General features: G+C 67.4%; 53 protein-coding genes (2 of these 53 cut by a window edge). 16 read left to right on the top strand and 37 right to left on the bottom strand.

Annotation, left to right across the window (positions count from 1 at the left end; genetic code table 11):
* On the bottom strand, positions 1-318 hold the 5' end (the start) of the coding sequence (locus BST13_RS08000) for a carbohydrate kinase family protein (protein WP_083162367.1). Its footprint begins 630 nt before the window's first position; 318 of the gene's 948 nt are visible here — the first part of the coding sequence; the start codon lies at positions 316-318; its stop codon lies off the left edge, out of view.
* Positions 318-1,715, bottom strand: coding sequence for a sugar porter family MFS transporter (locus BST13_RS07995; RefSeq protein WP_083162365.1), 1,398 nt, complete (start codon positions 1,713-1,715; stop codon positions 318-320). The genes BST13_RS08000 and BST13_RS07995 overlap by 1 nt, the downstream gene beginning before the upstream one ends.
* Before the next feature lie 323 nt (positions 1,716-2,038).
* On the opposite strand from BST13_RS07995, the gene glgC reads away from it, so the two are divergent.
* Positions 2,039-3,277 (top strand): glucose-1-phosphate adenylyltransferase, encoded by a 1,239-nt coding sequence (gene glgC / locus BST13_RS07990; protein ID WP_083162363.1) that lies wholly within the window; start codon positions 2,039-2,041, stop codon positions 3,275-3,277.
* 63 nt (positions 3,278-3,340) lie between these two features.
* Positions 3,341-5,539: a beta-glucosidase gene (locus BST13_RS07985; protein ID WP_083162361.1), complete on the top strand. Its 2,199-nt coding sequence runs from the start codon at positions 3,341-3,343 to the stop codon at positions 5,537-5,539.
* Here BST13_RS07985 and BST13_RS07980 read toward each other — a convergent pair.
* Positions 5,520-6,707 carry a CaiB/BaiF CoA transferase family protein gene (locus BST13_RS07980; RefSeq protein WP_083162359.1) on the bottom strand — a complete coding sequence of 396 codons (1,188 nt, stop codon included), beginning with the start codon at positions 6,705-6,707 and terminating at the stop codon, positions 5,520-5,522. The genes BST13_RS07985 and BST13_RS07980 overlap by 20 nt on opposite strands.
* A gap of 56 nt (positions 6,708-6,763) precedes the next feature.
* On the opposite strand from BST13_RS07980, the gene BST13_RS07975 reads away from it, so the two are divergent.
* The 3 genes from BST13_RS07975 (at position 6,764) to BST13_RS07965 (ending at position 10,043) form a co-directional block, all read left to right on the top strand.
* Positions 6,764-7,879, top strand: a complete 1,116-nt coding sequence (locus BST13_RS07975; protein ID WP_083162357.1) for a phosphotransferase — start codon at positions 6,764-6,766, stop codon at positions 7,877-7,879.
* 43 nt (positions 7,880-7,922) lie between these two features.
* The gene (locus BST13_RS07970) at positions 7,923-8,474 is read left to right on the top strand and encodes a TetR/AcrR family transcriptional regulator (RefSeq protein WP_083162355.1); all 552 of its coding nucleotides are present in this window, start codon (positions 7,923-7,925) and stop codon (positions 8,472-8,474) included.
* An 84-nt stretch (positions 8,475-8,558) separates the two neighbouring features.
* Positions 8,559-10,043, top strand: a complete 1,485-nt coding sequence (locus tag BST13_RS07965; protein WP_083162353.1) for an aldehyde dehydrogenase family protein — start codon at positions 8,559-8,561, stop codon at positions 10,041-10,043.
* Between the two features lie 100 nt (positions 10,044-10,143).
* Here BST13_RS07965 and rlmN read toward each other — a convergent pair whose 3' ends face one another.
* Complete coding sequence (gene rlmN, locus BST13_RS07960; RefSeq protein ID WP_083162351.1) at positions 10,144-11,241, bottom strand: dual-specificity RNA methyltransferase RlmN; 1,098 nt, start codon at positions 11,239-11,241, stop codon at positions 10,144-10,146.
* Between the two features lie 78 nt (positions 11,242-11,319).
* Here rlmN and BST13_RS07955 point away from each other — a divergent pair, with 78 nt between their 5' ends.
* Entirely contained in the window at positions 11,320-12,261 is a 942-nt protein-coding gene (locus tag BST13_RS07955; protein ID WP_211296031.1) for a DMT family transporter, read from the top strand.
* On the opposite strand, the gene BST13_RS07950 is transcribed toward BST13_RS07955, so the two are convergent.
* The 4 genes from BST13_RS07950 to BST13_RS07935 form a co-directional block, all read right to left on the bottom strand.
* Positions 12,220-13,110, bottom strand: coding sequence for a phosphatidate cytidylyltransferase (locus BST13_RS07950; RefSeq protein WP_083162349.1), 891 nt, complete (start codon positions 13,108-13,110; stop codon positions 12,220-12,222). The two genes, BST13_RS07955 and BST13_RS07950, sit on opposite strands and share 42 nt — an antisense overlap.
* Positions 13,110-13,667, bottom strand: coding sequence for a ribosome recycling factor (gene frr, locus BST13_RS07945; RefSeq protein WP_083162347.1), 558 nt, complete (start codon positions 13,665-13,667; stop codon positions 13,110-13,112). Before frr ends, BST13_RS07950 begins: the two co-directional genes overlap by 1 nt.
* A gap of 29 nt (positions 13,668-13,696) precedes the next feature.
* The gene (gene pyrH / locus BST13_RS07940; protein ID WP_029373296.1) at positions 13,697-14,446 is read right to left on the bottom strand and encodes a UMP kinase; all 750 of its coding nucleotides are present in this window, start codon (positions 14,444-14,446) and stop codon (positions 13,697-13,699) included.
* Between the two features lie 161 nt (positions 14,447-14,607).
* Positions 14,608-15,297: a class I SAM-dependent methyltransferase gene (locus BST13_RS07935; protein ID WP_083162345.1), complete on the bottom strand. Its 690-nt coding sequence runs from the start codon at positions 15,295-15,297 to the stop codon at positions 14,608-14,610.
* Positions 15,298-15,333: 36 nt separating this feature from the next.
* Between BST13_RS07935 and BST13_RS07930 the strand changes: the two genes are divergently transcribed.
* Both BST13_RS07930 and BST13_RS07925 read left to right on the top strand, forming a co-directional pair.
* Positions 15,334-15,762 (top strand): MarR family winged helix-turn-helix transcriptional regulator, encoded by a 429-nt coding sequence (locus BST13_RS07930; protein ID WP_083162343.1) that lies wholly within the window; start codon positions 15,334-15,336, stop codon positions 15,760-15,762.
* 19 nt (positions 15,763-15,781) lie between these two features.
* A complete protein-coding gene (locus tag BST13_RS07925) occupies positions 15,782-16,909 on the top strand; it encodes a glycerate kinase (RefSeq protein WP_083162341.1) in 1,128 nt (375 codons plus the stop codon).
* 15 nt (positions 16,910-16,924) lie between these two features.
* Here BST13_RS07925 and BST13_RS07920 read toward each other — a convergent pair whose 3' ends face one another.
* The 11 genes from BST13_RS07920 to rpsB all read right to left on the bottom strand — a co-directional run bounded on the left by BST13_RS07920 (position 16,925) and on the right by rpsB (position 28,720).
* Positions 16,925-17,386: a DUF350 domain-containing protein gene (locus BST13_RS07920; protein WP_051244169.1), complete on the bottom strand. Its 462-nt coding sequence runs from the start codon at positions 17,384-17,386 to the stop codon at positions 16,925-16,927.
* 20 nt (positions 17,387-17,406) lie between these two features.
* Positions 17,407-18,570, bottom strand: a complete 1,164-nt coding sequence (locus BST13_RS07915; protein ID WP_083162339.1) for a glutathionylspermidine synthase family protein — start codon at positions 18,568-18,570, stop codon at positions 17,407-17,409.
* Entirely contained in the window at positions 18,570-19,094 is a 525-nt protein-coding gene (locus tag BST13_RS07910; protein ID WP_083162530.1) for a hypothetical protein, read from the bottom strand. The genes BST13_RS07915 and BST13_RS07910 overlap by 1 nt, the downstream gene beginning before the upstream one ends.
* A gap of 265 nt (positions 19,095-19,359) precedes the next feature.
* On the bottom strand, positions 19,360-21,342 hold the full coding sequence (locus BST13_RS07905; protein ID WP_083162337.1) for a primary-amine oxidase: 1,983 nt from the start codon (positions 21,340-21,342) through the stop codon (positions 19,360-19,362).
* Positions 21,339-22,847: an APC family permease gene (locus tag BST13_RS07900; protein ID WP_083162335.1), complete on the bottom strand. Its 1,509-nt coding sequence runs from the start codon at positions 22,845-22,847 to the stop codon at positions 21,339-21,341. Before BST13_RS07900 ends, BST13_RS07905 begins: the two co-directional genes overlap by 4 nt.
* A 28-nt stretch (positions 22,848-22,875) precedes the next feature.
* Positions 22,876-23,604, bottom strand: coding sequence for an ABC transporter ATP-binding protein (locus BST13_RS07895; protein WP_083162333.1), 729 nt, complete (start codon positions 23,602-23,604; stop codon positions 22,876-22,878).
* A 7-nt stretch (positions 23,605-23,611) separates the two neighbouring features.
* Positions 23,612-24,178: an ABC transporter permease gene (locus tag BST13_RS07890; protein ID WP_083162331.1), complete on the bottom strand. Its 567-nt coding sequence runs from the start codon at positions 24,176-24,178 to the stop codon at positions 23,612-23,614.
* A gap of 37 nt (positions 24,179-24,215) precedes the next feature.
* Entirely contained in the window at positions 24,216-25,367 is a 1,152-nt protein-coding gene (locus tag BST13_RS07885; protein ID WP_211296030.1) for an ABC transporter permease, read from the bottom strand.
* 175 nt (positions 25,368-25,542) lie between these two features.
* On the bottom strand, positions 25,543-26,991 hold the full coding sequence (locus BST13_RS07880) for an amidase (protein ID WP_083162327.1): 1,449 nt from the start codon (positions 26,989-26,991) through the stop codon (positions 25,543-25,545).
* A gap of 50 nt (positions 26,992-27,041) precedes the next feature.
* Entirely contained in the window at positions 27,042-27,857 is an 816-nt protein-coding gene (gene tsf / locus BST13_RS07875; protein ID WP_083162315.1) for a translation elongation factor Ts, read from the bottom strand.
* Between the two features lie 29 nt (positions 27,858-27,886).
* Complete coding sequence (gene rpsB, locus BST13_RS07870) at positions 27,887-28,720, bottom strand: 30S ribosomal protein S2 (RefSeq protein WP_083162313.1); 834 nt, start codon at positions 28,718-28,720, stop codon at positions 27,887-27,889.
* Positions 28,721-29,045: 325 nt separating this feature from the next.
* On the opposite strand from rpsB, the gene BST13_RS07865 reads away from it, so the two are divergent.
* Together BST13_RS07865 and BST13_RS07860 are read left to right on the top strand one after the other, a co-directional pair.
* Entirely contained in the window at positions 29,046-29,540 is a 495-nt protein-coding gene (locus BST13_RS07865) for a M23 family metallopeptidase (protein WP_083162311.1), read from the top strand.
* Between the two features lie 94 nt (positions 29,541-29,634).
* The gene (locus tag BST13_RS07860) at positions 29,635-30,600 is read left to right on the top strand and encodes an LLM class F420-dependent oxidoreductase (protein ID WP_083162309.1); all 966 of its coding nucleotides are present in this window, start codon (positions 29,635-29,637) and stop codon (positions 30,598-30,600) included.
* Here the strand turns inward: BST13_RS07860 and BST13_RS07855 are convergent.
* The 12 genes from BST13_RS07855 to BST13_RS07800 form a co-directional block, all read right to left on the bottom strand.
* A complete protein-coding gene (locus BST13_RS07855) occupies positions 30,584-31,462 on the bottom strand; it encodes an alpha/beta fold hydrolase (protein WP_083162307.1) in 879 nt (292 codons plus the stop codon). The two genes, BST13_RS07860 and BST13_RS07855, sit on opposite strands and share 17 nt — an antisense overlap.
* Positions 31,459-32,382 carry a tyrosine recombinase XerC gene (locus BST13_RS07850; protein ID WP_083162305.1) on the bottom strand — a complete coding sequence of 308 codons (924 nt, stop codon included), beginning with the start codon at positions 32,380-32,382 and terminating at the stop codon, positions 31,459-31,461. Before BST13_RS07850 ends, BST13_RS07855 begins: the two co-directional genes overlap by 4 nt.
* Before the next feature lie 85 nt (positions 32,383-32,467).
* A complete protein-coding gene (locus tag BST13_RS07845; RefSeq protein ID WP_083162303.1) occupies positions 32,468-33,295 on the bottom strand; it encodes a DUF5995 family protein in 828 nt (275 codons plus the stop codon).
* A gap of 57 nt (positions 33,296-33,352) precedes the next feature.
* Entirely contained in the window at positions 33,353-34,513 is a 1,161-nt protein-coding gene (locus BST13_RS07840) for a lactate 2-monooxygenase (protein WP_083162301.1), read from the bottom strand.
* Between the two features lie 24 nt (positions 34,514-34,537).
* Entirely contained in the window at positions 34,538-35,404 is an 867-nt protein-coding gene (locus BST13_RS07835) for a siderophore-interacting protein (RefSeq protein WP_083162299.1), read from the bottom strand.
* A 50-nt stretch (positions 35,405-35,454) separates the two neighbouring features.
* Complete coding sequence (locus BST13_RS07830; RefSeq protein WP_095533445.1) at positions 35,455-36,309, bottom strand: MBL fold metallo-hydrolase; 855 nt, start codon at positions 36,307-36,309, stop codon at positions 35,455-35,457.
* Positions 36,310-36,350: 41 nt separating this feature from the next.
* The gene (dprA, locus tag BST13_RS07825; RefSeq protein WP_083162297.1) at positions 36,351-37,487 is read right to left on the bottom strand and encodes a DNA-processing protein DprA; all 1,137 of its coding nucleotides are present in this window, start codon (positions 37,485-37,487) and stop codon (positions 36,351-36,353) included.
* Positions 37,484-38,995 (bottom strand): YifB family Mg chelatase-like AAA ATPase, encoded by a 1,512-nt coding sequence (locus tag BST13_RS07820; RefSeq protein ID WP_083162295.1) that lies wholly within the window; start codon positions 38,993-38,995, stop codon positions 37,484-37,486. The genes dprA and BST13_RS07820 overlap by 4 nt, the downstream gene beginning before the upstream one ends.
* Before the next feature lies 1 nt (position 38,996).
* On the bottom strand, positions 38,997-39,365 hold the full coding sequence (locus BST13_RS07815) for a YraN family protein (protein ID WP_064943734.1): 369 nt from the start codon (positions 39,363-39,365) through the stop codon (positions 38,997-38,999).
* Positions 39,366-39,455: 90 nt separating this feature from the next.
* A complete protein-coding gene (locus BST13_RS07810; RefSeq protein WP_083162293.1) occupies positions 39,456-40,322 on the bottom strand; it encodes an alpha/beta fold hydrolase in 867 nt (288 codons plus the stop codon).
* A 46-nt stretch (positions 40,323-40,368) separates the two neighbouring features.
* Positions 40,369-40,803, bottom strand: coding sequence for a hypothetical protein (locus BST13_RS07805; protein WP_083162291.1), 435 nt, complete (start codon positions 40,801-40,803; stop codon positions 40,369-40,371).
* Positions 40,804-40,909: 106 nt separating this feature from the next.
* Positions 40,910-41,500 carry a TetR/AcrR family transcriptional regulator gene (locus BST13_RS07800; protein ID WP_083162289.1) on the bottom strand — a complete coding sequence of 197 codons (591 nt, stop codon included), beginning with the start codon at positions 41,498-41,500 and terminating at the stop codon, positions 40,910-40,912.
* 162 nt (positions 41,501-41,662) lie between these two features.
* Here BST13_RS07800 and BST13_RS07795 point away from each other — a divergent pair, with 162 nt between their 5' ends.
* The 5 genes from BST13_RS07795 to BST13_RS07775 are packed head-to-tail and all read left to right on the top strand — an operon-like array spanning position 41,663 to position 48,209.
* Positions 41,663-42,694 (top strand): iron ABC transporter substrate-binding protein, encoded by a 1,032-nt coding sequence (locus BST13_RS07795; protein WP_083162287.1) that lies wholly within the window; start codon positions 41,663-41,665, stop codon positions 42,692-42,694.
* 10 nt (positions 42,695-42,704) lie between these two features.
* A complete protein-coding gene (locus BST13_RS07790; protein WP_083162285.1) occupies positions 42,705-44,273 on the top strand; it encodes an ABC transporter permease in 1,569 nt (522 codons plus the stop codon).
* Positions 44,270-45,331, top strand: coding sequence for an ABC transporter ATP-binding protein (locus tag BST13_RS07785; RefSeq protein ID WP_083162283.1), 1,062 nt, complete (start codon positions 44,270-44,272; stop codon positions 45,329-45,331). Before BST13_RS07790 ends, BST13_RS07785 begins: the two co-directional genes overlap by 4 nt.
* A complete protein-coding gene (locus BST13_RS07780) occupies positions 45,328-47,859 on the top strand; it encodes an AMP-binding protein (RefSeq protein ID WP_083162281.1) in 2,532 nt (843 codons plus the stop codon). Before BST13_RS07785 ends, BST13_RS07780 begins: the two co-directional genes overlap by 4 nt.
* Complete coding sequence (locus BST13_RS07775; RefSeq protein ID WP_083162279.1) at positions 47,856-48,209, top strand: HAD family hydrolase; 354 nt, start codon at positions 47,856-47,858, stop codon at positions 48,207-48,209. Before BST13_RS07780 ends, BST13_RS07775 begins: the two co-directional genes overlap by 4 nt.
* A 12-nt stretch (positions 48,210-48,221) precedes the next feature.
* Here BST13_RS07775 and BST13_RS07770 read toward each other — a convergent pair whose 3' ends face one another.
* The 6 genes from BST13_RS07770 to BST13_RS07745 all read right to left on the bottom strand — a co-directional run bounded on the left by BST13_RS07770 (position 48,222) and on the right by BST13_RS07745 (position 56,287).
* Positions 48,222-49,022 (bottom strand): acyl-CoA thioesterase, encoded by an 801-nt coding sequence (locus BST13_RS07770; RefSeq protein ID WP_083162277.1) that lies wholly within the window; start codon positions 49,020-49,022, stop codon positions 48,222-48,224.
* Positions 49,019-50,263, bottom strand: a complete 1,245-nt coding sequence (locus BST13_RS07765; protein ID WP_083162275.1) for a CoA transferase — start codon at positions 50,261-50,263, stop codon at positions 49,019-49,021. The genes BST13_RS07770 and BST13_RS07765 overlap by 4 nt, the downstream gene beginning before the upstream one ends.
* A 12-nt stretch (positions 50,264-50,275) precedes the next feature.
* Positions 50,276-52,417 (bottom strand): thiamine pyrophosphate-dependent enzyme, encoded by a 2,142-nt coding sequence (locus BST13_RS07760; RefSeq protein ID WP_083162273.1) that lies wholly within the window; start codon positions 52,415-52,417, stop codon positions 50,276-50,278.
* A gap of 15 nt (positions 52,418-52,432) precedes the next feature.
* Positions 52,433-53,206 carry an HAD-IIA family hydrolase gene (locus BST13_RS07755; RefSeq protein WP_064943719.1) on the bottom strand — a complete coding sequence of 258 codons (774 nt, stop codon included), beginning with the start codon at positions 53,204-53,206 and terminating at the stop codon, positions 52,433-52,435.
* Between the two features lie 89 nt (positions 53,207-53,295).
* Complete coding sequence (locus tag BST13_RS07750; protein WP_083162526.1) at positions 53,296-54,681, bottom strand: aspartate aminotransferase family protein; 1,386 nt, start codon at positions 54,679-54,681, stop codon at positions 53,296-53,298.
* 112 nt (positions 54,682-54,793) lie between these two features.
* Positions 54,794-56,287: a CoA-acylating methylmalonate-semialdehyde dehydrogenase gene (locus BST13_RS07745; RefSeq protein WP_083162271.1), complete on the bottom strand. Its 1,494-nt coding sequence runs from the start codon at positions 56,285-56,287 to the stop codon at positions 54,794-54,796.
* Between the two features lie 112 nt (positions 56,288-56,399).
* On the opposite strand from BST13_RS07745, the gene BST13_RS07740 reads away from it, so the two are divergent.
* Positions 56,400-57,671 carry the 5' portion of a PucR family transcriptional regulator gene (locus BST13_RS07740; RefSeq protein WP_083162269.1) on the top strand. The gene runs 324 nt beyond the window's last position, so only the first 1,272 of its 1,596 coding nucleotides appear in the window; the start codon lies at positions 56,400-56,402; the stop codon falls past the right edge of the window.

The raw sequence follows: 57,671 nt of genomic DNA, 5'->3' as shown, positions 1-57,671 counted from the left end.
TAGCGGCGGCACCTCCCAGGTCAGATCGAAATCGTAAGTGGCGTGGCCGTGTTCGTCGACATGGGCGAACGCGACCGGCGTCTTGGTCGCGGAGTCGGTGCCTGCGACGACCTCCAGGCCTGCGTCCTGCGCGCGGCGGCGCAGCATGTCACCGCGCTCATCGGCGCCCCAATGGGCGCAGATGCTGGCCGGGTGACCGAGGGTGGCGACCCCGACCGCGACGTTGAGCGGGCTCCCGCCGACGTGTTCCTCGATGGACCCGGGCCGGATGACGACGTCGATCAACGCCTCACCGAGGCTGAGCACGCGGCCGGTCATCAGTGCCCCCTCGCGGTGAGCGGACCGCCCGGTTCATGGGTGAGGCCGAGCTTGGCCTCCATCTCCTCCAGTGGCACACCCTTGGTTTCGGGCATGACCTTGAGCACCCAGGCCAGCTGGCCGAGCATCGCGATGAAGAAGATGCTGAACGCGACTCCCCCGCCGAACGCCCCGATGATCGGCGGGAACGCGAACGACGTGATCGCGGCGAACACCCAGTGCGTGAGGCTGCCCAGCGACTGGCCGCGCCCACGGATCCGGTTCGGGAAGATCTCGGAGATGAACACCCAGATCACCGAGCCCTGCCCGAATGCGTGCGCGGCGATGAACACCATCAACCCCGCCAGCACCAGCACCGACGAGGTGGTGGTGAACGCGCCGCCGCGAGCGTCCTCGTAGTAGAACATCACGCCCGCCAAGAAACCCAGCGAGATGAGGTAGCCGATCGAGCCGACGATCATCAACCTGCGCCTGCCGATCTTGTCGATCACGGTCAATGCGGCCATCGTCGCAACCAGATTCATCGCACCCACGGCCACACTCATCCAATAGGCGGCACTCGTGCTGGCGCCGGCCTGCTGCATGACGCGCGGGGCGTAGTACAGGATCGCGTTGATGCCCGACATCTGGTTGAAGAACGCAATGGCGATCGCCAGCAGGATGACTTTGCGGTGCCCGGGAGTGAAGAACGGCACCGACGGCGCGTTCTCCGCGGCCGCCAGCGACGCACGGATCTCCGCCATTTCGAAGTCGGCCTCCTGCGGGGTGGAGCACAGCCGGTTGCAGGTCGCGCTGGCCTCATCCCACCGCCCCGCCGTCGCCAACCAGCGTGGCGTTTCGGGGACCGTCGGCAACAGCAGCAGGAACACCACCGCGGGAAGCACCATCACGCCGAGCATCCAGCGCCACGCGTGCTCACCGTCGGCCAGTGCGCGCACGACGGCGTTGGACGCATAGGCCAGCAGGATGCCCAGCACGATGTTGAACTGCACCAAACCGACCAACCGTCCGCGGTGGGCGGCGGGGGCCACTTCGGCGGTGTAGATCGGGGCGCACACGCTGGCCGCGCCGACACCGAGGCCACCGAGGAACCGGAAGGCCATGAGCGTCTCCACGTTGGTCGCCAGGGCCGAGCCCACCGCACCCAGCACGTAGAAGATGCCGATCGCGTAGAGCACCTTCTTGCGGCCGTACCGGTCAGCGGGACGTCCCGCGGTCAGGGCTCCGACGATCGTTCCGATCAGCGCAGTCGTCACGGTGAAGCCCAATTTCGCATCGCTGAGCGCGAAGACGTGCTGGATCTGCTCCTCCGCGCCGGAGATGACAGCGGTGTCGAACCCGAAAATCAGGCCACCGAGCGCAGCGACAACAGCGCTGCGAATCACCAGAGGTTTCATGAAAGCTCAAACTAGAACCCTGCGTGGTGTGTTCGCAGGGCAATTGCGGAGTCTAGACCAATTTTTACCACTCGCGTGGCAATAAATGTGGTTTCCGTTGTGTTCGGTTGGCTTTCGTCGCGCTGGGCTGAATTACCCACGCGCGCAATCTTGCCCGATGTTGTGCGACTAAAACGTGTTCGTCTGCGAATGCCTGGGAGTGCCTGCGAAAAGATCGCCGCGTGTTGATTTCGCCGACCCCGCACAAATGTCGAGTTGCGCCTTTACGATTCAGTGTCCGCACGGAATTGGGCGCGTTGTTGTTGTGCAGAGGAGTTCTGAAGATGGCCGATCCAAAAGTTCTCGGCATCGTCCTGGCCGGCGGTGAGGGCAAGCGCCTCTCACCGCTGACACTGGACCGTGCCAAACCGGCGGTGCCGTTCGGCGGGTTGTACCGATTGATCGACTTCGCGTTGTCCAACCTGGTCAACGCGGGGGTGCTGCGCATCGCGGTGCTCACCCAGTACAAGAGCCACAGCCTCGACCGCCACATCACCACCACGTGGCGGATGAGCAGCATGCTCGGCAACTACGTCACCCCGGTGCCCGCCCAGCAACGCCTCGGCCCCCAGTGGTACACGGGTTCGGCCAATGCGATATACCAGTCACTGAACCTGATCTACGACGAAAAGCCGGACCTGGTCATCGTTTTCGGCGCCGATCACGTCTACCGCATGGACCCGCGCCAGATGATCGCCCAGCACCTGGAGAGCGGCGCGGCGGCGACCGTCGCCGGAATTCGCGTACCCCGCAACGAAGCGAGCGCCTTCGGGGTGATCAAGACCGGCCCCGACGGCCGTCAAGTCGAGGCATTCCTGGAGAAACCGGCCGACCCGCCGGGCCTGCCCGACGCCCCCGACGAAACCTTCGTCTCCATGGGCAACTACCTGTTCTCCACCGACGTGCTGCTCGATGCCCTGCGCGCCGATGCCGAAGACTCCTCCAGCAAGCACGACATGGGCGGCAACATCATGCCGATGATGGTCGACCGCGGGCTTGCCCAGGTCTACGACTTCCAGAGCAACGAGGTGCCCGGCGCCGCACCCAGCGACACCGGATACTGGCGCGACGTCGGAACCCTCGACTCCTACTACGACGCCCACATGGACCTGTGCGCCCTGGTGCCGGTCTTCAACCTCTACAACCACCAATGGCCCATCCTCACCCACATACCGCCACACCCGCCGGCGAAATTCGTCCACGAGGACGATGGCCGCGTCGGCCGCGCTGTCAACAGCGTGGTCTCCAACGGCGTCATCGTCTCCGGTGCCCTGGTGCGTGAGTCGGTGCTGTCCCCCGGAGTCCGGGTGGAGGAGCACGCCCTCGTCGAACGCTCGGTGATCATGGACAACACCGTCATCGGGCCACACGCCGTCATTCGCAACGCCATCATCGACAAAGGTGTCGTGATTCCCGCCGGGGTTCACATCGGCGTCGACAAAGACCACGACCGCGCCCGCGGATTCGTGGTGTCCGACGGCGGCGTGACCGTGCTCGGCAAGTTTCAGGAGGTCACCGGCTGAGCCGCGGTCCGTGGTCACGGCGACGCATCCTGCCCCCGCGACACATTCGCTACCGTGGGGCCCATGGCCGACATCTCCGCGCTGAGTTTGCAGCAGCGGGCCGCGCTGGGTAGCGGGGCCACCTTCTGGACCACCACGGCTGTCGACGGCGTCCCGTCGATCGTGCTGACCGATGGCCCACACGGCGTGCGCAAGCAATCCGGCAGCGCCACAGATCATCTCGGCCTCGCCGCCAGCGAGCCTGCCACCTGCTTCCCGCCCGCGGTCGGGCTGGCCCAGACGTGGGACCCCGCTCTGGTGGAACGCGTCGGTGCCGCCCTCGGCGATGAATCCCGCTCGCTGGGAGTGCAGGTCCTGCTCGGCCCGGGCGTCAACATCAAGCGGGATCCGCGTTGTGGCCGCAATTTCGAGTACTACTCGGAGGATCCGCTGCTGGCCGGCACGCTCGGGGCGGCCTGGGTGCGTGGCGTACAGAGCCGGGGCGTGGGCGCCTCGGTGAAGCACTTCGCGCTCAACAACGCCGAATACGACCGGATGCGGGCCAGCTCCGACGTCGACGACCGGACGTTGCGCGAGATCTATCTGCGCGCGTTCGAGCAGGTGGTGCGTGAGGCGCAGCCGTGGACGGTGATGTGTTCGTACAACCGCATCAACGGGATCTACGCCGCCGAGAACGCCTGGCTGCTCACCGATGTGCTGCGTGACGAATGGGGCTTCGACGGGCTGGTGGTCAGCGACTGGGGCGCGGTGCGGGATCGGGTCGCCGCGGTGGCGGCCGGGCTGGATCTGGAGATGCCGACCACCGGCCGGGTCAGCGACGCCGATGTCGTCGCGGCCGTGCAGGCCGGAGCACTCGACGAGGCCGTCGTGACCCTGGCGGCGCAGCGCGTCGCCCGGCTGGTGCAGCGCACCACCGAAAACACTGCCGGCAACGCTTCTTTCGACGCCGCCGCGCACCACAGCCTGGCGCGCGAGGCCGCCGCAGCGGCCGTGGTACTGCTCAAGAACGACGGCGGTCTACTGCCGCTGACACCGTCCCGGCTGGCCGTCATCGGGTCGTTCGCGCAGGTGCCGCGGTATCAGGGTGGTGGCAGCTCACACGTCAACGCGACCCGGTTGGACATCCCGCTCGACGAGATCCGCAGGCTCGCCGGGCCGCACGAGGTGACGTTCTGCCCCGGCGGTTCGACCCCGGATGCGGTGGCCGACGCTGTCGCCGCGGCCGAATCCGCCGACACCGCAGTGCTGTTCCTCGGGCTGACGGCCGAGGAGGAGTCGGAGGGCTTCGACCGTGAGCACATCGACCTTCCGGGCGATCAGCTGAGCTTGCTGCGCGAGATCGTCGCGGTCCAGCCGCGCACGGTGGTGGTACTGGCCCACGGTGGCGTGGTGCGTCTCGATACCGTCGCCGAACTGGCCCCGGCGATCCTCGACGGCGCACTGCTCGGCCAGGCTGGTGGCGGCGCCGTCGCCGATGTGCTGTTCGGCGTGGTCAACCCGTCGGGACGGCTGGCCGAGACGGTGCCGCTGCGGCTGCAGGACACCCCCGCCTACCTGAACTTCCCGTCCGAACGGGGCCATACGCTCTACGGCGAACGGATGTTCGTCGGCTACCGCTGGTACGACGCGCGAGGCCTGGACGTCGCGTTCCCGTTCGGACACGGGCTGTCCTACACGCGATTCGAGTACTCGCAGCTGCAGGTCGACGACGATCTCACGGGCCTGCGGGTGAGCGTGACCAACACCGGCGAGCGGGTCGGCCGGGAAGTCGTCCAGGCGTACGCCGCGCTCCCCGCGTCGGAGGTGAGCCGACCGCCTCGGTGGCTGATCGGCTTCGCCGGCGTGACCCTGGCTCCGGGCGAGTGCCAGGTCGTCGAAATACCGGTCCGGCGAGCCGATCTCGCGTACTGGAACGGCCGCTGGGTGGTGCAGGGTGGTGACTACCGGGTGTCGGTCGGCGCGTCGATCCGCGACCTGCGAGCGGAGGCGACGGTCCACGTCGAGGGCGATGCGGCGACGACGCCGTTCACCAGGGAGTCGACGCTGGGTGAGTTGCTGGCCGATCCGATCGCGGCCCCGGTGGTGATGGCCGCCGTCGCCGACGTCATGCCCGCCGGCGACAGCGCGGCGGGGCTCGGGGTGGATCTGCTCCGGATGGCCGCATCCATCCCGATCGAGCGCATGGTCGGATTCTCGGGCGGCAAAGTCAGCCGAGCCCAACTCGACGAACTGTTGGCCGCGATCAATTCTCGGCGGTCCTGACCGCTCGCAATTCGGCCAGTACCTCCTCGGTGTGAGCACCGAGTTCCGGGGCCGTCGCCCGCGGTTGCCATGGTGTGGCGGAGAAGTCGGCCGGGCTGGCGACCATCGGCATGCTTGAAACTCCTTCGGGCACATCGACGATGCCGCCCGCGGCGCGGAACTGCTCGTCGGCGATGACGTCGTCGAGGGTGTTGACGGGTGACCAGAAGAAGTCGGGTTCGGCGTCGAAGCGCTGCCCCCACACCGCCAGCGGCGCCGTGGCGAAGATGGCATCGAGGTCGGTGATCAGCTCACGCGCATGGGTGAAACGGTCACGCGCCGTGGCGAACCGCGCATCGGTGAGCCAATCCTCGCGGTCGATCACCCGGCACAGCGCGGGCCAGTGCCGGTCGCCCTGGAGTCCCACGATCCAGAAACGTTTACCGTCGGCGGCGGAATAGTTGTTCATGCACGGGTTGGCCATCGTCTCGCGCTGTCCGATCGCGATCTGCCTGCCGGTCATCAGCAGGGTGTTCAGATCGAAGCTCACCGTGTAGGCGCCTTGGCGGTACAGCGACGTCGTCACCAATTGTCCTGTGCCGGTGCGGTTTCTGGCCAGCAGGGCCGCGCACGCCGCGGCCGCCAGCGTCATCCCGGCGCTGTGGTCCCCCATGCCGCCACGCTGGAACGGCGGCGTGTCCCCGGGGCGGGTGAGCAGGTCGGCCAGCCCCGCGCGGGCCCAGAACGCGGCCACGTCGTAGGCGGCGCGGTCGGCATCCGGACCGGCCAGGCCGTATCCGGTGACCAGTCCGTACACCAGTCGCGGGTTGTGCGCGGCGACCGTCTCGAAGTCCAGCTGCATGCGCAGCAGCACCGCGGGGCGGATATTGGTCAGGAAAACGTCTGCGGTACACAGTAGTTCGAGTGCGATGCGACGGCCCTCGGCACTGCCGAGATCGAGCACGACACTGCGTTTGGACCGGTTGTCCATCTCGAAGGGCGGGTTTGAAACCGCCCCGAGGTCGGGATCCAGCCCGAGCATGCGGCCGAAGCTGCGCGCCGGATCGCCGGTCGGCGGTTCGACCTTGATGACGTCGGCACCCCAGTCGGCCAGGATCGCGCCTGCCGCGGGGGCCGCCACCCAGATGCCGAGCTCGACGACCCGGAACCCGTCCATCGGACCCGCCATCGCAGTCCTTCCCGAAATACTATTTACAATATGGACAAAATTTGTAAACTTGGCGAATGCTCACCCAGGTCCGTCGTCTCGCCCCCGCCGTCGGCCTGGCTACCCATCTCGGGCACGGGGTGCAACGTATCGCAACCGACGGCACCATCGGGCACATCCGCGCGCTTCCCCGCCGCGTCTCCGATCTCGACGCGGCGTACCTGTCGCGCCTGCTCGGCCGAACCGTCACGGCCGTCGCGGTGCTCGCCGGCGATGCGGGCACGTCGTCACGCGCACGACTGGCCCTGACCGGGTCCGGCGTTCCCGAGTCGGTGTTCGTCAAGATCCCTGCCGAGACGGCGGCGACCCGGCTGATGGGTGAGCTCGGCAGGCTGGCGCACACCGAGGTGCGGTTCTACGACCAGTTGTCGGCCGGCCTGACCGGGGTCCCGCGCTGCCATGGATCCGGGTTCGACCCGTTGACCGGACGCTTCGTGCTGGTACTCGAGGATCTCGCCGCGGGGCCGTGCGAGTTCCCCGACACCCTGCATCCGCTCGACAAGGACCAGGCCGGGTTGGTCGTCGAACTGCTGGCCCGGCTGCACGCGGCGTTCTGGGAGCGGTTGCCGTCGTGGGCATACACGGCCTCCGGCGACCACACGTCCCTGCTCACCGGTCCCCTGCTCAAGCTGTCCAGCCGCAAGCTCGCCGACCGCACGGACATCGACGTGGCGAGCGGACGCTTCATCGACGAGCACTACCGGGCGGTCGCGCGGTTGCTCGACCGACCACCGCACACCGTCACGCACGGCGACGCACACCCGGGCAATGTCTACTTCCGCGACGGCGCGGCGGGACTGCTGGACTGGCAGGCGGTGCGACGCGCACATCCGGGCCGCGAACTCGCCTACACCCTCATCACCAGCATGACGACCGACGACCGGCAGGCCGCCGAACACGACCTGCTCGACCGGTACCGCCATGCCCTGAGCGCGGCGGGCGGGCCGGACCTGGCTGCCGACGAGCTGTGGCAGCGCTACCGGATGGGTGCGCTCTACGCGTACACCGCGGCAGTCATCACCGCGGGCATGGGTGGCATGCAGACCGAGGACATCGCACTGGCGGGCACCCGGCGCGCGGTGGCGGCGCTTGCCGACCTCGATACTGTGGCATTACTCAAGAAATTGCTGTGATGGCCCTACCATTTGGGAAACCATCGTCGACCGAGGCTTGGAAGTGAATGAACCAGTACCCGCTCAGCGGGACGTCGAGGACACGTCGACGCGCCACCGGATCCTGGTGGCGACCGCCGAGGTGCTCGCCCGCAGCGGACAGACCAAGCTGAGCCTGTCGGAGGTAGCTCTGCAGGCGGGGGTTTCACGTCCGACGCTCTACCGGTGGTTTGCCGACAAACAGGAATTGCTCGACGCCTTCGGCCACTTCGAGCGCGAGATGTTCGACTCCGGCATCGGCCGCGCGACAGTCGGGCTGCGCGGAACCGAAAAGTTGGATGCCGCTTTGCGATTCATCGTCTCCTACCAGCAGTCCTATTCGGGCGTGCGGCTGGTGGACATCGAACCCGAGGTCGTCATCGCGCAACTCGACCACATCATCCCGGTGATGCGGGCCCGCCTGCAGCGGTTGCTGTCCGGCCCGAATGCCGCGGTGAAGGCCGCGACCGCGATCAGGGTGGCGGTTTCGCACTACATCGTGCGCAGTGACGACGGCGACCAGTTCCTCGCACAGCTGCGGCACGCCGTCGGGATCAAACAGCCCGACGGGAGTTAGCGCCACCACCCGCCCTGAGCGACCGCTCAACAAGTTTCGCTCCAGGGGGTGACACTCGCCACTATTTTTGTAAAGCTGTTCGGCATGACCCAGGTGCACGACACCATCGGTGTGCTCGCCGGCGACGAACGCATGCTCATCGACGGCGAACTCCAATACACCGGCAGCGGCGCGACATTCGATGTGATCCATCCGGCGACGGAGCAGGTTGTCGGCCAGGCCACCGACGGCAGCGTGACAGACATGGAACGTGCCATCGGCGCCGCGCGCAGGGCCTTCGACGAGACCGACTGGAGCCGCGACGTCGAGTTCCGCCACCACTGCCTGATGCAGTTGCACGACGCGCTGCAGGCCGAGAAGGAGCGGCTGCGCCGGATCTTGGTGACCGAGGTCGGCTGTCCGGTCACCGTGACCGGCTCCCAGATCGAGGAACCGATCGGTGAGGTCAAACACTGGGCCGAGCACGGGAAGGGTTTCTCCTACGTCGTCGACACCGGTGTGCATGCCACGCAGTTGGGGCCGGCGCGCCGCATGATCGCCTACGAACCGGTCGGCGTCGTCGGCGCCATCACGCCGTGGAACGTGCCGTTCTACCTCAACATCGCCGAGACCGTACCCGCGCTGATGGCGGGCAACACCGTCGTCCTCAAACCCGCACAGCTCACCCCGTGGTCGGGCACCGAGCTGGGCCGCATCGTGTTCGAGCACACCGACATTCCCGCAGGCGTGTTCAACGTCGTGGTGGGAGGCGCCAACGAGGTCGGCGCCGCGCTGGCTGCCGACCCCCGCGTCGACATGATCACCTTCACCGGCTCGACGGCCACCGGGCGCGCCATCCTGGCGGCCGGGGCGGCGACGGTGAAGAAGACGCTGCTGGAGTTGGGCGGCAAGTCGGCCCATATCGTGCTCGACGACGCCGATTTCAGCTCCGCGCTGCCCATCGCGGCGATGATGGCGTGCGTGATGAGCGGGCAGTCGTGCATCCTGCCGAGCCGGATCCTGTTGCCGCGCAGCCGTTATGACGAGGGCATCGAGATCCTCAAGGCTGCGATGGAGAACTTCCCGGTCGGCGATCCGTGGACGCCGGGCATCATGCAGGGCCCGCAGATCAGTGCCACCCAACGCGAGAAGGTGCTCGGGTTGATCTCTGCGGGCATCGCCACCGGCGCCAGGCTGGTCACCGGCGGCGGCATTCCGGAGAACCTGCCCACCGGCTACTACGTCGCCCCCACCTTGCTGGCCGATGTGGATCCCGACTCCCGCGTCGCCCAGGAGGAGATCTTCGGCCCGGTGCTGACGGTCACGCCGTACGACTCCGACGACGAAGCGGTCGCCATCGCCAACAACTCGATCTACGGACTTTCCGGCGAGGTCTCCTCCACCGACCTCGACCGCGCGTTCGCCGTCGCGCGCCGGATCCGCACGGGCAACGTGACGATCAACGCCCGCAGCCACTTCGGCATCAACAGCCCGTTCGGCGGCACCAAACAGAGTGGGCTGGGGCGCCGCAACGGCGAGGAGGGCTTCAAGGAGTACTTCGAGTCGAAGACCATCGGCATGCCGGCGTGAGTGAAGCTTGCGAGCGAATCACCCCTGACCGCCGACACTACGGTTTGTGCCGCGAAAACACCGAAAACGCGACATAAACCGTAGTCTCGGCGGGAGAAGATCAGCCCTCGGCCGCCAACTGCCCGCAGGCAGCCGCGATCTCGCGGCCCCGGGTGTCGCGCACCGTGCACGAAACCCCCTTGGCCTGAACGCGTTTGACGAACTCCCGCTCGACCGGTTTGGGACTGGCATCCCACTTGCTGCCCGGCGTCGGATTGAGCGGGATCAGGTTCACATGCACCAGCGGTCCCAGCTTGCTGTGTAGCTTCTTGCCCAAAAGGTCTGCGCGCCAAGGCTGATCGTTGATATCACGGATCAGCGCGTACTCGACCGACACCCGCCGACCGGTCACGTCGGCGTAATAGCGTGCGGCGTCGAGGACTTCGTCGACCTTCCACCGGTTGTTCACCGGGACCAGGGTGTCGCGGAGTTCGTCGTCGGGGGTGTGCAGGGACAGCGCGAGCGTGACGCCGAGGCGCTCGTCGGCCAGCTTGCGGATGGCAGGCGCGAGCCCCACGGTCGACACCGTCACCGACCGGGCGCTGATACCGAAACCGTTGGGTGGCGGCGCGATGATGCGGCGCACGGCGGCCAGCACCCGGTTGTAGTTTGCCAGCGGCTCCCCCATGCCCATGAAGACGATGTTGGACAGCCGGCCGTCATGTTCGTCACGCATGGCCGACGACGCGGCACGCACCTGTTCGAGGATCTCGGCGGTCGAGAGGTTGCGCTTGAGCCCACCCTGGCCCGTCGCGCAGAACGGGCACGCCATCCCGCACCCGGCCTGTGACGAGATGCACACGGTGTTGCGCTGCGGGTACCGCATCAGCACCGACTCGAACGTCGTCCCGTCACCCGCGCGCCACAGCGTCTTGCGGGTCTCACCGGCGTCGCACTGGATCTGCTTCACCGGGTCGATGAGCATCGGGAACAACGCCTCGGCGACCTGATCGCGCACGGCGGCGGGCAGGTCGGTCATCTTCTGCGGGTCGGCGATGAGCCGGCCGTAATACTGATTGGCCAGCTGTTTTGCCCGGAATTTCGGCAGCCCCAGCTCGGCGACGGCGGCGGCGCGGCCCTCCTCATCGAGGTCGGCGAGATGCCGCGGCGGCATGGCGCGTCGCGGTGCGTCGAAGACTAGGGGCAGGGATCCGGTCATGATTCTTTGTCAGTATCTCATCTCAACGTGGCCGAAATTGATTGGACGAGCACCGCGGTGCGTCAGCACCATGGCGGTATGGCCACAGCGAGCACCACCAGTCCCATGCCGTTGCGGACCGCGTCCACCCTCACGTTCTTCTACGCGCTGGGCTATCCGATTGGCGCACTGGCAGTTTCGGCCATGTCGCCGATGGCGGTGCTGGTGTTCCGGTTCGGCGTGGCGGGCGCGATTCTGAGCGGTTGGGCGGTGGCGGCGCGGGTGAGCTGGCCCACAGGACGCACGCTCGTGCATGTGCTCGTCAGCGGCTTGCTGGCGCAGGGCGTGTTGTTCGGCTGCCTGTACCTGGCGCTGTTACATGGGGCTCCCGCGGTGCTGGGCGCGGTGATCATCTCGATGAATCCGGTCGTCACGGCACTGCTGGCGGCGGCGTTCCTGGGTGAAGGCCTGACGTGGCGGCGCGTAGGGGCACTCACGTTGGGCGTGCTGGCGGTGCTGCTGGCATGCGCCGGCCGGCTCGTGATGGTCGGCGGCGTCGACCCGGTGGTGCTTTTACTGCTGGTGTCACTGGTGTCGGTGGCCGCCGGCGGGGTGTATCAGCAACGGTTCTGCTCGGGCGTGGACTTCCGGGCCACCGCGGCGCTGCAGAACGTGGTGTGCGTGGTGCCGGTGGCACTGCTCGCGGCGACGCTGCCGTTCACCGTGACCAATCCGTGGAAGGCCGCCGGCGCGGTGGCCGCGGTGGTGCTGTCCAATGCGCTGCTGGGGATGACGCTCTACGTGCGGGCCGTCAACGACCACGGCGCGGCGGCGGTGGCGATGCTGTTCAGTGTCATCCCGGCGGTCGCGGGCCTGCTGTCGTGGGTGATGCTGGGCCAGCGTCCCGATGTCGGGATCGTGGCGGGCCTGGCAGTCGGAGCGGTGGCGTGCTGGCTGAACGTGTCGGGTCCCGCGGGCAGGAGCGAAGTGACCCGGGATTCAGGCCAGCAGGGTCAGCACGATCCAGGTGGCGACGGCTGAGGGCAGCACCGAGTCGATGCGGTCCATGAGACCGCCGTGGCCGGGCAGCAGGGTGCCCATGTCCTTGATGCCGAGGTCGCGTTTGACCTGGGATTCCACCAGGTCGCCGAGCGTGCCGGTGATGACGAGCATGATGCCGAGCGGTATGCCCACCCAGGCCGGTTTGTCGAGCAGGAACCGCACAGCCAGCACCGAGACGACGATGCCGAGCACGAGCGAGCCGGCCAGCCCCTCCCAGGATTTCTTCGGGCTGATCGCCGGGACCATCGGGTGCTTACCGAACAGCACCCCCGCCGTATAGCCGCCGACGTCAGAGGCCACCACGCCCAACATCAGGCAGAACACCCGGCCTGCGCCGTCGGGCGGGTAGATCAGCAGCACGCCGAACGCGCCGAACAGCGGCATCCAGGCGGCCAGGAAGATCGTCACCGAGACGTCGCGGGTGTAGTTGGCCGGTGCCGCCGACAGGCCGCCGGACAGCAGCCGCCAGATGAGGCACAGCACCACTGTGCCGCCGAAGCCACCGAGCGCGCCGGCCGCACCGAACGGCCAGGTCAGCCAGACGATGGCCTGCCCGCCGATCAGCAGCGGCACGACGGGTACCGAGTAGCCGCCTTCCCGCAGTCGTCGGACCACCTCATGGGTGGCCACCGCCATCGCCGCGGCGACGACGCCGACCCAGACCTTGGGGGCGAACAGCAGAATGGCGATGACGGAACCGCCGAGGCCGACGCCCACGGCGATCGCTGCCGGCAAATTACGCCCGGCGCGCCCCGTCTTCTTCACGGCCTCGTTCGTCGGCTCTGAAGCCGGTGTGTTTGCCACGGAACCCGCCTGCTGATCGGTCACTAGACCTCCAGCAGTTCGCCTTCTTTGTGCTTGACCAGATCGTCGATCTGGGCGGTGTAGGTGTGGGTGGACTTGTCGAGGTCCTTCTCGGCGCGTCCGACCTCGTCCTCGCCCGCCTCGCCGTCCTTCTTGATGCGGCTGAGCTCTTCCATCGCCTTGCGGCGGATGTTGCGCACCGACACCTTGGCGTCCTCGCCCTTGCTCTTGGCCTGTTTCACCAGGTCGCGACGGCGCTCCTCGGTCAGCTGCGGGATGGAGATACGGATGACGCTGCCGTCGTTGCTGGGGTTGACGCCCAGGTCGGAGTTGCGGATCGCGTCCTCGATCGGCTTGAGCTGCGAGGCCTCATACGGCTTGATGACCACCAGGCGCGCCTCGGGCACATTGATGCTCGACAGCTGGGTGATCGGTGTCATCGAACCGTAGTAGTCGATGTTGATCCGCGAGAACATGCCAGGGTTGGCGCGCCCGGTACGGATGGACGCGAGATCGTCGCGCGCGACCGTCACGGCCTTTTCCATCTTCTCTTCGGCGTCGAAGAGAGTCTCGTCGATCACTTTGGGTTCTCCCGTCGCTGTCGCACCTGTCAGGTGGTGACCAGTGTTCCGATCTTCTCACCCGCCACCGCACGAGCGATATTGCCGTCGGTGAGGAGGTTGAACACGAGAATCGGCATGCGGTTGTCCATGCACAGGCTGAATGCTGTCGCATCGGCCACTTTGAGTCCGCGGTCGATGACCTCGCGGTGGCTGATGGCGGTGATGAGCTCGGCGTCCGGGTTGGTGCGCGGATCGTCGGTGTACACACCGTCGACCGCCTTGGCCATCAGCACCACCTCGGCGCCGATCTCCAGCGCACGCTGGGCGGCGGTGGTGTCGGTCGAGAAGTACGGCAGGCCCATGCCTGCGCCGAAGATGACCACGCGGCCCTTCTCCAGGTGCCGCACGGCGCGCAGCGGGATGTAGGGCTCGGCGACCTGGCCCATCGTGATGGCCGTCTGCACGCGGGTGTCGATGCCTTCCTTCTCCAGGAAGTCCTGCAGGGCAAGGCTGTTCATCACGGTGCCGAGCATGCCCATGTAGTCCGAACGGGTGCGCTCCATGCCGCGCTGTTGCAGCTGGGCGCCACGGAAGAAGTTGCCCCCGCCGATGACGACCGCGACCTGGGCGCCTGCGCGAACGATCTCGGCGATCTGGCGGGCCACCTGGTGCACGACGTCGGGGTCGAGGCCGACCTGGCCACCGCCGAACATCTCACCGCCGAGCTTCAGCAGAACCCGCGTGTAAAGGGGGCGAATAGGTGCTGCGGCCTGGCCGGCGACATTCGGATCCGCCATCGGTTTCCTCGGCACTCCTCGCATTAGAGAGCCATCCGGGGATACCCCAGGACGGCAAACCCATCCTGCCTTATCGAGGCGTGCGAGCGAAGCCCGGGTCAGATCCTGGGGCGAGCGAAGCGACGGGGACGAGCCGTCCGGGTGCCGCCGGCCGGCTGATGTCAGCCCAGGTGCGCCTGCAGCAGCCAGGCGGCCACGGACTTGCGATCGCCGCCTTCGTCGCGGATGTCGGTGCCTGCGAAATCGGCGAAGTTCGCGAATGCGGCAGGCACGTTGGCGTGGATCCGGGCCGGGCGGACGTCGTCGATCACCCAGTATTTGCCGACGATCTCTCGCAGCTCGTGCTCGGTGACCGGATTGGCCGGGCCGGTGTCACCCATGGTCGCCTTGTCGAACACCAGCACGAAGTACGACGCACCGGGCGCGGCGGCCCGCACGATCGACTGCTGGTAACCCTCGCGCAGCTCGACGGGCATCGAGTGGAACAGCGTGCTGTCGACGATGGTTCCGAATCGGCCGTCGTAGCCGGTGAACGAGCTGATGTCGGCCACGTCGAAGGTCGCGTTGGTCAGGCCGCGCTTGGCGGCTTCGGCGCGGGCCAGCTCGATGGCGGTCGGCGACTGGTCCAGGCCCACGGTGGTGAAGCCCTGCTCGGCGAGGTACAGCGCGGTGGCCGCCTCGCCGCACCCGGCGTCGAGCACGTCGCCGTGGAACTTGCCCTCGGCGATCAGTGCCGCGATCTCCGGCTGCGGCTCTCCGATGCTCCACGGCGGGCGGACACCCGCGAACTCGGGAGCCTCGCCGCGATAGGCGGATTCGAATACTTGCTGCGCTTCTTGTGGTGAGGTCATAGGTCCGGTATATCAACGTGGTTGATATGTGTCAATATGATTGACATGGGTGACATCCTCGCCGACCAGCCGCTCGGTTTCCTGATCTACCGCGTGACCGCGGTGCTGCAGCCGATCGTGGCCGCGCGCTTGCAGCCGCTGGGATTGACCCTGCCCGAATTCGTGTGCCTGCGGGTGCTCTCCACCGCCCCCGGACAGTCCAACGCCGAGCTGGCCCGGCACATCAACGTCTCGCCGCAGGCCATGAACAACGTGTTACGGGGACTTCAGGAGCGCGGCGTGGTGCGGCGACCGGCCAGCGTGGCCTCAGGACGTGCCCTGCCTGCCGAGCTGACGCCTGACGGCGCTGCCCTGCTGAAACAGGCCGAGGCCGTCGTTCACGCCGCCGACGTGGCGGCGCTGGCCAATCTCAGCGCCGAGGAACTACACGAACTCAAGCACCTGCTGGCGCGCGCCGTCGATTGAGGCTGACTATCCTCACGCAATGAAAATCGTGCTCGCCCCGGACTCCTTCAAGGAGTCGATGACCGCGTCACAGGCCGTCGCCGCGATGCGCGACGGTGTGCTGTCGGTGTGGCCGGACGCCGAATGCGTCGGGGTGCCCATGGCCGACGGCGGCGAGGGCACCGTCGACGCCGTCGTCGACGCCCTCGACGGTGAGCGCATCGGGGTCGACGTGTGCGACGCGCTGGGCCGCCCCGTACTCGCGCACTACGGCTTCATCGCCGACCAGCGGCTCGCGGTGGTGGAGATGGCGGCCGCGGCGGGACTGGAACTCATCGCCCCGGCCGATCGGGACGTGTTGCGGGCCAGCACCTTCGGCGTCGGACAGCTCATCACCTCGGCGCTCGACCACGGTGCCACCGACCTGTTGATCGGGCTGGGCGGGTCGGCGACCAACGACGGCGGTGCCGGCATGCTCGCGGCGCTGGGTGCGGCGTTCTACGACGCCGATGATGCGCCGCTGCCGCCCGGTGGCGCCGCCCTGTCCCGGCTGCAGCGCATCGAGCTGTCCGGCCTCGACCCTCGGCTGGCCGAGGTTCGGATCAGGATCGCCTCCGACGTCACCGCTCCCCTGCTCGGCGAGGGCGGTGCCAGTGCGGTCTTCGGGCCGCAGAAGGGCGCCACCGCCGACGATGTCGAGGTGCTGGAGCGCGGGTTGAGCCGCCTGGTGGCGGTGACCGAGTCGACGCTGGGCGCGGCTCACCCCGAGCGGGCCGGTGCCGGTGCGGCCGGCGGGCTGGGCTTTGGACTGATGGATTTTCTCGGCGCCGAATGCCATCCGGGCGTCGAGATGATCGCCGAGACCGTGCGGCTGGATCAGGCGGTGGCCGGCGCGGACTGGGTGTTCACCGGTGAGGGCAGTGTCGACGCCCAGACCATGCTGGGCAAGACCCCGTTCGGTGTGGCGCGCGCCGCCGTGCGAGCCGGCGCCAGGGTGGTGATCTTCGCGGGGCGGGTAGCGCCAGACGCCGACGTGCTGCTCGCCCACGGCGTGGACCGCCTCGTCGGGATCACCGCTGCGGCAACGCCGATCGAGCAGGCGCTGCGCGAGGGCGCGCAATCACTCACCCGCGCGACTGCCGCCGTGTGCCGGGAGATCGCGGGCTGATCCTGTCGCGAGCGACTAGAGAATCGCGGCGGCGACGATCAGACCGAACGCCAGGTATGACGCCGTCACCACCAACACCTCCGGCGTGAACTTCTCCTCGGCCAGCACCCGGCCGATGTCGACGCCCTTGGCGAACTCGATGAGCCGCACCGAAACCGCTTGTGCGGCAATGCCCAGCAGGCCGAACACCAGCGTGGTGATGAGGCCCTGGATCAGATCACCCGAGGAGCTGTAGATCGCCAGTACGACGATGAGCGCCATCGAGATGACCCCCGATGCGGTTATCGCCGCCGCGTTGGGGCGACCGGCCTGCACCAGGGCACGCAGCGGACCCGGTGTGGTCCAGTCGATCACGAAGAAGCCGAGCACCATCAGCGCAATCCCCACGATGGTGTAGAGCACGATCGCGGCCGCGCCGTGGCCGACGACCGACCAGTAGTCACGGCTGAGCGCGACGACGGACACGTCAGGGGTCATGAAGAGTTTTCCTTCCGGAGTCACTGCGGAATTCGGTGTGGCACAAAGGCGGCGCCGTCATCGGTGACCAGCCCGGAGGTCTCGCGGATGCCCAGCCCGGCAGACTCGTCGCCGACGATCCACGCGCCCAGCGCGGGGCGCATGTCGTCGAACTGCGGTAGCGGGTCCAGCAATTGGTAGACGTAGCCCTCTTCGCCGTACACGCCGCCGGTCTCGGTTTCGAAGCCAGCGCCTACGATGTTGATGTTGGCGCCCTCCCTGCCGAGCTTGGGTTTGCGCACGTACTCGGTCAGCTCATGTGGGTCATCGATGTAGGCGGGCAACAGGTTCGGGTGGCCGGGGAACATCTCCCACAGCACGGCCAATATCGCCTTGTTGCTCAGCAGCGTCTTCCACAGCGGCTCAACCCACATCGTGGCAGGCAACAGGTCGACCGCCTTCTGGCCGAAATCGTCGTCGAGCAGCCATTCCCACGGGTACAGCTTGAAGATCGACGACATCGGGGCTTCCTCGAGGTCGACGAACCGGTGCAGATCTTCGTCGTAGCCGATCTCCTCGATCGCCAGCCCGACGGTGTTCATCCCCGCCTCGGCAGCGCATTCCTGGATGTAGGCCAGCGTGACGTTGTCCTCTCCCGACGCGTCCGCCGACGACCAGGTGAAGTGAGTCTCGCTGCCGGGCAACAAGTCCCGGATCTTGCCCCACCGCTCAACCAGCTTCTCGTGCAACGAGTTCCACTGATCGTCTGCCGGAAAGACGTCGGTCTTCCAGTACCACTGCAGGATCGAGGCTTCCAGCAGCGTGGTGGGCGTATCGGCGTTGTACTCCAACAGAACCGGAGGCCGACGCCCGTCGTAGCGCAGGTCGAAGCGTCCGTACAAGTGCGGATCGCTGCGGCGCCAAGACTTTTCGACGTGCTCCCAGCTCCATTCCGGCAGCCCGAAGTCGCGGTACCGCTCCATCAGGACCACCTGCTCGACGGCCTGCAGGCACATCGAGTGCAGCACCTCGACGCTGGCCTCCAGGGACAGCACCTCGTCCATGTCGAACACGTAGTGCACCGATTCGTCCCAGTACGGGCGGGCGGCGCCGGACCCGTCACGCGCGGGCGTGCCGAAACACATTCCCTGAGCGGCGACAATGCCTTCCCACCCCGGCCTCGGGGCGTGCCTTTCCCTGCGCATCAGCTACCTGAACTTCCGCCGCTCTTGGAACCGAACCCGCCGCGGCTCACCGACGATCCGGACTTCGTGATCGATGTCCCGGATTTGGTCTTCGCCGTTGTGCCCTTGGGGATCTCGATGGTGCCGCCGCGGGCGATGGTGCCGATGCCGCCGCTGGACCCGCCGTAGTAGTAGCGGTAGGGCGACCCGGCGTAGATGAACGTGCTGTGCGACCCTGCGTAGCCGCGGCTGCAGTACTCGTCGGGGACCACTTCGTTGGTGCCGTCCTTGACGCAGGAAGCGGCGACCTCGTCGTCCTGGTGCAGCAGGTGGTAACCGAGCGCGACGGCGCCGACGACACCGACCACCGCGACCGAGCCGATCAGCACCTTGCGACCGGTGGCCTTGCGTTGCTCGCGCTTCTCTTCTTGCAGCGCGGCCCACTGTTCGGCGGCCTCGCGGGCCTTGCGCGCCTTGTCGCGCTGGCGGGCCTCGGCGACGGTCGGGGGCCGGGGCTTGGTGACGCCCGGCTCCTGCCAACGGATCGAACCCTGTGCAGGTGCGGGCCGGTACTCCTCGCCCGGTTGGACGACCCGGCCCGGCTGATAGTCCTCGCCCGGCGCAAACTGCTCACCCGGCTCGTTCTCCGGACCCGACCCCATGCACATCCCCCGTTTCGGCGATACTCGCCGGTCATCATAGGAGAATGCAGACCGCGGTGTACCTCCACTCAGGAAAGAGCATAGGACGCCCGGCGCCGGCGCGCCGACACTGATATCTCGGGTCGCTGCCGCGGTGCGTCACCACGCATCAGTGGTGGTGGCACGCCGCCGGCGGCGACGGCGGCACGTCCAGCGCCGGATTGCCGTCGAAGAAGCCGACCGGCTTGAGCTTGAAGCCGGTGTAATGGCATGGCATGACCGGCCAATCCTCCGGGCATACGACGTGATGAGCGCCGACGGTGTACCAGAGCACGATGTCCGTGTCGGCCAGTGGCGCGTCGTCGGCGATGTACTGTGGCAACCCCTGGGCCTCGGCGCACTGGTACATGTAATCGCCCGCCGCGTAAAGCTCTTTCGGGTCGTAGCGGGTGACCCACAGATTGTGCTGGACGAACCGCGCCCGGTCGTAGATGACCGACCCCTCCTGGACCATCACCGGCACGATGTCCTTGGGCATCAGCTTGTACCCCACCGGAGCACCGAACTCGTTGAGCTTCGACGGGTTGACCACCTTCCAGTACCGTCCGGTCGAGTGCTCCCAGTCCCGCGCCCCGACGGACTCCGAGGCCACCAGGGTGTCCCGGGTGATCCACGCATTGTGGTGCGGATTGAGCGCCGGGTCGGGTTCGGGTATCGAGTCGACCTCGTAGACGCTGTTGCCCGGCCCGTCGATGCTCATATCCATGCGGAAATTGAAGAAGTGCTGGTGGTTGGGCCCGTACATGCCCGGCGCCACCATCTTGCCCCAGCGCGGGGTCTCGCCCTCTGCGATTGAGCCGGTGGTCAGCACACCGGTGAGCTTGACTTCCATCTCGATGGACGCATCGTTGTAGAGGTACCAGAAGAAACCGTACTCATAGTTGCCGACCGTGCAGATCATCGAGATCACCAACCGCCGGGACCGCCGCACCTCGACCTCGCCGGTGCGGAAATCGGTGTGTTTCCAGGAGATTCCGAAGTCTTCCTCATGCATGCAGATCGCATTGGGGATGGTGACCGCGTTGCCGTCGGAGTCGTTGACGACGCCGTCGAAATAGAAGATCTCGCCCAGGCAATCACAGCCGAGCGTCAGCGGGTTGGCCGAGAAACCCATCCCGACCTCGCCCATGTCGAAGACGTTCTTGTTCCAGTGCGTGGGCGACGAATCCCCATAGGGCACCACCATTTCCGAGAGCGCGGCCCGGTACATGACAGGCCGCACCGTGCCCCGGTCGTTGTAGGTGACCTCGTGCAGAACCAGACCCTCCCGCGGATTGAATCCGACACGCAGGGACCACTTCTGCCACTTCACGTTCCATCCGTCGACGCTGAAGCTCGGACCGTCGGGCTGACTGATCTCGATGGTCTTGACATCATCGCGGAACCGGGTGAATGCCGGTCGGTTGTCCGCACTGAACATGAACTGATCGGAGTAGTTGCCGCCCTTACTGGGCAGGGGGACCACCCCGTGGTCCTCGACGTCGATCACCGTCATCGAATCGAGGTCGAAGGTGACGATCAGGCCTTCGACGGGCCGGGCATAACCGTTTTCCGACGGCGCGGCACGCATGAACGTCAGCGGGCGGCAGATCAGTGGTGAGTTCTCGTAGTGATCCTGGGCTCCGTAATAGCCCGCGGGCCACGGGTCGATCATCGCCAGGCTGAAATCCGTCACGCCACGCTTGCGCATGCCCTCCTGCCACCGCGGGTCCTCGCGAACCTTCTCCTCGACACCGGTCATGTGCTCGACCAGGTAGGACGGGAATCGGCCGGGAATCGGTGTCCAGGAATCGATTACCCTGGCACCGATATCGACGACCGCCTCGTAGATGAGCTTGGCCGCACCGTCATAGGCGATGACGGACGCCCGCCGTGGCGGTTCCGGCGCACCCTCGAAGGTCAGCGTCGCGGTCTTCGCCGGCTCCGCCAGTTGGATCATCACGAATTTCAGTGTGGGACTTGCATATTCCGACCCCGTGACGACGGCCGCCGCCGCCTCGATCTCGGGTCCGGTGAGTGGGTCGAGCGGGTAGCGGATGGCGTCGGGGACGCCCGGGCCCGGTGCGGTCAGCACGGTGCTGTCCATGCTCATTTGGACATGCCCTCCTTGGTGAGGTCGAGAACTGCAAGATGCGCCAGCGCGTCGTCCGAGCTCGTCTTGTGCGCCGCCCGGCGGCCGAGGACGTAGACGACGACGCCGAGGGCGAACATGCCGAGTGCGATGCTGCCGGTCCACGCCATCCAGGTGCCGTCGGGCACGTCTTTGATCCACGATTTGGCAAACGAGTAGTAGATGCCACCGATGGTGCCGACCGTGCCGACGACGATGGTGATCCAGACTCCGACCGAGCCGCCGGGAATCCGCCAGAACTGTTCATTTGCATAGCGATCGGCGTATTTCCGCCGCGCGATCACGACCGGGATCAGGAAGAAGAATCCGGAGATGAGCCATGCGATGGACAGGCCGCCCTGCAGGAACACGGTGACGTTCGCCATGCTGCTCTGCGAGTACAACCCGACTATGAGCAGTGACGAGAGCACGCCCTGGATCAGCACCGCGGTCACGGGATTACGGGTACGCGGGTTGAGGTGAGTGAAGATGCGGGGCAGGTGCCGTTCCAAGCCGGAGACGAAGATCAGTCGCGAGTACGTGACCTGATACGACATCAACGCCACGAACACGATGCACGCCAACACGATCGCGGCCACCTCCATGACACCCTTGGGAGCGGCAGTGCCGAGCATCCCGATGACGCCGGTGACCGGGTCGATCTGGTCCGATGGCAGCACCATGATGGTGCCGAGAGTGGTCAGCAGATAGATGATCACCAGGGCCGCCGACCCCCACACCACCATTCTGGGACCACTGCGGCGTACCGACAGGAACTCCGCACCCATGTTGTAGGGGGTTTCGACACCGACGAGGTACAGCAGCACAGTGCCGTAAAGGAATCCGGCGCCGGTGAAGTCGGGTACCAGCGCGGCCTTGGCACTGAACGGCGTTGCGAACCCGTTCCGCGCTGCATAGACGACGCCGGAGATGAAGATGACCGCGGTGAGCACCCAGTACACGATGAAGACGGTGTTCATGATCCGCTGGTTGGCGGCCAGTTTGGCCAGGGCCAGGCCCACGACCGCCCACAGCAGCACCAGTTGAAGAATGATGGTCAGGGTCAGTCCGAGCTGGGCGTGGAAAGCCAGCAACAGGAACTGCAGGATGATCGCCGGGGATGACGCGGAGTTCAGCACCACCGGGATCCAGGACAGGTAACCACCGATGAATCCCCAGGTTTCACCCATGGTGCGGGTGGCCCAGATATAGACGCCGCCTTCGCCGGGCCACAGGTTACCCAGTTCGGCGACCGCCATTCCGGCCGGCACCAGGAACGTCAGGATGCCGAGCACCCACATCGGGATCGCCGTCCAGCCGCCGGCCGCCATGATCGACGAGCCGGTGATCCAGCAGATGATGAACACATACGTGGCGACGAGCCCGAAAGTGGTCATCACCTTCGGCAGTACCTGCTCAGGGACCAACTCGGTGGTCAACAGCTTGTCGCGCTCAGCGGTGCGCGCAGCCTCGAGTTCTTGGGTCATAACGTGTCTCCTGAAGTTGGCGGAGTTGTCATTCGACGATCTGTCCGTCTCTCATGCGGACCACCCGGCTGGCTTGGTCGGCCACCGTGGGATCGTGGGTGCTCGCGACGACTGTGACCCCCAGCGTCGTGCACAGGTCGCGCAGCATGCGCACAACCGTCTCCCCCGTGCGGTGGTCGAGATTGGCGGTTGGTTCATCGGCGAGCACCAGGGTCGGGCTGCTGATCAACGACCGTGCGATCGCGGTGCGCTGCTGTTCGCCGCCGGACATCTTGGTGGGCTGATGGTGCACCCGGTGCCCCAGCCCCACCAGCTCCAGCAGTTCGATCGCTCTCTTACGCAACGACTTCCGGTCGTACGGCTCGAACATCAACGGCAGTTCGACGTTTTCGACGGCCGAGAGGAACGGGATCAGGTTGTAGCTCTGGAAGATGAATCCGATGATGTCGTGGCGCAATGCCGCGAATTGGCTCTCGGTCAACTGGGCGGTATCGCGGCCACTGATCCTCACCGTGCCCTTCGTCGGGCGGTCCAGCCCGCCAATGATGTTGAGCAGAGTGGACTTACCGCTTCCGCTCGGTCCCATCAGGCAGACGAATTCCCCTGGCATAACCTGAAGGTCGGCCGACACGAGCGCCTTGACCACCTCGTCGCCGAGCTTGTGCAGTTTCCAGACATCGGCGATCTCGATGACGGGCGTCTTCGGGGATCCGACGTCGGAGGGTGCGGTGGCCTGGGTGTCGTCCAGTGCAGTCATCGTCGGGTTAACCTCCAGCAGTCAGCGATCGGATGGGTGGACGCGACGCGGCGTTGTAGGTGGGGAGGAAACTGGTGGCGACCGCGGCGACGATGCTGACGCCGAGCGCGACGAGGGCACCGATCGCCAATCCCCCGAACGAGACTCCGCTGGGCGCCAACCGGGTCATCGCCACCACGATCGCGGCCAGCGTGGCAGCGCCGGCTCCGACGAGTGCGCCGAGTACCGCTGCGACAACCGGTTCGACGAGCAGGGCGGCCACCACAGGACCGCGCGCGATGCCGTTGGCGCCGAGCACACCGAGTTCACGGGTGCGGTGCGCGACGGTACGGGTGGTCGCCACCGCCACCTCCACCACACCGACGAGCAGCACCGTCACCGCGATGAGCATCACCGCACGGTTGATCTCGTCGGCGTGACCGAGGGCGGCCGACTGCGCACGAATGCCTGACGACATCGCAAAGACGAGCACCACCAGGAAGGTCCCGGTTGCGGTGGTCACCACGGGCAGCACCATCTCGCGCAGACGCCTGCGGGCGGACAGGAAGCCGTAGGACAGGCCCTTGCTGATCATCGGAGTTTCCCGTCCCTCACGCTGCCCCTTGTGCTCGTCACCGTGCCCCCAGTAGGTCAACCGGTCGCTGTTGCAGCAGCCGGTGCACCGGCACCAGCGCGCCGACGATGGCCATCGCGGGAAGGAACGCCGCGACCATTCCCGAGGCCTGACCCCAGGCCGTCAGCGTCGCGATGCCCGGAACCGTCAGCGCCACAGCAACACCCGCACCGAGCACGCCGAGCACGTAGGCCGCGACAAAGACCATGGCCGACTCGACCAGGAAGAAGTACAGCACTTCGTCGGCCAGCCCGATGCTGCTCATGATCCCGAATTCACGTTTGCGTTCGGCCACCGCGGCCAGGAAGGACGACACCGCGATGACGAAGCCGAGCACGAGACCGACGGTCGAGATCAAACCCAGGGTTGAGCTGGTGACCTTTCCCGAAAACAGGGCTGAGTACTTCTGTTCGAAGGTCAGCGGGCCGGAACCGCCGACGGTGTCGTAGACCAGTCCGGTACCGCCCGGGTCGGGCTGTACCGACGGGTCGGTCGCTGACGGCAAACCGACTGCGGCACCGAATGTCTCGCCGAGGCCGCGGCGCTTCTCGGCGCCGGGCGGGGCGTGCACGGTCCACCACCCGTTGTCACCGACCAGCGCATGTGCCAACTCGGTGGACACCTTCAGCGACTCACCGGAGCCGGACACCACCGCGGTGAGCTTCCGTCCGCCGACATCGATGGTGCCGCCGGACGCGACACTCAGCCGGGCGGCCAGATCCGGAGCCAAAACCGCTTCGGCGGAGGGTACTTCAGAGCTACCGCGCACCGAGACGCTGGTATTGCCGACCGTCGTGACGCCCGAGAGAATCCGTTGCGCGCGCCACCCGGCGGGCACGGTGATCACCGGAGCGGCGCCGTCGGCCACCAACGCCCGCACGTCGTTGTCGTAGTGCACCCCGGCGGCCGGTACCACCCACAACTGGGCGCCGCCCACGACGTCGTCGACCGAATCGGCGCCGGTGATGGCCAGACTCGATGCGATCGTCCGGACGATGGTCACGCATGCGATCGCCAGCGCGATGCCGAGTACCGACAACACGAACCGTTCCGGTCGGCGGCGAATATTGGCCAGCGCGAACCGAATCAGACAGCCGAACGTGTTGCCGGTCGTTGTCTGGATCTCCGGGGCCCGACGGGTCGTGGACATTCGTGTCGGTACCGAAGTGGCGGTTTCCACAGTGGGAAATGCTGCGAGCCACGTGTTTCACCGATGACCATTCGCGGTATCGCGCGAGTTAACAGGACCCGGTCGAAGTTACGTCGTGATGTCTCCACCGCAACTGAATCCGTAGCAGATACGTGCATGCACCCGCAGAATCCGGCTACTCAACCGCTTTTCGGGTGCTTTTTCGTCGCCGCGGAGCGGGATCTTGTATGCGCGCCCACGGCCGGGCTTCTTCGAGTTCGTAGGCCAGTTCCAGCAGGCGCGCTTCGCGGCCTGTGGTGGCCGAGAACATCATGCCGACCGGCAACCCGTCGGCGGTCTGCGCCAGCGGCAGCGATATCGCCGGGTCCCCGGTGGCGTTCTGCAACGGCGTGAAAGCCACCCACTCGATGAGCCGGTCGATGATCTGTTGATAGTCGGCGGTCGGGTCGAGCTGGCCGATCGGCAGCGTCGTCTCGGCGAGCGTCGGCATGAGGACCACGTCGTAGCTGTTCGACAGTCGTTCGGTGATGCGGCGGGAACGCGCCAAGCGGGTGATGGCGACCGGCAGCTTGTAGAGATGGCTGCCGGCCAGGCGTTCGAGCCCGAGGGTCAGGTTGTCCAGCCGGTCACGGTCGAAGCTCGGCCCGAAGCTCCGCCTACCGCCGCGCACCAGGGCGTACGCCAAAAACGCCCAGTACAGCAGGAAGTCGTCCTTGAACTGGGCAGGCACGGGATTGCCGATCCGAGTGACCCGGTGGCCGAGTTCTTCGAGCAGTGCCGCCGTCTTGAGGGTGTACTCGCACATCTCCGGGCTGGCGTCACGGGCAACGGATTGCGTGCAGACCGCGATGCGCAGCCGTTGCTTGCCGGGGCGGCTGACGTCTCCGATCGGCGGCAGCTTGGGGTTGCGGTACACCCGCTCCATCTCCCGGTAGAACGCCGCGGTGTCGCGCACCGATCGGGTCTCGACACCGTCGGAAACGATCCGCAGCGGCATGCGGCGGAATTCGGCGTCCTGGGGCAGTCGGCCGCGGGACGGCTTGAGTCCCACCAAACCGTTGCAGGCGGCCGGGATCCGGATCGAACCGCCGCCGTCGTTGGCGTGCGCGATGGGCACGACACCGGCGGCGACGAAGGCCGCCGAGCCCGCTGACGACGCACCGGCGGTGTAGTCGGGATTCCATGGATTTCGTACCGGTCCGAGCCGCGGGTGCTCGGCCGATGCGCTGAAGCCGAACTCGGACAACTGCGTCTTGCCCAGCGGCACGAGACCTGTCGCGAGGTAGGCCCGCGCAAAGTCGCCGTTGGCGCGCTGCGGTCGCGGCTCCCACGCGTCCGTGCCCTGCATGGTGGGCATGCCCTCGAGCGCGACGTTGTCCTTGATGAAGCTCGGCACACCGTCGAAGTAGCCGCCGAAGCGGCTGGGAGCGGCCACCCGGGTCCGGGCCCGATCGAACGCTTCGAACGCCAGCCCGCCCAGGGTGGGGTTGACGGCCTCGGTGCGGGCGATGGCGGCCTCGACGAGTTCGGCGGCCGAGACTCGGCCGGCCCGCAGTTCTTCGACGAGTCCGACCGCGTCATGCTCACCGAGGGCATCGTCGCCAAAGGCGCTGAAACGACTCATGGGCCGACGGTACCAAGTGGTACCGCCGGCCCATGAGAGCGACTACGTTGCTAGGCCTGACCGACCTCGAAGCGAGCGAACCGGGTCACGGTCACGCCGGCCTCGTCGAGCAGAGCCTTGACGGTCTTCTTGCTGTCGGACACCGACGGCTGATCCAGCAGCACGACGTCCTTGTAGAAGCCGGTGACGCGACCCTCGACGATCTTGGGCAGGGCCTGCTCGGGCTTGCCCTCGTTGCGGGCGGTCTCCTCGGCGATGCGGCGCTCGTTGGCCACCACGTCCTCCGGCACATCCTCACGGGTGAGGTATTTGGCCTTCAGAGCGGCGATCTGCAGCGCCACGGCGTGCGCGGCCTCTTCCGAAGCGCCCGTGTACTCGACCAGCACACCGACGGCCGGCGGCAGGTCCGCCGCACGCTTGTGCAGGTAGGTCTCGACGGTGCCGTCGAAGTAGGCGACCCGACGCAGTTCGAGCTTCTCGCCGATCTTCGCCGACAGGTCCGCGATGGCCTGCTCGACGGTCGTGTCGCCGGCCTTGGCGGCCTTGAGCGTCTCGACGTCGGTGGCCTTCGACGCGGCGGCAGCCGCCACGACGAGATCGGCCAGCGCCTGGAATTCGGCGTTCTTGGCGACGAAGTCGGTCTCGGAGTTGAGCTCGATCAGGGCGCCGTCCTTGGCGGCGACCAGGCCCTCGGCGGTGGCGCGCTCAGCGCGCTTGCCGACATCCTTGGCCCCCTTGATACGCAGCAGTTCGACAGCCTTGTCGAAATCGCCCTCGGCCTCGACCAGCGCGTTCTTGGAGTCGAGCATGCCGGCACCGGTCAGCTCCCGAAGCCGCTTGACGTCGGCGGCGGTGTAGTTAGCCATGTAGGCAGTCCTCCTTGGACTGAAGAAAATCAGGAAGCGTCAGTGGATGATTCAGATGCGGGAGCACCTTCGGCACCGCCCTCGGCGGGGGCCGCGGTCGCCCCGGCGAGCAGTTCCTGCTCCCACTCGGCGAGCGGCTCGGCGCCTTCGGCGTCCTGCTTGGCCCCACCCTGGCCGGCGCGGGCCTGCAGACCCTCGGCAACCGCGGAGGCGATCACCTTGGTCAGCAGAGCTGCCGAGCGGATCGCGTCGTCGTTGCCCGGGATCGGGTAGTTGACCTGGTCGGGATCGCAGTTGGTGTCGAGGATCGCGATGACCGGGATGCCCAGCTTGATGGCCTCGTTGACCGCCAGGTGCTCCTTGTTGGTGTCGACGACCCAGATCGCCGAGGGCACCTTCTGCATGTCGCGGATACCGCCGAGGCTGCGCTCAAGCTTGTTCTTCTCACGCGTGAGCATGAGGATTTCCTTCTTGGTGCGACCCTCGAAGCCACCGGTCTGCTCCATGGCCTCGAGCTCCTTGAGGCGCTGGAGGCGCTTGTGCACGGTCGAGAAGTTGGTGAGCATGCCGCCCAGCCAGCGCTGGTTCACGTACGGCATGCCGACGCGGGTGGCCTCATCGGCGATGGACTCCTGCGCCTGCTTCTTGGTGCCGACGAACAGCACGCTGCCGCCGTGGGCGACGGTTTCCTTGACGAACTCGTACGCCTTGTCGATGTAGGTCAGCGTCTGCTGCAGGTCGATGATGTAGATGCCGTTGCGGTCGGTGAAGATGAACCGCTTCATCTTGGGGTTCCAGCGTCGGGTCTGGTGCCCGAAGTGTGCGCCGCTGTCGAGCAGCTGCTTCATGGTTACAACAGCCATAGTGAGCCGATGTCCTTTTATTGTCGGTTGTCGCCCGGTATCGGTGATGCCAGGCCCTGGTGTCCACTGGTTGCCGGGCCCGCCCTGGAATCCCAGGTCAGGACCGCCGGCATCCGGTTACGACCCCCGCTGGGGCGGTCGTGGCGCGAACACGCGAAGTCAGCCCGCTCGGCGAGCTGCGGGTAGAAGTTTACACGCTGCGCCGGGGTGCTCTGTCCCTGCGCGACCAGGGCTTCGCGGCGGGGCGCTCACTCGTGGTCGAGGTTATCCACAGACCCGCGACTTCGGGCTTCCCACCGCGGAGCTGCCACGCTGAACTGATCGGATGAAGACGCTGGCTGCCGCGCTGGCCGTCACCGCACTCGCCTGGCCGGTCACCGCACGCGCCGAAGGCACGCGGCTGCAGTGGCCGGTGATACCGCGGCCCACGGTGACCCGCACGTTCGACGCACCGTCGCCGAACTGGAACCGCGGTCACCGCGGGGTCGACCTCGCCGGGACGACGGGACAACCCGTCTACGCCGCAGGCCCGGGCACAGTGGTGTTCGCGGGGGTACTCGCCGGGCGACCCGTGGTGTCCATCGCCCATGCCGGCGGCCTGCACACCAGCTATGAACCGGTGCGGGCCACGGTTCGGCGCGGGCAGGTGGTCACCTCCGGACAGCTGCTGGGCGAGCTGATGGCGGGCCACGCCGGCTGCCCAGTGGCCGCGTGCCTGCACTGGGGCGCGATGTGGGGGCCGGCCGCGCGCGCCGATTACGTCGATCCGCTGGGGCTGCTGGCCGAGACCCCGATCCGACTCAAACCGCTGGCCGGTTGAGGCGAGCGTGCGTGTCTGTTGCCCGGCACGCCGCCGAACGTCAGCGGTTTGCGCACCCTCACCGCCGCGACCGGAGCGGCCTATCGTCAGAACCATGACCGCCGCGTCGGAATCCCACCGCAATCGACCGATGCGTTTCGGCCTGCACACCGCACTGCCCCGGGGTAGGGCTTTCACCGAATTCGTGGTCTCCGTCGAACAATCCGGGTTCGACGTACTGACGATTCCCGATCATCTGGTGGCGTCGATATCCCCCTTCGTCGGCGCCGCGGTGGCATGCGCGGTCACCTCATCGCTGCACACCGGCACCCTGGTGCTCAACAACGACCTGCGGCACCCGGTCGACACCGCGCGGGAAACCGCATGCCTGGCAGCGCTTTCCGGCGGGCGGTTCGAGCTGGGCCTGGGCGCGGGCCACATGAAAGCCGAATACGACGCGGCCGGGCTGAAATTCGACCCCGGCGCCACCCGGGTGGATCGGCTGATCGAGTCCGTCGAGGTCATCCGGCCACTGCTGGCAGGCAAGGCCGTCGACGTCGACGGCGCGCACTACTGCGTGCGGGCCGACGCGGGCGAACTCGTCGCGCCACCGGGAGTCGATGTTCCCCTGCTCATCGGCGGAAATGGCACACGCGTGCTGCAATTGGCGGGCCGGGCAGCCGATATCGCGGGCTTGGCGGGGTTCAGTCACAACCATGACGCCACCGAAGTACGGCTGACCCATTTCGATCCCACCGGCCTGCTGGACCGGATCGGCGTCGTCCGTGACGCCGCGGGTGACCGCTTCGACGCCGTCGAGCTCAATGCGTTGCTGCAGTTCGTCGTGCACACCGACGACCCAGCTGCCGCCGCAGCCGAGCTGGCCCGGCCCTTCGGCGTTCCGGCGGACGTGGTGCTCGAATCTCCGTTCGTCCTGCTCGGCAGCCACCAACAGATGGCCGAAGCGCTGGCGGACCGGCAACGCCGCTTCGGCATCAGCTACTGGACGGTGTTCGACGCTTGGCCGGGCCGCGAATCCGCGCTGCCGCACCTGGCCGAGGTGATCAAGCTGTTGCGTTAGCGTCCAAGAACTCGACCAACGCGTCGAGTACGGCGTCGGGCCGGTCGCGCTGCACCCAATGTCCCGCCCCCGCAATGACTTTCAACCGTGCGTTCGGGATCAGCGCCGCGGCCGCACAGGCCCGGGCGACCGGCACGCCCGGATCGCGCTCGCCGTGGACGATGAGCACCGGGCACGTCATCGACGCCAGCCGCGCGGTGTAATCCGTGCGCAACCGGTTCCACTGGACCTGGTCGCGCTGCCACTGTTCGAAGCCTTCGAATCCGGCCGGTCGGCCCGCAGCCGCCATGACCTCGTCCATCAACTCGTCGGTGAGCTGCTTCGGGTCTGTGATCAGCGCCTGCATGCTGCGGGCCATCGCGCTGCGGTTGCCGCCCACCCACGTGGTCGCCGCGCCCAGCAGGCCGGTGCGCAGCGCAGCCCAGGTGAACAGTTGGCGCACACCGGACAACGGCCCGTCCGACAGCCGGGGCATGACACCGTAGCTGCCGAGCAGCATCGCGGCGGTGACCCGGTCGGGCCGGTCCAGCACGTGGCCGATGGTCATACCGCCGCCGAGTGACAGACCGCCGATCGCGTAACGCTGCAGGCCTAGTGCGTCGACGAATTCTCCCACGTAGGCGACCAGTCGCTCCTGCGTCGCCGGTAGCCGCGCGGGTCCGCTGTGCCCGTAACCGGGATGGTCCGGGGCGATGACGCGATAACCGGCCTGGGCCAACCGCGGCCCGATCCCGGCCCACGACAGCGACGCGTTGTCCACCCCGCCGCCGTGCAACAACACGACTGTCGGCACCGGACGGTCTGGCGCCCAGCTGAGATAGGAGACCGGTCCGGACGGAAGGTCTACGACCGACCGCGTCATGCCCTCGGGTGGGCCTGATCGTGCACCGCGCGCAACCGGGCCACAGTGACGTGGGTATAGAGCTGCGTGGTCGCCAGCGTCGTGTGGCCGAGCAGCTCCTGAACGACGCGTAGATCGGCGCCGCCCTCCAACAGATGTGTGGCCGCGCTGTGCCGCAGGCCGTGCGGACCGATGTCCGGCGCGCCCTCGACCGCGGCCACAGTCTGGTGCACCACGGTGCGGGCCTGCCGCGGGTCCAGTCGACCACCGCGCGCACCCAGCAGCAGCGCCGGACCGGAGTCTGCCGTGGCGACTGCGGGTCTCCCGTCGGACAGCCATGAGGTCAGCGCCTGCTGGGCCGGTTCGCCGAATGGCACCGTGCGCTGCTTGTTGCCCTTGCCAAGGACCCGCAGTACGCGGCGTTCGCGGTCGACGTCGTCGATGTCCAACCCGCACAACTCGCTGACCCGGATACCGGTGGCGTAGAGCATCTCGACGATCAGCCGGTCACGCAACGCCAACGGATCCCCTTGCTCTGCACCCGATTTCAGTGCGGCCATGGCGTCGAGCGCCTGATCCTGACGAAGCACCGGCGGCAGCGTGCGGCGCGATCTGGGAGTCTGCAGCCGCGCCGCCGGATCGTTGGCGAGCAGCCCGCGCCGGTAGGCCCAAGCGGTGAAGGTCTTGATCGACGACGTGCGGCGGGCCAGCGTGGTGCGCGCCGCGCCTGCCGCGGACTGGGCAGCCAGCCAGGACCGCAGCGTCGGCAGGGTCAGGGTCTCCAGGCCACCACCGGTGTAGTCGAACAACGACCGTAGGTCACCGCGATAAGCCCGCCGGGTGTGCTCGGAACGACCTCTCTGCAACGCGAGGTACTCGTCGAACTCGTCGAGTACAGGTCCGAGCCTCGGATCGCTGCTCTCCTGCCCGCCGGTGTCCATGGTCCTACCGTGACAGAAGCCCGGACCCCATGCACCCGACGCGCCGCCGTCCGGCGGCAGTTCTCTGTTGCTTTCCCGCCCAGCGTCAGAGCGCGGCAGGCATGGGTGCCGGGTTTGCGGCGATCTCGTCGAGGACGCGAATGTTGCGGGCGACGTCGCGACTCTCCCGCGCCGCGATCGCGTCGATCGCCGTCTGGATGAGCCCGACAACGCCGGGCGGGTCATAGACGAGCGCACCTTGCCCGGCCACGGCGATGTCGCGGAACCGGATCGTGACCGGTCGCAGGAAACCCGGCTCGAGCGCCAGTACCGTCGCGAATCGCCAGGCGTCGTCACGGAAGGCCGTGACCGACTGGTCGATCAGGAAGATCTCGTTCTTCATGAGCACCGCGTAGACGTCGGCCAACGCCGGTGAGAGCTCGTCGATGTCGGCGACGACGCCGCTGACCTGGCTTGCCAGGACCGCGTTGATCCGATCGAAGTCGGTCTTCATGTCGCGGGTCGCCGTATCGACGGCTTGCGCGACGATGCCGAGGTCAAGGCCGATGTGCGCGTTGACGCCGGCGAGCATGTGCTGCAACATGATCGGCGCCGGCCGGGCCGCGGCGTCGAAGGTCAGCCGCCATGACCGCGTCGGTTTGGCGTACCCGTCGGGGTGAAAGTAGCCGTTCAGCGCATCGAAGTAGCGGTTGGCGAACGTCACGTCCAGTCGCGCCAGCCGGGGACCGTCCTCGAACACCCCGCCGGACACCGCCGCCTTCACGGCCACCGTGATCCGCTTGTACAGGGCGGCGAAGTAACCGAGCCGGCTCGACGCTGCGATCGACCAGTCGATCACAGCGTCGATGTTGGCGACGACCTCATCGAGAGTCGTTGCGGGTCGCAGTGGCGCGAGCGGTGATGGCGATGGCATCACATCATGCTCGCCGTGCCGACGGCCGCGGGCACGAGTAGCCGACTACCTGATCCGCTATTCGACTCGGCGCAACGCGTCGGGCGTGAGGTCGGCCAGCGTGGGATAGCCGTCGACCCCCATGATCAGGTCAGCCTCGGCGAGCAGCGAGCGCAGCACGTGCACAACGCCGTCCGTCCCACCGAGGGCCAGCCCGTACACATAGGGCCTGCCCACCCCGACCGCGGTCGCGCCCAGTGCGAGGGCCTTGACGATGTCCGCGCCGTTGCGGATGCCGGAGTCGAACAACACCGGCAGCCCGTCGGCGGCCTCGACCACCCCCGGCAGACAGTCGATCGCCGGGATCCCGCCGTTGGCCTGGCGTCCGCCGTGATTCGAGCAGTAGATGCCGTCGACTCCCCCGTCCTTGGCCCGGCGCGCATCGTCGGGATGGCAGATGCCCTTGACGATGAGCGGCAGTGTGGTCAGGGACCGCAGCCACGGCAGGTCGTCCCACGTGAGCGGGTTTCCGAACAGGCTGACCCAACGCAGCACGGTGGCCTGCGGGTTCTGCTCAGGTGGCTGGGCCAGCCCGGCGCGGAACACCGGGTCGGTGGTGTAGTTGGCCAGACACTTGCCGCGCAGCTGGGGGAAGTTCGAGGTGGCCAGATCGCGGGGGCGCCACCCGGGCACCCAGGTGTCCAGCGTGACGACGATGGCCTTGAACCCGGCGGCCTCGGCGCGTTGCACCAGGCTGGCCGCCAACTCCTTGTCCGTCGGGGTGTAGAGCTGGAAAAAGCCAGGAGTGTCGCCGAATTGCGCGGCGACATCTTCCATCGGATCTTCGGTCAGCGTCGAAAGCATCAACGGCACACCAGTTTTCGCGGCGGCACGGGCGGCGGCGAGATCACCGTGTCCGTCCTGGCTGCTGATGCCGAGCACCCCGACCGGAGCCATGAACAGCGGTGACGGCAGCGTGAGGCCGAACACCTCGACGCCGAGGTCACGCTCCTTGTGCGCGTTGAACATGCGGGGCATGAGACCCCATCGGTCGAACGCGCTGCGATTGACCCGTTGGGTGCGTTCGTCGCCGGCCCCGCCTGCCACATACGACCACACCGACGGCGGCATGGCGGCCTGCGCCTTGGCCTCCAGTCCCGCGTAGTCCATCGGCAGACCCGGCATAACACCGGCCAGGCCCTGGAGGTAGATCTCGAGTTGGTAGTCGCCGAATGCCATGCCGGCTACCCTGCCAGTTCGACCTCAGCCGGTGGTGGCGGACTCGGCTTTTGCCAGCTCGGCCTTCCACTGTCGGAACGTTTCCTCCGTGCGTCCGCGGCGCCAGTACCCCGAGATCGATGCGGCCCACTTCGCCGGGACACCGCGCTCCTTGCGGATGTAGGGCCGTAGGTTGTGCATGACCGCCTGGGCTTCGCCGTGGATGAACACCTGCACCTGACCGGGCAGCCAGTGCGCCGACTTGACGGCGGCGATCAGCGGCGCGTTGTCGCCGGCCCGGTCCTCACCGACCAGGTCGGCCCGACCGCCGCGGTATATCCAGGCCACGTCGACGCCCGCGGGCGCGGTCAAGGGCACCTCGTCATCGGGGCCGGCGACTTCGATGAAGGCCTTGCCAATCGCGTTGTCGGGCAGGGCTTCCAAGGCAGCACTGATCGCCGGCAGGCCGGCTTCGTCGCCGGCCAACAGGTGCCAGTCGGCCTCCGGATCCGGCACGTACGCGCCGCTCGGACCCATCAGATAGGCAGGCTGTCCCGGGACGACGGCTGCCGCCCACGGCGCTGCGACACCCTGATCGCCGTGCACGACGAAGTCGATGGCGATCTCGCGGCGCTCGGTGTCGACCTGCCGGACGGTGTAGGTCCGCACGGTCGGGCGATGCGCGGCGGGCAACTCGGCGAAACTGTCGAGGGTCAGCGGCTGCGGCAGCGCACCGACGTCCACCCCGTTGGGCACGATGACGAGTTTGACGTAGGCATCGGTGAACTCGTTCGGTGTGAACGTGTCGAACCCGGTGCCCGGACCCGCGTCACCGAGTATCACCCTGACCATGTGTGGCGTCACCTGCTCACGACGCACCACCGCAAACGTGTGGACCGGACGTCCCGCCATACCGCCTCCAAAAACTCGATCGTCGGCCTTTGATTAGCCGACCTCATCGACTATACGGAGCCCCGCGCGTCCGTTGGGGTGTACCGGTCGGCATCAGGTCCGCCGATGTACGACCAGATGCCGGGTTCACCGGATCGTAGGCAGTGCCCAATCCCGGCATCCGCGAACGACTTCCGGATGTTCTCCGGCCCCTCGCTGTACAGCGACCACCCCTGACAATGTGCCGGTATGACAACCGACAAACCCAGCATGACGGCAACGTCGGAGGCACGGTCCGAGGTCAGGGTCAACGGACGTCCGGAGAACTTGGCGGGTACCCGCGCTGCGCCGATGTGCAGCACTCCCACGCTGATATCCGGGAACCGGGTCCCGATTTCGATCACCGGTGCGAGCGACGCGTTGTCACCGCTGAGGTAGACCGTCGGCAGCTCCGGGCTGCGCAGGACGAAGCCGGTGACCTCGGTGTTGATGTTGCCGTGTTCGTCACGCTCACCGTCGCTGGGACCGTGCTGCGCCGGCACGGCGAACACCGTCACCGCGGCCCCGCCAGTTGTCGATTGGACGACGGTCGACTCATACGGCGCGAGGCCGTGAGCGTTGCCCCCGAGCCGACCGGCGGCCTGGCCACCGGTCAGCACGAGTGCGGCTGCAGCGGCGAAATCCCTACCGGCGTAATCGAAGTTGTCCATGTGCAGGTCATGGCTGAGCAACACCACGTCGACGGCGCCGAGCTGATCCGGTTGCACCGCCGGACCCTCGACCTTGGAATACGGGCCGAACGACCCCGGCGGGTCGAACGTCGGATCGGAGACGAATCGCACCCCGCCATAGTCGATCACAGTCGTCGCACCGCCGATGACACCGATCGCGAACTCGTGCCGATCTGCGTTGATGGCAGCCACCATGGCAGCGACGATATCCGGGATTGCGGGATCGCGGCACCTCATCATTCACCGGCCTGCCTCCGCCGACGGCGCCGCCGCCAACAACCTGCCTCCACCGACGCCAGCCCGGTGATCTCAAGCACGGCCAGCGGGCCCAGCACCGCATGAGCCGGGACTCCCGCGGCCACCGCGATCTCGTCGACGGTGTGGCCACCGCGCGAGGGCAGCGCGTCGTAGACCCGCTTCTCGTCCGGGCCGAGCGCGTCGAGCGGGCCGACCGGGTGCGGCTCATCGTCGGCGAGTTCACCGATCCGCCCGGCCAATTCGACGACATCGGCTGCCCGCGTCACCAGTTTGGCTCCGCCCCGAAGCAGCGCATGACACCCTGCGGAAGCCGCCGACGTCACCGGCCCCGGCACGGCGCACACCGCCCTGCCGAGTCCCCCGGCCCACGACGCGGTGTTGGCAGCGCCGCTGCGAAGGCCCGCCTCGACGACCACCGTCGCCCCCGACAGCGCAGCCACCAGCCGGTTACGGGTCAAAAATCGCAGCCGTCCCGGCGCGGTTCCGGGCGGGTACTCGCTGACGAGTAGGCAATCCTCGCGGATTCGGCGGAACAACGCACTGTGCCCGGACGGGTACGGGTTGTCGATGCCGCCCGCCACCACGGCCACGGTGATGCCTTCACAGGCCAGTGCGGCGCGGTGGGCTGCGCCGTCGATGCCGTAGGCGCCGCCCGACACCACCGCGAAGTCCCGGGAGACCAGCCCCGCCGCGAGCTCAGCGGACACGTGTTCGCCGTACGCGGTGGCCGCGCGGGTACCGACGATCGCAGCAGCCCGCGCTGCCGCGTCAGCCAGGCGTACCGGCCCGACCGCCCACAACACCAACGGCGGATGCCCGTTCGACCGATTGCCAATCCCGTTGAATGCCATGAACGACAGCAACGGCCATTCGTCGTCGTCCGGGGTGATCAACCGGCCACCCATTGCATCGAGAATGTCGAGATCCTCCTTGGCACAATCCATCTCGCGGCGTGCCTCGACCCGGTGCGCCCACTTCTCGTCGGCCTTTCCGGCCTTCACCTGCTCGGCCGCATCGACCGCGCCGCACCGCGCCACCAACGCAGCCAGCTGAGGGCATGGTGGTTCGGCCACCCGAGACAAGTACGCCCACGCCCGTCTCTCGTCTTCGGTCATGACACTCCCCCTGCCTGACGAAAGCTCAACGCCGTGGCCACATCTGCGATCGCCGGTGAGGTTCGTCCAGCCAGATCCGCCAAGGTCCACGCCACCCGCAAACAGCGGTCGGCGCCTCGCATGCTGATCAGACCACGGTCCAGCGCATCCTGCAGTGGTGCCATCGTGGCCTTCGACAACCTGAATTCGCGCCTCAGCAGGGGTCCGCTCACCTCGGCGTTGGTGCGGATCCCGTGCGGCCGCCACCGTTCCTCCGCGGCGAACCTGGCGACCGCCACGCGTTCCCGGACCATGGCGCTCGACTCCCCCGCGTCAGGCACGAAGACGCCCGCGCTGACCGGGTTGAGCTCCACGCGCAGATCCACCCGGTCCACCAGCGGCCCTGACAGCTTGCCTCGGTACCGCAGCTTGGCCTGCGCCGAACACATGCAGTCGACGGGGTTCGGTGGTGCGCATGGGCACGGGTTGGCCGCGAGAACCAGTTGAAACCGGGCCGGGTAACAGGCCACCCCGTCGCGGCGGGCCAGCCGGATCTCACCGTCCTCCAACGGTGTTCGCAACGCCTCCAGGGCGCTGGTGCCCATCTCGGCGAACTCGTCGAGGAACAGCACCCCGCGATGGGCGCGGCTGACCGCGCCGGGCCTCGCCATACCGCTTCCTCCGCCGACCAGCGATGCGACGCTCGACGTATGGTGCGGTGCGACGAACGGCGGCCGCGTGATCAGCGGAGTGTCGCTCGCCAGCAGGCCCGCAACCGAGTGAACCGCCGTCACCTCAAGCGACTCGCCGTGCGACAGCGGCGGCAGTAGCCCGGGAAGGCGTTGCGCGAGCATGGTTTTGCCTGTGCCGGGCGGTCCCGTGAGCATCAGATGGTGCGCTCCGGCCGCGGCGACCTCGACCGCGTAGCGGGCTTGTGTCTGTCCGACCACGTCGGCAAGGTCGGCGGTCGGTTCCGCAACGCGTTCGCCCGCCGCGATCCGCGCGGCCAGGTCAGCCTTGTTCTCGAACCACGCCAGCAACTGGCCCAGGGTGCGCACACCCCACACCTCTATGCCGTCGATCAAGCTCGCCTCGGCCAGGTTGTCGACCGGCACGACCACCGTCGGCCATCCTTCCTGCTTGGCCGCCAGCACCGCAGGCAACACACCGTGCACCGGCCGCACCCGAGCGTCCAACGAAAGTTCTCCCAGGAGCACCGTCTTCTCCAGCCGTGCCCACGCAGTCTTGGTGTTCGCCGACAACACCGCACTGGCCAGTGCCAGGTCGTACGCCGACCCCACCTTGCGCAACGTCGCGGGCGACAACGCCAACGTGAGGCGTGACATCGGCCAGCTGGCACCGCAATTGGTGATCGCCGCCCGCACCCGATCCCGGGATTCCTGCAACGCGGCATCGGGCAGCCCCACCAGATGAACACCGGGAAGGCCGGAGCTGATGTCGGCCTCGATCTCCACGATCACCCCGTCGAGACCCCGCACGGCCACCGAATATGCTCTGCCCAAGGTCATTTCAACCCACCCCCTGCAGATGAATGATCTCCGGCTCACGCCGCCTGCCGATACGTACGCCGATCACATCGATGCGCACCTCCGACCACCTGCGATCCTGTTCGGCCAGCCAGAGCGCGGCCAACCGGCGCAGCCGGCGTACCTTCTGTGCGGGCACCGCCTCGGCCAGCCCGCCGAAACCGTCGCCGGTGCGGGTCTTCACCTCGACGAACACCACCGTGCCTGCGGCCGCGTCCTCGGCGATCACGTCTAGTTCGCCGTAGCGACACCGCCAGTTGCGAACCAAGGCCCGCAGCCCGACGGTCGCCAGATGCTCCACCGCCAATTGCTCACCCAGCGCGCCGATCTCGGCCCGAGTCATTGAAGTCATGCCCATACCGTGCGACCACGGTCCGACAGAATTCGCCTGGACCCGGTCAGTTATCCCCAACCTGTACTTCATCCACAGGCCGGGGTGGTGTCAACCGGCTGCGGGCTGGTCGCGTAGGTGGTCAAGGGTCATGTCGGCAACAGGTTGCGGGGCGTCGGTCACCAGGCCGTGCCCCGCGCCCGGCACGATCACCGTCCGTGCCCCTGCCCGCCGCGCGGCCTGTGCTGCGCGCTGCGCGTCGTGCACGGCGCTCTCGCCGGCCACCAGCACCAGGGTGGGCACCGGAAGTGGCGGAAGTGAATCGGGCAGCTCGGGCGTCACGACCGGTGAGGCCGGAAAGTGAGCCGCCCCATGAGCGAGCAGGTCCAAATACGCCTCGCGTGCCGGCCCGCTTCCGGAGACGCCTGGTGCAAACATCGCGCGAGCGTTGTCGAAAGTCGGATGGACGTCGCGGTTTTGGGCGAACTCGGCGAACTCCGGAGGCAACGGGGCGAACGTGAGGACCGGGTCGAGCAGCACAAGCCGCCGTACCCGGGCAGGATGCGCCAGCGCGAATCGCAGTGCGAGGTGCCCGCCGAACGAGTGGCCGCACAGGTCGGCTGCTGCCAGCTCGAGAAACTCGAAAGTCTCTGCGAGCCAGGCCACCAAGTCGTCCATGCTGCTGATCGGAGCGCCTTCGTGGCAGCTACGGCCCGGTTCTCCCATGATGTCCACGGCCCGCACACGGTGATGTTCGGCCAACGCCCCCGCAATCGCGTACCACATCGCCGAGGTGGCACCGAGGCCGTGCAACAGCACCAACGGAGGTGCCGATGCCGGCCCCGCTGAGGTGATCCGGGTGGTGCCATACCGCCCGGAGACATCGATGGTCTCGATCGACACCGGCCAGTGCGCCATGACCGCGTCGTAGGCCCGAAAGTAGGCGTTCTCCAGGTCTGCGTCGGCGAAGGCAGGCATCGGTTCCGACTCTACGTCAGCCCTGTTGCCCGGGCGCCGCTGCGGATCACGCCTGGTCTATTGCGAGTATCAGTAGGCCGGTGATGCCGACGAGAAGTACCGCCGAGACCGCGAAGCCGCGCCACCACAGTCGTTTTGGCAACGCCAAGGGCAACAAGACCGCGCAGACCAGGCTCAGCGGCAGGTACGCGAGAAACCCGAAGATCATGCCGTAACCGTGTGGATCCTGCGCCGGGTTCGTGGAGAATGCGGACGAGAGCACCATCCACACCACCAGTAGCCATGGCACGGCGGCGCACCCTCCGAGCACGGCCGCGACGATCCGCACTGCGAGCACCCCCTGGCCCTGACCCGGCGCGGGCGTCGGTGGGTGCTGCCGCCAGTCGTACGGGTACTGGGGCGGCCATTCGTCTGGATACGGGACAGCGACCGGTTCGGTGGGCCCGGCCGGGCCGCCCGCACGGTCATCGGCGCCGTTCACAGCACTCGCCCGGCACAGTCCATAGATCAAGGATCGCACCGATCCTGCCGTGTTTGGCGCGGCAATCTGCCGCGTCGAACTCCGCCGACCCGGGCACGCCGCGGTCCTAGTCGCCAGAGGCAAAGGGCGCCAAGAGGAACTCGTCGACGAAGCGCACAAATGTGTCGTCCACGTGTGCGGTGTCCTCAGCGGTGAAGTACTCGATGATCAACCCCTGAAAGGCGGCCAACGCGATCCGTGACCGGGTTTCGGCAACGCGGGTGGACATGCCGAGCGCTTCCAACCGGGCCTGAGAGTTCCTGGTGAGCAGTGACAGTGTCTGCCAGGTGTACTCACGGTAGGGACTGTCGCGCCCGCACGCGGCTCCGAACACCTGGAGGACGACCCTCAGGGTGTCGGTGCGGTCACCACGGGTGCAGGCATGCCAATCCTGCATGCACCATTCGCGGTGAGCTTCCACCGATACGGGCAGATCGAGTTCGTCGGTTTCAGGTATCGCGGCCCGCTGCTGACGGTTGAGGACTTCGAGGGTCAGTTGTTCTTTGCTGCCGAAGTAGTACACGAGCATGCGGGCACTGGTGCCCATCTCGGCGGCCAGCGCCCGCAGCGATGTCTCGGTCAGCCCGGTGCGAGCGAGCACGGCGCCGGCGGCGGCGAGCAGTTCCTCCCGCTTCGCATGGTCGATCGATCGAGCCATGCCTCACTGTAATAGTTGCTTCAGGTATTGATATCGGGCCGAGGTCGTCGGACACCGGAGGCGACGACCGCCCGCGACGCGGACCCGGCTAGAGTTATTAGGCAATGCTCAGCTAACCCAACCCGGCAATCGGCGCCGCACGTGGCGCGGAAGGATTTATCAATGCGAAGCACGTGGCGCCGGATCGCCGATCCCGTCCTTTCCGTCGCCTCGATCCTCGCACTCACACTGGGTGCGACGGCCTGCTCGACGAGCTCGGAGAAGAGCGACGAACTGCTCATCTACAACGCCCAGCACGAGTCGCTGACCAAGGAGTGGATCGACGCCTTCACCAAGCAGACCGGGATCAAGGTGACCTACCGCCAAGGTGGGGATACCGAGCTGGGTAATCAGCTGGTCGCCGAGGGCACCGCCTCCCCCGCCGATGTCTTCCTCACCGAGAACTCGCCCGCGATGGCCGCGGTGGAACGCGCCGACCTGTTCGCCGACGTGTCCGCGGACACCAGCAAGCAGGTTCCCGAGCAGTACCGCCCGGCGAGCGGCAAATGGACCGGTGTCGCCGCGAGAACCACCGTCTTCGCCTACAACACCACAAAGCTGCGACCCGAGCAGCTGCCGACGTCGCTGCTCGACCTGCAGCAGCCGACGTGGAAGGGCCGCTGGGGCGCCCCGCCGGCCAAGGCCGACTTCCAGGCCATCGTCGCGGCCCTGCTGGCGCTCAAAGGTGAACCCGCGACCGCCCAGTGGCTGGCCGGAATGAAGACCAATGCCGTGCTGTACAAGGACAACATCGCGACCCTCAAAGCCGTCAACGACGGCGAGGTCGACGGCGGCGTGGTCTACCACTACTACTGGTTCCGCGACCAATCGAAAGCCAAGGAGATCAGCGGCAACACCGCGCTGCACTACTTCGGCAACGGCGACCCGGGTGCGTTCCTGTCGTTGTCCGGCGGCGGTGTGCTGAAGTCCAGCAAGAAGCAGCAGCAAGCTCAGCAATTCCTGCAGTTCATCACCAGCAAGGCCGGCCAAGAGGTCCTGCAGAACGGCACGTCGTACGAGTACCCGGTGGCCAGCGGGGTCCCGGCCAACTCCGCTCTGAAACCGCTCGACCAGTTGCATCCGCCCGTCGTCGATCCCTCCGATCTGGACGCCAAGAAGGTGTCTGATCTGATGACGGCCGCGGGTCTGCTCTAGGACTGACGACGTGGCAGCCCCAACGGTCGTCGGGACACCGCTCCCGTCACGGACCACGTCCACCCGGCCGGGTCCGGTGGTGACGGCTGTCGTGGCGCTGCTGGTTGCCGCCAGCTTCATCCCGATCGGCTATGTGGGCTGGGCGTTCGTCAGCACGGGCCCGAACCAGGCGGCCAACCTCCTGTTGCGCCCCCGGGTCGGCGAATTGCTGTTCAACACAGTCGCTTTGGTGCTCATCACGGTGCCGTTGTGCGTGCTGATCGGCGTCACGGTGGCCTGGCTCGTGGAACGTACCGACCTGCCCGGTCGGGCGCTCTGGCGGCCGTTGTTCGTTGCGCCCCTTGCTGTTCCGGCCTTCGTGAACAGCTACGCATGGGTTGGGGTGGTGCCGTCGCTGCACGGCTTGGCCGGTGGCGTGCTGGTGTCGACGCTGTCGTACTTCCCGTTCGTCTACCTGCCTGCTGCCGCGACGCTGCGTCGCCTGGACCCGGCGGTCGAGGAGTCGGCCCGCACGTTGGGCTCCGACACCGCGGGCGTGATGTTCCGGGTGGTGCTGCCGCAGTTGCGGCTCGCCGTCCTCGGCAGCGGACTGCTGATTGCCGTGCACCTGCTCGCCGAATACGGCGCATTCGCGATGGTGCGCTTCGACACCTTCACCACGGCCATCTTCGAACAGTTCCAGGCAACATTCGACGGCGCGGCGGGCAGCATGCTCGCCGGCGTGCTGGTGCTGTGCTGCCTGGTGCTGCTGGTCGCCGAGGCTGGTGCCCGCGGCCAGGCCCGCTTCGCCAGGATCGGAGCAGGAGCGCCCCGACGACCCGAACCGGTTCGCTTGGGCCGCTTCGGATTACCGGCGCAGGCCGGGCTGCTGGCGCTCACGCTGGCAGCACTCGGGGTCCCGGTGTGGACGATCCTGCGCTGGCTGTGGATCGGCGGTTCCGGGGTGTGGGAGATCGACGACCTGGGCTCGGCACTCGGCCAAACGATCGGGCTGGCGACTGCGGCCGCTGTGATCACCACGATGCTGGCGTTTCCGGTGGCATGGGTCGCCGTGCGCTGCAGCGGCGCACTGGCCAGGATGGTCGAAGGCGCCAACTTCGTCACCAGCTCGCTGCCCGGCATCGTCACCGCGCTGGCGCTGGTGACCGTCACGATCCGGGCGGTGCCCGCGCTGTACCAGACCGTCTTCCTGATCCTGGGCGCCTATGTGCTGTTGTTCACGCCCCGCGCACTGGTGAGCCTGCGGGCGGGGCTCGCCCAGGTACCGCTCAATCTGGAAGAGGCCTCCCGCTCGCTGGGCAGCGCGCCATGGGCCACCTTCACCCGGGTCACCCTGCGGCTCACCGCCCCAGCGGCCGCAGCGGGCGCATCGCTGGTCTTCGTGGCGGTGGCCACCGAATTGACCGCGACCCTGCTGCTGGCACCGACCGGCACGCGCACCCTGTCCATGCGGTTCTGGTCCTACGCAAGCGAACTCGACTACCCCGCAGCGGCACCGTATGCACTGGTGCTGGTGGTGCTGGCGATCCCCGTCACGCTCATCCTGTTCCGCCAGTCGACGAAGGTGGCCGCGCTGTGACCACACCGACCCTGAGCACGCGAGCCCTGGCCAAGTCCTTCCACGGCAACACCGTTCTGCACGGAATCGACCTGGACCTCGAGCCGGGCACCATCACCGCGGTCGTCGGCGCATCTGGGTGCGGAAAAACCACGCTGTTGCGGCTGATCGCCGGATTCGAGACCCCGGATGCGGGAACCGTCACCATCGACGGACGCGACGTGGCCGGAAACAGCTGGGTACCACCCCATCGACGCCCGGTCGGCTACGTGGCCCAGGACGGTGCGCTGTTCCCGCATCTGACCGTCGGACAGAACGTCGGCTACGGACTGCGCGGTGTGCTGCGCGGAGCCGCGGCACGTGACAGGATCACCGAACTGCTCGAAACCGTCTCGCTCGACAGCTCATTCGCCGACCGCCGACCGCATCAACTGTCCGGCGGTCAGCAGCAGCGCGTGGCGCTGGCGCGTGCCCTGGCCCGCAAACCCGCGTTGATGTTGCTCGACGAACCGTTCAGCGCACTCGACACGGGACTGCGGGCGTCGACCCGCAAAGTGGTGGCAGGCACTCTCTCCGACGCCGGGGTGACGACACTTCTGGTCACCCACGATCAGGAGGAAGCGCTGTCACTGGCGGATCAGGTCGCGGTGATGCGGGATGGGCTGTTCACCCAGGTCGGCGGGCCGATGCAGGTATACCGCCAACCCAACGACCGGTTCACCGCGGAATTCCTCGGCGACTGCATCGCGCTGCCGTGCACTGTGGCGGACGGGTTCGCCGAGTGCGTCTTCGGTCGGGTTCCGGTGCAGACGGAGACCGCGGACGGCCCCGCCACCGTCATCCTGCGGCCCGAACAGCTTGTCGCCACCGCGATTTCGGACTCCGAAGAGAGCAGCCGCACCTCGGGCGGGTTCGGCACCGTCATCGCGACCGAATTCCTGGGCCATGATGTGCTGTTGACCATCGACCCATCCGGCGATGCGGCACCCGTCACGGTGCGCCAGCACAGTCTCGATCCCCCCGCGATCGACACCAAGGTCCACATCGACGTGCTCGGAACCGGAACGGTTTTCCGGTGACTCCATCAGCCTCGCTGGTGGGTTGTCTACGGTCCCACGGTGATCGCGTAGCGCTGCACACCGAGACAACCCAGCTGACGTACCGCGACCTGGCCGGCGCGGTCACGGCGACCGGGCCGTCGCTGGGCAGCGGCCGCCGACTGATACTTCTGGAAACCCGCAACGACACCGAAACCCTGACCCGCTATCTGGCCGCACTGGCGGCCGGCCATGTGGTGATCCCGGTACCTGCCGAGCGCGATCACCACGCGATCATCGACACCTACGACCCCGACACCGTGATCGACGCGTCGGGAATTCACCATCGCCACCGCCGTGCGGTCCACCGCCTCCACGATGACCTGGCACTGCTGATGTCCACGTCGGGCAGTACCGGATCCCCGAAACTTGTGCGGCTGTCCCGCATCAACCTGATCAGCAATGCCGCCGCCATCTCCGAGTACCTCGACATACGCGAAACCGACCGGGCAGCAACCACATTGCCGCTCTCGTACTGCTATGGCCTTTCGGTGGTACACAGTCATCTGCTGCGCGGCGCCGGCCTGATCCTCACCGGCCACTCCGTTGTGGACGACCGGTTCTGGGAGTTGTTCCGTCGCCATCGCGGCACCAGCCTCGCCGGGGTGCCGCACACCTTCGATCTGCTCGACCGGATCGGTTTCGACGCAATGGAACTGCCGCACCTGCGGTACCTCACCCAGGCCGGCGGGCGAATGCCACCCGAGCAGGTCAGCCGGTGGGCGGCACACGCCCGCGAACGAGGCCGCAAGTTCTTCGTGATGTACGGCGCGACCGAGGCCACCGCCCGCATGGCCTACCTACCACCGGAAGCGGCGCTGTCACACCCGGGCTGCATCGGGCGGCCCATCCCCGGCGGAGCGCTGTCGATCGATTCGAGCGACGACTGGCCGGACGGCACCGGTGAACTCGTCTACACCGGCCCCAACGTCATGATGGGATACGCGCAGCAACCCGCCGATCTGGCGCTGGGCGCCACCGTCGATGAGCTGCGAACCGGCGACATCGCTCGCCGCGGACCCGACGGTCTCTACGAGATCGTCGGCCGCAGTAGCCGTTTCGTGAAGCTCTATGGACTGCGGATCGACCTGCAGCGGCTGGAAGCGGCACTGCGCAGCCACGACACCGCCGCCCTGTGCGCCGAGCATGACGGCCGTATCGTGGTGGCCGCCACCACGCGACGCAGTGCCCACGAGCTGCGACAGCTCACCGCTGCCGCCGCAGGTGTTCCGGCTACGGCGGTGCGCGCGGTCGTGGTGCCTGAGCTGCCGAGGCTGGCCTCCGGGAAACCGGACTATCCCGCAGTGCGTCGGCTGGCCGCCATGCCGGATCCCGATGCGGCAACCGACGCAGTGGATCTGCGGCGACTGTTCGCCGATGTCCTGCACCTCGACCCCACCACCATCGACACCCGGGCCAGTTTCGTCGATCTCGGCGGGAACTCGCTGACCTACGTGGCCATGTCGGTCCGGCTGGAACAGGCCATCGGCCACCTGCCCGCGCGGTGGCATCTGATGCCGTTGGACCGGCTGCAGCCCACCACCGCACCCCGGCGTCGCTGGGGGTCGACGGTGGAGACGAGTGTGGCGCTGCGCGCTGCCGCCATCGTGCTCATCGTCGGGTCCCACGCGGATCTGTTCAAACTGTGGGGCGGTGCCCATGTGCTGCTCGGCGTGGCGGGATACAACTTCGGCCGCTTCTGCCTCACCCCGGTACCACGACGGCAACGGGTTCTCCACCTGCGCAATACGATCGCCTGGATCGCCGTGCCATCGATCGTGTGGGTGGCCATCGCTCTGGCCGTGACCGATGACTACCACATCTCGAACCTGTTGCTGGCCAACAAGTTCCTGGGGCCGCCGGACAGCATGACGGCGGGCCGACTGTGGTTCGTCGAAGTCTTGGTGTGGATTCTGGTGGCATTGACGGTGGTGGTGTGGCTACCCCGAGCCGATAGATGGGAACGCCGACGACCGTTCGGGTTTGCCGCCGCGTTACTGGTCGTGGGACTGGCTCTGCGCTACGACCTGCCGGGATTCGATCTCGGTCGCGAGGCCTGGTTCACCGTGCTCGCGTTCTGGTTCTTTGCCGCAGGCTGGGCCGCGGCCAAGGCGAGCACGCTGTGGCAGCGGACGATCGTCACGGCCGTGGTCGCCATGGGCCTGCACGGCTACTTCGGCAATCCAGACCGGGAAATGTTGGTACTGGCCGGATTTGTGTTGCTGATCTGGCTGCCCGCACTGCGCTGTCCCGCGGCGGTGGCCGGGGTCTGCGGACTGCTCGCCGAGGCGTCGCTGTACATCTACCTCACGCACTACCAGGTGTACCCGCTGGCCGGCGATCATCCGTTGATCGGGGTGGTGTTGTCGCTGGCGACGGGTGTGGTGCTGACCCGGCTCGTCACGGCCGTCCGCGGGCGTGTCGCCGGCCGGTCCGCGGGACTGTCGGTGCGCGAGCTTGCGCCCCGGGCAGAGCTCGCCGAGTCGAAGGGCGGCATGATCGCACCGTGAAAGAAATCGTCATCGCCTTCGATTGCGATGGAACGCTTCTCAAGAGCACCGACCAGCGAACCATCGCGCCTGCTGACCACATCAGGACGCTGTTGATCACGCTGTCGCAGTTCAAGAACACCAAGATCGTCGTGTGGAGCGGCGGTGGTCCCGCCTATGCCCGGCGGGTGGCCGAGGCGCTCGGTGTCGCCGATTACGTCGACGACTACGCCGGCAAGAACCCTCAGCGGCCGGTCGGTATCACCGAGACGGCCAGGAGAGGCGTCTTCCTGCCAGACATCGAGCCCGACATCGCCATCGACGACATCGAGGATTGTGACCTGGGCACGCTGAACCTGATCGTCGGCTGATCCGCGATCCGGTCACGGCGCGGGACGCTCGGCTACCAGCCCCTCCTGCACGAGCGTCGCGGCGACCGAACCGTCGGACCCGATGAGGCTTGCAGTGGCGACACCGCGTCCGCGCGCGGCAGCCGGTGAGCGTGCCTCGAGCAGATTCCACCGATCGGCGCGCACCGGCCGATGAAACCAGATAGCGGAATCGGTGGTGCCACTGCGGAACGCGCGCGACCGCATGCTGTGTCCGTGGACTGCCAACACGGGGTCGATGCCGTACAGATCGGTGATGTACACCGCGACGAGCGCGTGTAACCGCGGGTCGGCGGGTAGGTCTGTGACGACGCGCCACCAGAACCGGCGCACGAACGCGTCGGCCGCGCCGGTGTCGTCGACGCGGATATCGAACTCCCCCAACGGCAGTGACGGAGCCGGCCCTGGCGGTCCGGTGTGACACAGCGCCTCTGGGTCACCCGGCAACGGCACGTGACCGTGTTCGGGCCCCGGTAGTTCCGTTGCGAAGGACACCGTGGCCGCGGTCAGGAGCCGGTCGCCCTGATAGGACTCGACCCGACGGGCAGCCGCCGTCCGGCCGTCGTAAAGCCGCTGTACTCGGTACCGCACCGGTGCTCCCGCGTCGCCTCCGCGCAGGAACTGCACGTGCACGTTGGTCGGTGACCGCTCGGCCTCGACGGTACGACAGGCCGCGGCCAGGCTCTGGGCGGCCAGCTGCCCGCCGTAAGCCCGTTTGCCGTCCGGCCCGACGCTCTCGCCGAGGTACCCGTCGCCGTCGGCTGGTACGTCGAGCAATTTCAGCAGTGTGCTCACCGGACCGAACCCGTTGCGACAGTTCCTGATTCGGTCAAAGCGGCGATCTCGTCGGCGCCGAGGCCGAGGTGCTCGGCCAGCACCGCGGCGGTGTCGTCGCCGATGGCAGGCGCGGGCACCGCGGGCGGATATACCCCGTCGATCGCCATCGGCAGGCCCGGCGCCAGGTACTGCCCGACACGCGGTTGGTCCAGCGGCGTGAACAGCGGATTGCCCGTCACGCGCGGACCGGTGGCGACCTCGGCGAAGCTGCGGTACCGCTCCCACAGCACCGAGGTGCCCGACAGTGCCGCGGCGATCTCCTCGGCGGTGTGCTGGCTGAACCACAGCGTGAACAGGCCCGTGAGCGCGTCGCGGTGAATGTAGCGTTGGCCCTCGTCTGAGAAGTCGGCGCCCAGCGCTGCGGCCAGTGCGGCAACGGCTTTCGTGGTGCCGGTGACCTCACTGAGGTCGCGGAAGTGCCGACCGGTGAGTGCGACGAGCATGAATGCCACGCCGTCGCTGCTGGTGAAGTTCTGCCCGTAGGTGCCGAAAAGGGTGTTGCCGAGCCGTTCGCGTTCGGTCCCGTTGATCATCACTTCGGTGAGGAATCCCAGGTTGCCCGCCGTTGCCAGCGCCACATTCTCCAGCGGGATACTGATGCGGGCACCCTCACCTGTGGCGTCGCGATGACGCAGCGCAGCACTGACCGCCAACGCGACGTAGAGCCCGCAGCTGATGTCCCAGGCGGGCAGGACGTGATTGACCGGGGTGGCGAGTTGCGCAGGCCCGGTCACCAGCGGGAACCCGAGCCCGGCGTTGACGGTGTAATCCACCCCGGTGCCGCCGTCGGCGCGCCCTGACACTTCGACGTGGATCAGGTCGGGCCGTGCCGTCACCAGTTCGTCGTACGAATGCCATTGCCGGCCGGTCACATTGGTGATCAACACGCCCGCCTCGGCGATCAGCCGCTGCACCAGCCGTTGACCTTCGACTGAGCGCATGTCGGCGGCGACCGAACGCTTGCCCTTGTTGAGCCCGGCCCAGTAGATGCTCTCGCCGCCGTCGGTGACCGGCCAGCGGTGATAGTCGGCGGCTCCGCTGATCGGATCGACCCGGACCACCTCCGCACCGAGCTGGCCCAGGGTCATCCCGGCCAGCGGCACCGCGACGAAGCTGGAGATCTCGATGATCCGGACCCCCGCCAGGGGTGCCGGCGCACGCGAGGAGCCGGTCAGATCCGGCGTTGCAGGTTCGACCATTCGGCCAAGCTATCAAGCGCGGTTGCTCACGAGCTTCAGCGCCGCGGCCTCGATGGTGTCCTCGGACAGCAGTACCTGCAACGCCGCGTCACCCAGCGGGATGAAGCTGTCACTGCTGGCCACTCGCGCAACTTCACCGGAGTAGCCGTGCGCGAGCAGTTCGGCCAGCACACCTTCGCCGACGCCGCCGGTCCGGCGGGTCTCGTCGACGATGAGCACATGGCCCGTCGCCTCGGCCTCGGCCAGCATGTCCTCGACCGGCAACGGCGCCAGCCAGCGCAGATCCACCACCCGCGCGTTGATGCCCAGTTCGGAGAGCCGGCGGGCCACGCGCAGGCTCATCCGCAGGCCGTTGCCGAAGGTGAGCATCGTCAGATCTGTGCCGTCGCCGTAGGTGCGGGCCCGCCCCAACGGGGCGGCCTGCGTCGGATAGTCCGCCAGCCATTCCCCGTCGCCGTCGGCGTACAGATCACGGGTGTGGTACAGCGCGATGGGTTCGAGATAAACACACACGGCCCCAGTGGTTTTCGCGATGCCGACGCACGTGTGCAGCATGGCTGCGGCGTCGTCGGGGCGGGCAGGCGACGCGATCACCACGCCGGGGATGTCGCGGATCGCGGCGATCGAGTTGTCGTTGTGGAAATGCCCGCCGAAACCCTTCTGGTAGCCGTAGCCGGCGATGCGCACCACCATGGGATTGCGGTACTGCCGGTTGGAGAAGAATTGCAGTGTGGCGCCCTCACCGCGGATCTGGTCGGAGGCGTTGTGCAGGTATGCCAGGTACTGGATCTCCGGGATCGGCAACAACCCGGAGACTCCCGCGCCCAGCGCCAGACCGAGAATGGTCTGTTCGTCCAGCAGGGTGTCGAACACTCGGGCCCGGCCTGCTGCCGCCTGTAGGCCACGCGTCACGCCGTACACCCCACCCTTGCGCGCCACGTCCTCCCCGAACACGATGGCCTCGGGTTGGGAGTTGAGCACATCCTGCAGAGCGCGGTTGATGGAAAGGGCCACAGTGAGATTCGGTTCGCCCGTCGGCGCCGTGACCGACACCGACCTGGCGTCGTCGAGAACCTCTGTCAGTGGCCGGGTCACGCTGTCCGCGCTGTCGAGCTGAGGCGATTCGGCGATCACCCGGGCCAGCTCGATCACCTCGGCGCGCTTGGCCTCGTAGCGTTGCAGCACCTGTTCGGGCGTCAGAACACCGTGCGCCACAAGGAGTTTGGCAGTGGCCAGCACCGGGTCTCGGTCGAAGTCGGCGCTGATCTCGGCGGGCCGACGATATCCCGGCTCGTAGTCGGAGCCGGCGTGCCCCATCAACCGGACGGTTGTGAGATGCAGGAACGCCGGCCGGCGTTGGCTGCGCACCCAGTCGGCGGCGGCGCTCGCGGTCCCGTACGCGTCGGCCAGATCGCAGCCGTCGGCCGCGAAGTACTGCAGTCCTTCGCGATGCCCGTAGGCGCGTTGCACCCAGCCCCGCGGCGTCGGAGTGCTGATCCCGATCCCGTTGTCCTCGCACACGAAAAGCAGCGGCATCGGCAGCCCCTGATAGGCGGCATGCAGCGCAGCGTTGACGGCGCCCACCGCGGTCGAGTGATTGGCCGAGGCGTCGCCGAAACTGCACACCGTCACGGCATCTTCGGGCCACGGGCACGCGACTCCGAGCTTGCGGGTACGGGCGATCGAGAACGCCACCCCGACCGCGCGCGGCAGGTGCGACGCGATGGTCGAGGTCTGCGGGATGATGTTCAGGTCGTGACGACCGAACACCTTGTGCCGTCCACCGGATATCGGTTCTTCGGTCGCCGCGACCAGGCCCAGCAGCACGTCGCGCACCGGATCCGATCCGTCCACCTGCGCGGCCCGGGCCAGGTAGAACCCGCCCGACCGGTAGTGCAGCAGGGCCGGATCCGTGGGCCGGAGCGCGGCAGCGACGGCGGCGTTACCCTCGTGCCCCGACGAGCCGATGGTGTAGAAGCCCTTGCCCTGCGACCGCAACCACCGGGCCGCCAGGTCGAGATGCCGACTGGCCAGCTGAGCATCGAAGAGCTCCAACGCATTCGGCACGCTCAGCGCGGAACCGGTTGCGGCAGGCCCGGTATCGGCCCACGCCGCGACGGTCGCAGTGAAATAGTCGTCGATGGACTCAGCCACCTGACCCCCTGACGTTCAGATCAGCTCGATCGCCTGGGCGATCGACGGCAGTACGCGGCTGGGACGGAACGGGTAGCGCTGGATGTCGTCGACCTGGGTGGAGCCGGTCAGCACGAGGATCGTGTCGAGTCCGGCCTCGATACCGGCGACCACGTCGGTGTCCATCCGGTCCCCCACCATCACGGTGTTCTCCGAATGGGCCTCGATCCGGTTGAGCGCGCTGCGGAACATCATCGGGTTCGGCTTGCCGACGAAGTAGGGTTCGCGGCCGGTGGCTTTGGTGATCATCGCCGCCACCGAGCCGGTCGCAGGCAGCGGGCCCTCCGCCGACGGCCCGGTGACATCGGGATTGGTGGCGATGAACCGGGCGCCGCCGATGATCAGCCGGATCGCCTTGGTGATCGCCTCGAATGAATAGGTGCGGGTTTCGCCCAGCACCACGAAGTCCGGGGCGGTGTCGGTGAGGGTGTAGCCGACCTCGTGCAGCGCGGTGGTGAGCCCGGCCTCACCGATGACATAGGCCGACCCGCCGGGCAACTGACCGTCGAGGAACGCCGCGGTCGCCAGCGCCGAGGTCCAGATGGCAGGCTCCGGCACCGACAGCCCCGAACGCAGCAACCGGGCCGCCAGATCCCGCGGCGTGAAGATCGAATTGTTGGTCAGGACCAGAAACGGCCGTTCCTTGTCCACCAACGTCTGCAGGAACTCCGCGGCTCCGGGAATCGCGGAGTCCTCGTGAACGAGGACTCCGTCCATATCTGTCAACCAGCACTGGGCATGTGAACGCACGGGTTCAGTCTGCCAAGTCGGCCACCGATTCACAGCATGACGATGCCCGGCCATGCGTCAGGCGCACGGCCGGGCATCGGTGGGGCATATCAGCGCGCGTGCTCGTCGGCGACGTCGAACGCCTTGTCCAGGATCGCCAGGCCTTCGCGCACTTCGTCGGCAGTGACGTTGCACGGCGGCACGACGTGGATGCGGTTGAAGTTGGCGAACGGCAGCAGGCCGCCCGCCTTGCACGCCGCGATCACGGCGTTCATCGCCGGGCTGGAACCGCCGTAGGCTGCCAGCGGTTCGCGGGTCTGCTGGTCCGCGACGAGTTCGACGGCCCAGAACACACCGGCACCGCGCACTTCGCCGATGCTGCGATGCTTGGCGGCCAGCTCGGCCAGGCCGGGTGCGATCACCTCGGCACCGATGCGGGCCGCGTTGTCGACCATGCCTTCGTCTTCCATCGCGTTGATGGTGGCGACGGCAGCCGCGGTGGCCAGCGGATGACCCGAGTACGTCAGGCCGCCCGGGTAGGCACGGTGAGCGAAGGTCTCGGCGATGGCCGGGCTGATCGCGACACCGCCGAGCGGGACGTAGCCGGAGTTGACGCCCTTGGCGAAGGTCAGCAGGTCCGGCACGACATCGAAGTGGTTGATGGAGAACCACTTTCCGCTGCGCCCGAAGCCCGCCATCACCTCGTCGGCGATGTACATGATGCCGTAGCGGTCGCAGATCTCGCGCACACCTGCGATGTAGCCCGGCGGCGGGACCATGATGCCCGCGGTACCCGGGATGGACTCCAGCACGATCGCGGCAATGGTCGACGGACCCTCCATGCGGACGGTCTCCTCGAGGTGCTCGAGAGCGCGCGCGGACTCCTCGGCCTCGGTGGTGGCGTGGAAGCGCGAGCGGTACAGGAACGGCCCGAAGAAGTGCACGATGCCGGCGTTGCCGTGGTCGTTGGGCCACCGGCGCGGGTCACCGGTCATGTTGATCGCGGTTTCGGTGCCACCGTGGTAGGAGCGGTACCGGGTGAGCACCTTGTAGCGGCCGGTGTGCAGCCGGGCCATGCGCACCGCGTGCTCGATGGCGTCGGCGCCGCCGTTGGTGAAGAAGATCTTGTCCAGGTCGCCCGGGGTGCGCTCGGCGATCAGCCGCGCTGCCTCCGAACGCGCGTCATTGGCGTACTGCGGAGCCACGGTGCACAGCTTGGCCGCCTGATCAGCAATGGCCGCAACCACTTTCGGGTGCTGATGACCGATGTTGGTGTTGACCAGCTGACAGGAGAAATCCAGCAGCCGATTACCGTCGCCGTCCCAGACGTACGATCCCTGCGATGCGGTGATCGTCATCGGGGAGATCTCGGCCTGCGCGGACCAGGAATGGAACACGTGCGCACGGTCGAGCTCGTAGGTACGCGCCGCCTCGGCGCGGGCCGCCTCCACGGTCAATCCGTTGGGCAGCAGGGTGGACTCGTCGGTCAAAGTCATGGTCAAGTCTCTCATTCGTGCTCGCAGCAGCGGGGGTCGATTGCCGTTCTCCGGAGTTGTGTGGCCCATCCGGCGAGGGGTTTGTCCGGATGGGCCACACAACAGTCCAGGTTTACCCGTTCTGCGGGAAGCCCAGGTTGATGCCACCGTGGCTGGGGTCGAGCCAGCGGGTGGTGATGGCCTTGGTGCGGGTGAAGAAGTGCACACCCTCGGTGCCGTGAGCATGGCTGTCACCGAACAGCGAGGCCTTCCAGCCACCGAAGCTGAAGTACGCCATGGGAACCGGGATCGGCACGTTGATGCCGACCATGCCGACCTCGACCTCGTTCTGGAAGCGCCGCGCCGCGCCGCCGTCGTTGGTGAAGATCGCGGTGCCGTTGCCGTAGGGGTTGCTGTTGATGAGTTCGAGTGCCTCGTCGTAGGTTTCGACCCGCACGACCGACAACACGGGTCCGAAGATCTCGTCGGTGTAGACGGTCATGTCGGGGGTGACGTTGTCCAGCAGCGTCGGACCCAGCCAGAACCCATCGGCGCCACCGTTGGCGATCACGGTGCGGCCGTCGACCACGACCTTGGCACCCGCGGCCTCGCCGGCGTCGATGTAGGAGGCCACCTTGTCGCGGTGGGCCTTGGTGACCAGCGGGCCCATGTCCGAATCCTTGGTGCCGTCACCGGTCTTGATGGTGGCGGTGCGCTCGGCGATCTTGGCGACCAGGTCGTCGGCGATCGGGCCGACCGCGACAGCCGCGGAGATGGCCATGCAGCGCTCGCCTGCCGAACCGAAACCGGCGTTGACCATGGCGTCGGCGGCCAGGTCCAGATCGGCGTCGGGCAGGATGACGGCGTGGTTCTTGGCGCCGCCGAGGGCCTGCACGCGCTTGCCCGCGGCGGTGGCGGTGGCGTAGACGTACTGCGCGATCGGGGTCGAGCCCACGAACGAGACGGCCTTGATCTTGGGGTTGGTCAGCAGCTCGTCGACCGCGGTCTTGTCACCTTGCAGGACGTTGAACACGCCCGCGGGCAGACCGGCTTCCTTCCACAGCTCGGCCATCCAGATCACGGCCGAGGGATCCTTCTCGGAGGGCTTGACGACCACGGTGTTGCCCGCGGCGATCGCGATGGGGAAGAACCACATCGGCACCATGGCGGGGAAGTTGAACGGCGAGATGATGCCGACCGGGCCCAGCGGCTGCAGAACCGAATGCACGTCGACCTTGGTCGAGGCGTTCTCGGTGTACCCGCCCTTGAGCAGATGCGGGATGCCGCAAGCGAATTCGACGACCTCGATACCGCGGGAAACCTCACCGAGGGCATCGGAGAGCACCTTGCCGTGCTCGGAGGTGATGATGGCCGCCAGCTCTTCCTTGCGGGCGTTGATCAGCTCGCGGAAGGTGAACAGCACCTGGGTGCGCCGGGCCAGGGAGGTGTCCCGCCATGCCGGGAACGCCGCGGCAGCAGCGTCGATCACCGTCTGCGCGTCCTCCACGCTGGCCAGCCGCAACTCACCGGTCACCTCGCCGGTGGCGGGGTTGGTCACCGGCGACGTGGCCGTCGACGAACCGGCGAACGTCTCGTTGTTGCGCCAGTGCTGGATGACGTTGCTCATATGCGGGGACCTCCTCGGGGTGGATGACTGTGACTATTACTTTGCGGCATGGGTCACCTCCCAGGGCTCGTCATTATGTATCCGGACCGAGCCTTCTTATTACAATCTGTAAATGATCCCGACCGTCCGCGACGTCGTCGACCTGCCCGTCGTGCGCGCCGGCCTCCCCGAGGTGGTCAGCGCCGAGAACCTCGACCGCCCGGTGCGCTGGGTGCACGTCAGCGACATGCCCGATCTGTCCGGCCTGCTGCAGGGCGGCGAGCTGGTCCTCACCACGGGCTCCGCACTGCGCGACGCGCCGCACGACTACCTCGACAGGATGGGGCGCGCCGGGGCGGTCGGCGTGGTGGTCGAACTGGGCACCCGGATCGACTCGCTGCCCGAGGGCACCGGCGCCATCGCGGCATCACTGGGGATGCCGCTGGTGGTGCTGCACCGCGAGACGAAATTCGTCGAGGTCACCGAGGCGGTGCATCGGCTCATCGTGGCCGACCAGTACGAGGAGCTGGCGTTCGCCCACCGCACCCATCAGACGTTCACCGACCTCAGCATGAAGCGCGCCTCACTGGCCGACATCGTCCGCGCGGCCGCGGACATGGTCGACGAATCGGTGGTACTGGAGGACCTGTCGCACCAGGTGCTGGCGGTATCCCCGCGCCACGAAGCGGCCACCGTGGTGCTCGACAATTGGCAACGGCGGTCGCGCGCGATGACCGAAACCTGGGCTACGACCACGGTCGGACCTCGCGCCGAGGAGTGGGGACGGCTGATCATCCCGCACCCACCCGCGGCACCGGCCCAGGCCAAGATGGTGCTCGAGCGCGCCGCCCAGGCGCTGGCCCTGCACCGGATGGCCGAGCGCGGCCGCTCCGGGCTCGAACACCAGGCCCAGAGCGGTTTGATCGACGACGTCCTGGGCGGTCGCATCGCCGACGACCGTGACGCCGACGCCCGGGCCGTCGCACTGGGACTGCGCGCGGGCGGGCCGTATCTGCCGGTCACCGTGCGGGTGGCCGCACCGGCCGACCGCCTCGACCCGGTGGCCGTGCAGCGCCGCAACCTCCGCATCCTCGACGCCGTCGCCCACAGCGTGAAGTCCCAGGGCCACACCGCGATCTGTTCGGTCCGCCGCGACGGTGAGATCGGCCTGGTGCTGGCCGTGGCGACCCGACGCGGCAGCACGCCCGATGCCGGCCTCACCCGGCTGGCAGAAGGCCTGCGCGAAACCATCGGCCGCGGCGGGGACACCGACAAGGTCGTCGTCGCCGTGGGCGGCAGCGCCGGCGGGTTTGCCGACGCCGTGCACGGCCTACGGGAATCCGCGCACGTCGCCGAGGTGGCGCTGTCCATGTCGAGGATGCAGCGGCCCTTCGTCCGGGCCTCG

This window comes from Mycobacterium aquaticum (assembly GCF_002086485.1).
GTDB classification, from domain to species: Bacteria; Actinomycetota; Actinomycetes; order Mycobacteriales; family Mycobacteriaceae; genus Mycobacterium; species Mycobacterium aquaticum.
The sequence above is the reverse complement of the archived record's forward strand: the minus strand, read 5'-3'. Positions and strand labels throughout refer to the sequence as shown.

Excerpts from the sequence above, each read along its gene's own strand:
- BST13_RS07995 (WP_083162365.1), bottom strand. The coding sequence starts at position 1,715 with ATGAAACCTCTGGTGATTCGCAGCGCTGTTGTCGCTGCGCTCGGTGGC.
- glgC (WP_083162363.1), top strand. The coding sequence starts at position 2,039 with ATGGCCGATCCAAAAGTTCTCGGCATCGTCCTGGCCGGCGGTGAGGGC.
- BST13_RS07985 (WP_083162361.1), top strand. The coding sequence starts at position 3,341 with ATGGCCGACATCTCCGCGCTGAGTTTGCAGCAGCGGGCCGCGCTGGGT.
- BST13_RS07980 (WP_083162359.1), bottom strand. The coding sequence starts at position 6,707 with ATGGCGGGTCCGATGGACGGGTTCCGGGTCGTCGAGCTCGGCATCTGG.
- BST13_RS07975 (WP_083162357.1), top strand. The coding sequence starts at position 6,764 with ATGCTCACCCAGGTCCGTCGTCTCGCCCCCGCCGTCGGCCTGGCTACC.
- BST13_RS07965 (WP_083162353.1), top strand. The coding sequence starts at position 8,559 with ATGACCCAGGTGCACGACACCATCGGTGTGCTCGCCGGCGACGAACGC.
- rlmN (WP_083162351.1), bottom strand. The coding sequence starts at position 11,241 with ATGACCGGATCCCTGCCCCTAGTCTTCGACGCACCGCGACGCGCCATG.
- BST13_RS07955 (WP_211296031.1), top strand. The coding sequence starts at position 11,320 with ATGGCCACAGCGAGCACCACCAGTCCCATGCCGTTGCGGACCGCGTCC.
- pyrH (WP_029373296.1), bottom strand. The coding sequence starts at position 14,446 with ATGGCGGATCCGAATGTCGCCGGCCAGGCCGCAGCACCTATTCGCCCC.
- BST13_RS07935 (WP_083162345.1), bottom strand. The coding sequence starts at position 15,297 with ATGACCTCACCACAAGAAGCGCAGCAAGTATTCGAATCCGCCTATCGC.
- BST13_RS07930 (WP_083162343.1), top strand. The coding sequence starts at position 15,334 with ATGATTGACATGGGTGACATCCTCGCCGACCAGCCGCTCGGTTTCCTG.
- BST13_RS07925 (WP_083162341.1), top strand. The coding sequence starts at position 15,782 with ATGAAAATCGTGCTCGCCCCGGACTCCTTCAAGGAGTCGATGACCGCG.
- BST13_RS07920 (WP_051244169.1), bottom strand. The coding sequence starts at position 17,386 with ATGACCCCTGACGTGTCCGTCGTCGCGCTCAGCCGTGACTACTGGTCG.
- BST13_RS07915 (WP_083162339.1), bottom strand. The coding sequence starts at position 18,570 with ATGCGCAGGGAAAGGCACGCCCCGAGGCCGGGGTGGGAAGGCATTGTC.
- BST13_RS07905 (WP_083162337.1), bottom strand. The coding sequence starts at position 21,342 with ATGAGCATGGACAGCACCGTGCTGACCGCACCGGGCCCGGGCGTCCCC.
- BST13_RS07900 (WP_083162335.1), bottom strand. The coding sequence starts at position 22,847 with ATGACCCAAGAACTCGAGGCTGCGCGCACCGCTGAGCGCGACAAGCTG.
- BST13_RS07895 (WP_083162333.1), bottom strand. The coding sequence starts at position 23,604 with ATGACTGCACTGGACGACACCCAGGCCACCGCACCCTCCGACGTCGGA.
- BST13_RS07890 (WP_083162331.1), bottom strand. The coding sequence starts at position 24,178 with ATGATCAGCAAGGGCCTGTCCTACGGCTTCCTGTCCGCCCGCAGGCGT.
- BST13_RS07885 (WP_211296030.1), bottom strand. The coding sequence starts at position 25,367 with ATGTCCACGACCCGTCGGGCCCCGGAGATCCAGACAACGACCGGCAAC.
- BST13_RS07880 (WP_083162327.1), bottom strand. The coding sequence starts at position 26,991 with ATGAGTCGTTTCAGCGCCTTTGGCGACGATGCCCTCGGTGAGCATGAC.
- tsf (WP_083162315.1), bottom strand. The coding sequence starts at position 27,857 with ATGGCTAACTACACCGCCGCCGACGTCAAGCGGCTTCGGGAGCTGACC.
- rpsB (WP_083162313.1), bottom strand. The coding sequence starts at position 28,720 with ATGGCTGTTGTAACCATGAAGCAGCTGCTCGACAGCGGCGCACACTTC.
- BST13_RS07865 (WP_083162311.1), top strand. The coding sequence starts at position 29,046 with ATGAAGACGCTGGCTGCCGCGCTGGCCGTCACCGCACTCGCCTGGCCG.
- BST13_RS07860 (WP_083162309.1), top strand. The coding sequence starts at position 29,635 with ATGACCGCCGCGTCGGAATCCCACCGCAATCGACCGATGCGTTTCGGC.
- BST13_RS07855 (WP_083162307.1), bottom strand. The coding sequence starts at position 31,462 with ATGACGCGGTCGGTCGTAGACCTTCCGTCCGGACCGGTCTCCTATCTC.
- BST13_RS07850 (WP_083162305.1), bottom strand. The coding sequence starts at position 32,382 with ATGGACACCGGCGGGCAGGAGAGCAGCGATCCGAGGCTCGGACCTGTA.
- BST13_RS07845 (WP_083162303.1), bottom strand. The coding sequence starts at position 33,295 with ATGCCATCGCCATCACCGCTCGCGCCACTGCGACCCGCAACGACTCTC.
- BST13_RS07840 (WP_083162301.1), bottom strand. The coding sequence starts at position 34,513 with ATGGCATTCGGCGACTACCAACTCGAGATCTACCTCCAGGGCCTGGCC.
- BST13_RS07835 (WP_083162299.1), bottom strand. The coding sequence starts at position 35,404 with ATGGCGGGACGTCCGGTCCACACGTTTGCGGTGGTGCGTCGTGAGCAG.
- BST13_RS07830 (WP_095533445.1), bottom strand. The coding sequence starts at position 36,309 with ATGGTGGCTGCCATCAACGCAGATCGGCACGAGTTCGCGATCGGTGTC.
- dprA (WP_083162297.1), bottom strand. The coding sequence starts at position 37,487 with ATGACCGAAGACGAGAGACGGGCGTGGGCGTACTTGTCTCGGGTGGCC.
- BST13_RS07820 (WP_083162295.1), bottom strand. The coding sequence starts at position 38,995 with ATGACCTTGGGCAGAGCATATTCGGTGGCCGTGCGGGGTCTCGACGGG.
- BST13_RS07815 (WP_064943734.1), bottom strand. The coding sequence starts at position 39,365 with ATGACTTCAATGACTCGGGCCGAGATCGGCGCGCTGGGTGAGCAATTG.
- BST13_RS07810 (WP_083162293.1), bottom strand. The coding sequence starts at position 40,322 with ATGCCTGCCTTCGCCGACGCAGACCTGGAGAACGCCTACTTTCGGGCC.
- BST13_RS07800 (WP_083162289.1), bottom strand. The coding sequence starts at position 41,500 with ATGGCTCGATCGATCGACCATGCGAAGCGGGAGGAACTGCTCGCCGCC.
- BST13_RS07795 (WP_083162287.1), top strand. The coding sequence starts at position 41,663 with ATGCGAAGCACGTGGCGCCGGATCGCCGATCCCGTCCTTTCCGTCGCC.
- BST13_RS07765 (WP_083162275.1), bottom strand. The coding sequence starts at position 50,263 with ATGGTCGAACCTGCAACGCCGGATCTGACCGGCTCCTCGCGTGCGCCG.
- BST13_RS07750 (WP_083162526.1), bottom strand. The coding sequence starts at position 54,681 with ATGACTTTGACCGACGAGTCCACCCTGCTGCCCAACGGATTGACCGTG.
- BST13_RS07745 (WP_083162271.1), bottom strand. The coding sequence starts at position 56,287 with ATGAGCAACGTCATCCAGCACTGGCGCAACAACGAGACGTTCGCCGGT.